A 55919-nucleotide genomic window follows, 5' to 3' on the forward strand; every position below is an offset into this window, starting at 1 on the left:
GCGACCAAACCAAGAAAAAACTGCAAGAAGATAGCAAGTTCAAAAGTTTGCATGTTGCGTACTCATTAAAGTTCACATTAGTGAAAAGGAGAAGGGGTAATTTGGGCGTAATGTAAGGCAAAAGTTGGGTTGGAAGAAATGAAAAAAACTAACGCATTTCCTACTGTTTTAGTGAGAAAAACTAATTCTTTAATAAACTGTATCTAATCTGGAAAAGAATTGTTGCGTATAAAGTTGCTGTCAAAGCGTGCTGTTTTACATAAACGTTAACATTCGCACACTTTTGATAAAAACTAAGGTGGTTTGTAGAGAGATGTATTCGGTTCGATATACTCTCAGTAGCACAAGGAATTGGGCCTACATGTAATTTTGTTGGCTAAAAATGAAACTTTTTTACAGGTTGTTGTAGTTTCTTTTATTTATTTGTCTATTTGCTTCTTTTTTGTTCAATAAAAAGTGAAGATTAATTTATTTGTTTATCAGTGAGTTATGTCGTTTTAGTGTGATGGGGCACCACTTTGGTGGTATTTAGGTCGTGAGAACTGATCCAAGTCAATTTTTTTTACACTCTGAAATATTATACTCAGTCCTGAAAGCAATTTACTAAGACGTTTGTTTTCTAAGTGACTGATAAACAGTAAAAACGATAAGTAATAGCCTTAGTAAAAAGTTTTTAATATTTGTTAATTTTAGGAGATTCCCTATGCCTGTAACTAATATGGCTGAACTAGATGCAATGATTGCTCGCGTTAAGAAAGCGCAAGAAGAGTTCGCTACTTACTCTCAAGAGCAAGTAGACAAAATCTTCCGTGCAGCATCGCTTGCAGCTAACCAAGCCCGTATCCCGCTAGCTCAACAAGCGGTTGAAGAATCTGGTATGGGTATTGTTGAAGATAAAGTAATCAAGAACCACTTCGCTTCTGAGTTTATCTACAACAAATACAAAGACGAACAAACGTGTGGCATCCTAGAAGAGGATGACAACCTAGGTACTATGACTATCGCTGAACCTGTAGGTATCATCTGCGGTATCGTACCAACGACTAACCCTACATCTACAGCGATCTTCAAATCTCTAATCTCTCTGAAGACTCGTAACGGTATCATCTTCTCACCACACCCACGTGCGAAAAACTCGACTAACGACGCAGCGAAACTGGTTCTAGACGCAGCAGTAGCAGCGGGTGCACCAAAAGACATCATCGGTTGGATCGACCAACCTTCTGTTGAGCTTTCTAACGCTCTTATGAAACACGATGACATTGCTCTTATCCTTGCAACTGGTGGCCCAGGCATGGTTAAAGCAGCTTACTCTTCTGGTAAACCAGCAATCGGTGTAGGTGCAGGTAACGTTCCTGTTGTTATCGACGAAACTGCTGACATCAAACGTGCAGTGGCTTCTATCCTGATGTCTAAGACTTTCGACAACGGCGTAGTATGTGCTTCTGAGCAGGCTGCAATCGTCGTTGATGAAGTGTACGACGAAGTAAAAGAGCGTTTTGCTTCTCACAAAGCTTACGTACTAAGCAAAGCAGAAGCAGAAAAAGTTCGTAAAGTTCTTCTTATCGATGGCGCGCTAAACGCGAAAATCGTAGGTCAGCCAGCAGCGGCAATCGCTGAAATGGCAGGCGTTAAAGTTCCAGCAGACACGAAAGTCCTTGTTGGTGAAGGTCTAGGTAAAGTGTCTCACGATGACGCATTCGCTCACGAGAAACTATCTCCAACTCTAGGTCTATTCCGTGCTGACAACTTCGAAGACGCGGTTGCTCAAGCGGTAACTATGGTTGAGATTGGTGGTATCGGCCACACATCTGGTCTTTACACTAACCAAGATACTAACGCTGACCGTATCCGTTACTTCGGTGATAAGATGAAGACAGCTCGTATCCTAATCAACATCCCGACTACTCACGGTGGTATCGGTGACTTGTACAACTTCAACGTTGCGCCTTCTCTAACTCTAGGTTGTGGTTCATGGGGTGGTAACTCTATCTCTGAGAACGTAGGTCCTAAACACCTAATCAACAAGAAAACTGTAGCGAAGCGAGCTGAAAACATGTTGTGGCATAAACTACCTAAGTCAATCTACTTCCGTCGTGGTAGCCTTCCAATTGCTCTAGGCGACCTAGAAGGTAAGAAGCGCGCATTCTTAGTAACTGACCGTTTCCTATTCAACAATGGTTACGCAGATGACGTAGTAAGCCTACTTAAAGCTCAAGGCATGGAAGTTCAAACATTCTTCGATGTTGAAGCTGACCCAACGCTTTCTGTAGTAGAGAAAGGTGCGGCTCAAATGGCTAGCTACCAACCAGACGTTATCCTAGCGCTAGGTGGTGGTTCACCAATGGATGCTGCGAAGATCATGTGGGTAATGTACGAGCACCCAGAAACTCACTTCGAAGAACTAGCAATGCGCTTTATGGACATCCGTAAACGTATTTACAAGTTCCCTAAAATGGGTCAAAAAGCTGAGCTTGTATGTATCACTACAACTTCAGGTACTGGTTCAGAAGTTACACCATTTGCGGTTGTTACTGACGACAAGACTGGCGCTAAATACCCACTAGCTGACTACGAAATCACGCCAAACATGGCTATCGTTGATGCTAACCTAGTGATGAACATGCCTAAGTCTCTAACAGCATTTGGTGGTTACGATGCAGTAACTCACGCTCTAGAAGCTTACGTATCTGTTCTTGCGAACGAATACTCTGATGGTCAGGCTCTACAAGCACTTAAGATGCTAAAAGAATACCTACCTTCAAGCTACGCGAACGGCGCTAACGACCCAATCGCTCGTGAGAAAGTACACAACGCAGCAACTATCGCTGGTGTGGCATTTGCTAACGCATTCCTAGGTGTTTGTCACTCAATGGCGCACAAACTAGGTGCTGAGTTCCACATTCCACATGGCCTAGCAAACGCACTACTTATCTCTAACGTTGTACGTTACAACGCGAACGATAACCCAACTAAACAAACAGCGTTCTCTCAATACGACCGCCCACAAGCACGTCGTCGTTACGCTGAAGTTGCTGACCACTTAGGTCTAAGCCAAGCTGGTGACCGTACTGCTCAGAAAATTGAACGTCTACTAGCATGGTTGGATGAGCTAAAAGTGAACCTAGACATCCCAATGTCTATCCAAGCGGCAGGCGTAGCTGAAGCAGACTTTATCGCGAAACTTGATGAGCTAGCAGTTGAAGCGTTCGATGACCAATGTACTGGTGCGAACCCTCGCTACCCACTAATTAGCGAACTTAAAGATGTGTTAATGGCTTCTTACTACGGTAAAGCATTCGTTGAAGGTGAAACTTTCGAAGGTACAACAGTTATCAAGAAGAAAGCAGACCAAGAAGCAGCGAAAGCGGCGCCTAAAGCAAAGAAAGAAAAAGCTGACGCGTAATTAAGAGTCGTGTGAGTAAGGTTTTCGCTAGCACGAAACCTTAACCGGGAAAAAGTAAAGCCCCAGTCATTTGACTGGGGCTTTTTTTGTTGAAAGAGTTGAGTAATAGCGATCCGTTTACGCAACAAACACGTTGTCCATTCATACTTCTGTAGCAACCACTCTGCCACTAAAATACTCATTTGATACGATATATGCGGTATTGCGAACCAATTCATCTTGGATCTCGGCCCAGTGTCTTTCGTTAAGTTCTTCTCTTGTATGGTTTACCGAAGGAATGACGCCACCAACCCGAATATTAAATGGAGTGAGCTCTTTTGCCCAACTGTGAGTAAAACCTGACACCAAAGCAGCCATGCTTTCGACTCCCGTTAAATCTTCATGGCTGTCATGGGAAATGACGTTAACAATTACCCCTTTCTTATTTCTAGCGCGAAATCGTTCGGCTCCCACTTGGCCATAGGTGTAGAGGAAACGTGCTGCAGAAGACAAGTGATCAATGTAAGTACTCATAGGTTCGGGAGCCATCAAGCCTGGCATGGGAGAGCTCGTCCAGCAATTGACTATCACGTCTGGTGTCGCACGCAGCTGCGATTCTATTTGATCAAACAGTAAGTTAATCGACGTTGTGTTATCACTGCACACATTCATCGCATAGACTTTATCTGTGAAGGCACTAATCTGCTCATAGCTCGCTTTTAGAGCGCTAGAGTTTTGGTCACAAAGAATCAACGTCGCTCCAAGGTGAGCAAAGTGACTAGCACAAGTCCTTCCTATAACAGAACCTGCAGACGTGACGAGAATAATTGATTCTTTAATATCCATAACACCTTCACTGTATCCGTGTGTGAAAAAAATACACCAGTGGTTTGTGCTATTAGCATGGTTGAAATTAGAAAGGCTCAGTGTGAAAGACTTCAAACTAACGCTTTTGGATGAGGACTATTGTGCGGTAATTTGTAAGGCGTCACATTTCTGACTGTGGATACTGCAAGCTGTTGGTTGAACAATGATCTCTATACTTGCAGTTGAATTTGATACTGACGTTGAGCCGTCACTAGTTGATTGTATAGCCCTGCATCTGGGATGAGGTTTTTGTTGCGCTCGCCCAATTTGCGTCGCTCATGACCGGATAGGTTGTGATAAACGTCTTCAGGAAGATTAAACGTATCTTCCGGCAAGTAGGTCAGGGCGTCAGGTTTCAAGTAGTGACTCAGTTTCGCTGAGGGTAGACCTGCACCGTGGAATTGTTTTGCTTGCTGTGCTGCTAGCTCATAGCTGCTGCTATCAGAACGAAGAGCTTGAGGCGTTGACAATTCAAGTTGTTGACGGAGTATATCTTCGCTGGTGGCTACTTCTTTGATTTCCTCTACAGGTACAACGTCGCGTACATCGTTAGAAAACATCGACAAAATCAGTGCAAAATCAGCACGACGTCCTTCGTGGACAGCATGGTTGATACCATTGCCGAACTGAAGTTCGTTAATAATTGCCGCTTTGTCTAAAGTATGAATTTGCATGATGTTCCTCGCTCGATGCCATTTTAACGGCGTGTCTGAGAAGAACTTTAGGAAAAAGAAGAGATTAAATTGAGTTTTTAAGCGAAAAATAAAAAGCTCGCTGGTTCAGCGAGCTTTTAAAATAAGACTAAATTGAACTTAGGGGGAAGTAAAATTACTTCGCTAGGTTCTCAGCTACGAAGTCCCAGTTTACAAGTGCCCAGAAGCCGTTCATGTAATCAGGACGTACGTTGCGGTAATCGATGTAGTATGCGTGTTCCCACAGGTCAACAGTTAGAAGTGGTGTTGTACCTTCTTCTGTTAGAGGAGTAGCAGCGTTAGAAGTGTTAACGATCTCTAGAGAGCCGTCAGCTTTCTTAACAAGCCAAGTCCATGAAGAACCGAAGTTGTTGATTGCTGAATCAGTAAACTTCGCTTTGAATTCTTCGAAAGAACCGAATGCTGCGTTGATTGCGTCAGCAACTGCACCAGTTGGTTCGCCGCCCGCGTTTGGAGCAAGACAGTGCCAGTAGAACGTGTGGTTCCAGATTTGCGCTGCGTTGTTGAATACGCCACCAGTAGAAGTCTTGATGATCTCTTCTAGGGTTTTGCCTTCGAACTCAGTGCCAGGGATAAGACCATTTAGCTTAACAACGTATGTGTTGTGGTGCTTACCGTGGTGGTAGTCTAGAGTCTCTGCTGAGATGTGTGGTTCTAGTGCGTCTTTCGCGTAAGGAAGAGCTGGTAGTTCAAATGCCATTACTCGATTCTCCATTGATTTGAAAGGATGACCTTTCGATTGCTTCCAGTGTTTTTTATAGCTATGTAGCCTTTAAGGCTGACTTGCTAAGTATTTTAGCAAGTTTTTACTTTATTAAAACCCCGATATGAAAATATTTTAAGGGGTTAGCGGCTGTGAAGTGCTGAATTGTTCGCCATCAAGCAACCTGAATTTAAGCCTTATTAATTATATGGTTTTTATTCTGTCGTTATTGAGTAGAATGTGGCAAATAAACAAAGTTCAAACCCATGAATGAGGAAGCGATGGAAACTATCGACAAAATCAAACAGCAGATCTCTGAAAACTCAATCCTGCTGTACATGAAAGGATCACCGAAACTGCCAAGCTGTGGTTTCTCTTCTCAAGCGTCACAGGCTCTAATGGCATGTGGTGAGAAGTTCGCTTACGTAGACATTCTGCAAAACCCAGATATCCGTGCTGAGCTACCAAAGTACGCACAATGGCCAACATTCCCTCAACTATGGGTTGAAGGCGAGCTTATCGGCGGTTGCGACATCATTCTAGAAATGTTCCAAAAAGGTGAACTTCAGCCTCTAATCAAAGAAGCTGCAGCGCGCGCTGAAGATCAAGCTGAGTAATTCGTAAATACTTACATTTAGCGATAGAATACGAAGGAGCCGTACTGGCTCCTTTTTCTTTTTAGGTTAGTGGAATGAACATAAAGCTTTATTATGTGTCGCCACCTTGCCTAACCTTCTTAATCGTTGCTATCCCTTGCTATACATAGAGTATAAGTAATTCATCAATCTGACTGTGACCTATAAATAACGACAAAAGCTGACCTTTGTCGCCATTTTGTCGCCATAATTGGCGACTAGATACTAAGATTTGTTAGTGGGTTGAAACGTACGGCATCACTCAGGTGATTTGGCGAAAAATGAGCGTAAATCATCGTGTGATCGATATGCTGATGGCCGAGGATTTCCTTCAATACGAGAATGTTGCCGCCATTAGTCATAAAGTGACTCGCGAAGGTATGACGTAAAACGTGAGTGGCTTGGCCTTTGGGTAAATGGGGAAGGGCTTTAGTCAGCCATTTGTACGCCACGCCGTAACCGCAAGTGAAAAGGCGGTCATTGGTTGGCTTATAGATTTGGTTATACAACTCTTCAGAAATCGGTACCGTTCTGTTTCGTTTTCCTTTGGTATTGTTGTAGGTAATGCGGTGTTTTGTCAGGTTAGAACCCTTCAGATAAATCGCTTCCCTGATACGTGCACCAGTTGCTAGGCAAACTTTATATATCCTTGTTAGCTCATCGCCAATCGGGCTTTGTTGGGCCACTTCAAACAAGTGACGAATCTCTTGTTCGGTCAAAAACGCCAGCTCCGATTCCGGCTTTTTGATTGCCTCAATACCATCAACTGGATTAGGTAGTTTCCACTCTCCAAGCTTTATCAACTTATTGAACAACGCTTTGAGCAACCCAAAATCCACATTATTCGAAGCAATGGAAAGTTCTTTGTGTTGTTGGCCACGACCTTTGTTAGAACGGCTAGAACGGTAAGTCGCGAGTTGCTTTGAATTAAGGTACGAAGCAATAGGATTGCCTAAGTCTGAAACCATGCTTTCCAAGCGTAAGCGAGTGTGGTCACCAGATTTTAGGTTTTTGCCATGCAGCTTAAACCACAATTCGACTAGGTGAGACAATCGACGGTGATCAGTCTTATTACCTAACCACGGCTTGTCATCCACTTCTTTCATTAGATGAAACTCAAAAGCCGTAGCTTCACCTTTGGTAGCGAAGCGTTTACGGACGCGTTTACCAGCTCGGCCTTGCGGGTAGCACTCACAAAGCCAAGGTTTTTTGCTGCCGTCTTTCAGATTTCGTATCGTCATGCTGATATTAAAGTGACTGTTTTTATATACAGTATTTTCAAGTCAGAGATTTTGCAATGTTTAAGTTGATAGTGAACGAACAAGAATGACAAAAATATGGTTGGTATATGGTACTAAGGCACGACAGAATCGATTGGTGATGTGAGTTGACGCTCCTCAAGTTTGTCGAAAGATTTTAGCAGTTAGCGTTTCTAGAAATACGTACAATTTAGCAATTGAATCGCCTACTGTTATTAACCTATTGATTATTAATTGAAGTGCTATATAAAAGATTGCATCATGAAGATATAGAAAGCGGTTTAGTGTCGCTTAATAAGTTAAGTGTCAGGAGATATTATGGATAATTCGATGGTGTTTGAGGTTAACGATGGAGTTTTTTGGTTGTCAATAATAGTAGGTCTATTAGGTATTGTTGCACTTTTAGTGTTGTATCGTTTTGGGAGTCACGTATACAGCAAGACTTGTTGGGATTCTTGTAGGGTAAAGGAACACTGGGTCCTCGATAGGCTGTTAAATAATCAACCAACTAATAATGAGCTAAAAGCGCTTGTCGATACATATGCTGATCATCGTGAGCGAAGAAATGAGTTTTGGGCAATTTATGGCCAGGTTGTTCTAGCTATTTTTATCGTATTAGTTTTAGCTATTTTGCTTTTAACTAAAACCATCAGTGCGGAAGCTGGGCTTCCTATACTTTCGGCCGTATCAGGTTTTGCTATTGCAAAAGGAATAAGTTCTGGAAAAAGTTCGTCAGGATTTGGGCCAAATGATGATGAGCGTAGGCCTAGAGGGTAACACTTAACTAACCGAATAACAGAGATTCGCTAAGCGTGGTATTTTTACTATACGTTGCGCTTAGTGTTTATTTTTGTTTGCAATGGCTTTGGCTTAACGGTGCTCACCCTTTTACAAAGTGTTATGTTTTGGAGAAATAATGGAATTTATATACGCAAAAGAGTTAAAAAAGGAATTTTCCGTAACAGGATATTTTTATAATCTAGTAATTAAAAATGTTATGTTTCCATGCCGTAGCGTATTAGAAATCAAGTCAAATTCTTTAGACAACTCCCCTAATATTAAGCCGTGTGCAGTAGTTGTAATGATGAATCCGGGATCTTCTAAACCAGAAAACCCCGATTATGTGCCTGCTACTATTACAGTTTCACAAATTAAGGATAGTAAGTGGGATAAAGATTTGATCCCAGCGAATCCCGATAATGCTCAGTATCAAATTATGCGTCTGATGAAAAATCGTAACTGGAAGTATGTACGAGTTTTGAATTTGTCGGATTTACGAGCCGGCAACAGTAGGGAGTTTTCAAATCTATTTAATAAGGCACTTAAACTTGATAGCACAAGTCCACACAGCTTGGTTAGCACAAATAGGCAATGCGAACTAAAAGCACATTGTGCTGGGGTTAAAAACGTAACAGCGGCATGGGGTTCAAACTATGTGCTTAAAGAGTTAGCTGAGGAATTTCTTAATTTGTTCCCGGATATTCGTGGTCTACCTTTGGATTACCCATGGTACACGTATCCAAGTCCTTACAAGAAAGCCCAAAAATTAGAGTGGCTTAAATTAATGGGCTAAAAAAGATGTCAAAGCATTTAAGCGTGATTCCTAACGCTTGGCATCATTTATTGTTTTGATTGCTCTATGCGCGTTTTAAGCAAGGATATAGCTGTTTCAGCTTGAAGTTCTGGAGTTCTGTTAATCACCAAGTCAGCTATCCAAGTCAAAGCATTAGCAGTGGAGTTAATAAAGGATCTCATAATTTGCAGTTGGTTTGTAGATTCTGCACCAGCGGCCTCAGCACCCACTTCAGAGATAATGCTGTCTAATTCGTCTCTTTTCTGAGTCCAATTTTTAACTACTTTTAGTCTATCTATTGGATTGTCGATTTTTGCGTCGTCCATAATGACGGGTATTACTTTGCTAACAAACTCCTGCTTTTCATTTTGTGCTCGTTCGTAAACGAGACGAAGTTCATTCATGCAGTGTGATGATTGGTATAGTGACTTTTCACTAATAATCATAAATACGAAATCGGCCTTACCGATTTCTTTCTCAAAAGCTTCGATGCTATCTCCGCTATTCATAGAGTCTCTATCACGGAAAATCTGAATACTGGTATCCGATTTTAGTTTATTGAATATGTCATCACATACTTTCTGTTTTGGGTCGTCTTCGTTTTTTCCCCAAGCGTATGAAAAATATACGTTTGGTTTACGGTTAGGGTCTAGGACACCTTCACCAATATTGGCAAACGGCTCTTTTTTTTCTTGTTCCAATCGGCTTTCCTCTTTTTCTGTTGGTTCACCTTTAAGCCACTTGAGCGTTGCTTTTGCATCTAAGTGCTTGGTTTTTAATATAGAATCGATCAAGTGCTCAATCAGATTTGGTGACGCAGCTTGTACTTTTATATCGATGTAACCAGGTTGGCCATAATTGACAAAATCTTGAGAGTCTTTCTTTTCCTGTTCGGTCAACAGACTGCAATTAAAAAGCACTTTAGCTCTGTGCTTGCTATCATAATAACAACACCCATATTTCCAGTAACAGGCTTCAGATTTTGCATTCTCCCCTATTTTACTAAGCAAATAACGCATAGTAGCGTCATGTAGAAAATCATAATTTAGTCGGATGTGGTAGTTAGGCTCGGCACCTTGCCAAGTTTGTTCAATTCGTTGTTGACTAACTTCGAATTCAGGAAGAGCGTCGGGAGCGATATAGCTATCATCGTCAATTTTAAAACAAGCACCACATTGCGTCATCATTTCAATAAATAAGTGTTTGTCTTCACTAGCTAAGTATCCGACTTCACTGTTTTCTGCATTTTTCCAAAGCAAACGTTCTATAGTTTCCTGATTAAACGTACCTCCCATGCGCAAAAGATACGGGATAGCATCTTCTCTATGTAGCAATAGATAAACACCTTGAAGTGCCCATTGTTGATTCAGAATTAGTTGATTGTTGAAGCACCCTTTGCGATAGAAAACTTTGCCTGACTGATGCAAGTATGAAGCAAGCGTTTCGGGGGCGTGGACATAACATTCTTCACATAACTCTAAGTATTCAGAGTAAGGAAGAGTATCAATGGACTGTTTTTTCAATTGCTCTATTTTTTCAACTATTCTCAACCAAGATTTAGGTATCCAAACATCACCGTTTTGAGACCGCTGAAAATCTACAGCACGCTTAAAGTGGGGTTTAAATATATCTAAGCCGTTGTCTAATTTAGCGCTTAAAGTAAGTGGTAGAACTTTACTAATTGGAGTTGGCTGTGGAATGGGGGCTGTTTGATCCTTACTAGCATCATCACACTGACTTTGGCAAATCAGCACATTCGCATTTTTCCCAGCGAGCGATTTTAGATACGCCAGCCAATAACTAAGAGGGCGGTTGCGTATTTGAATCTCTTCACACTCTACTACGTCTGTATTTTCTGTTTCTGGAGTCCAGAGTAGTAGGTATAAAGCTCTATTATCGATGAACAGAGAGTGTGTCCCCAAGTAGACATCCTGTCCTCCAAAGTCCCAGCATTGAATATCAACATTGCCATCATGCTCCGCTTGAAAATTGAAAACTTCGATGCCATGGGTACTAGTAATAGTGTCGTCATATACTTCACCACGCAGCCTTCTTGCTAGTTGAGTTTTCCCAATACGTCCATTACCAAGAAGCATTACCTTTACCGCTGATGGAGATTCGTAGCCTTGGGTCAATACTTCTTCATACCATGACTCAATTTTTTGAATGTCACCCATTAGGGTTAGTTCCGCAGGTATATGTTCGCAGTAGGTGATCCCGCTAGTACTAATAGTTGTTTTATCAAAGAATAACTTTTTCGATAAAGGCCAGGACATCCTCAACGATCTAGTGTCAAATAAAAATATGCTCCTCAAACTATCTAGGGATGCTATATTTTCAATTGATGTCAAATTGGAACAATTATCGATGAACAGGCTAGATAACTTTGTTAATTGTTCGATTCCAGCAAGGGTTGCTAGAGAGGTATTGCCGTGAACTCTAAGATCTTCAAGATTTGATAGCGTCGAAATCGAGGATAAGTTCTCTATTCCAATATTACCTATTAGAGCTAAGCGTTTTAAAGAACAATTGTGCTCTATAGAGTCAAGAATTTTTTGGCTTTCTGAAAAAACGTCAAGGCTTGTTAAGTTTGGAAATGCAGCTATATTAGAAAATGACTCGTCGCCAGTTAATGTCAAGTGAGTAATACTTGGAAAGGAAATAGACTTACATTTATCATCTGATAACATGCCATTAACATGGAGGCTTTTAAGGTTAGTTAACTTGCAAAGGCACTTTAAAGGAAATGTAGAAACACCAGAAATATTAAGTTCTTTTAAGCTGGATAGATTCGATAATACTTCTAGGTCAGGAGAATCTGAATTCACATGTAAGGAAAGAATCTCCAGTTTATTTAAATCCTTTAAGAAGTTGAAATTGTGATTTTTTTCTTTAGATTCAATGGCTAAGGTCTTCAGATTAGTCAATTTCCCCAAACAATCTAGATTTTCTTGATATAAGTTGAAAGAAATATCCAATTCTTCTAGTTTTGTTAAGTTTTTTATTACTTCAGTGTTCTCTAAGTTATAGTTGTAGAGCTCTAATGTTAAGCTTATGAGAGAATCAGCTGCTTTAATTGGGCTGATATCAAGAGTAGAATTAACATCGGATTTGAAATTCCAAGAAGCTAACTCTAGATGTTGGGGTTTTATTTTTGACAGTTTGTCAATAAAAAATTTATGAACCTCTAGATTTTCGGAATTAATAGATAACGAATTAATGTAACTTAGTTTTGACCAGTCAAAATCTTTAAAAAATGATTTTTGGTCGTCATCAATTATGATGGTAATATCGGAAAAATTTGTGCCTATATTTATTAATTCTGAAAGAAAATTTAGGTCATCTAAATCTCTAATGGTAAATAATGTTATCTTTTTTATTTTTAGGTTTGATTTTAATAGCTCTTTATAAATTTTTTTATTAAATTCAATTTCATCTAAGTTAGATATTTTAATTAGAATGTCAGGTCTTTCAGATAGTGATTTACATTCTTTGATTTTTAATTTTTTTAGTTTTGGAAGCTCTAATATTTGCTCAATTGCAGATGCTCCAATTTTACCTAACTTAATTTCTTCAACGTTTATTAGCGACTCAATATTAGAGAATTTATGGATTACACCCTCATTTGATATGTTTAACTTCTTTAGTTTGTTTGCACACTTTTTTATATTATCTGGAAAAAAAACTCTGCAATCAAACCCGGTATCACGGTTATCTAAGGTACGGATTGACAAAGTATCGTTTGGTTTGTCAAGAAATTGATCGATAGTATGTTCAATATGGTTTCTGAGAGCGAATCCTACGTGAAAGTCCTGCATTATCTCTTCTCCAACGTCACCGCTACGCGGCCAATCACTTTGATATCTTGTTCTGATACTTCAACCGTCGCGTTGCCAAACACGACTGCTAATTTGTTTGGTAATCGTTGAATATGGTTGATAGACATACGCCCATTCATATCAATCAAATACTCGCCACTTACTGCATCGTTCTGTTTTTTATCTACCAGAAAGCGGCCGTCGTTCGTCTCGATTTCAATGGTGTTGCTGGCTTCTAAACCCCAAGAGTTAAACATACGCTGTGCATATGGGATTTCTCCAGTTGGCACAAGTTGACCGTTCGTGAGGCAGAAGCTCTTAATCGCTACGACGGCTAGCTGAGGGTTCTGTAACTCTGGACTAGATGAAGTCACCTCAGCTTCAGGCGCTTTTTTATTACCCCAAAAAGAGTGGTGGAGATCTGTCAGAGGGTAATCTTTTGGAAGAATTAGTTCGTGAACAGGGATTCCTGTCCTCAAATGAATACGAACAACTAACTCGTGAGAGTTCCTATTGTGCGCATTCCATGTGCTAATGGTTTGTCGACTTACATTAGTCACGTCTGCTAACTCTGCAAATGTCGATAACCCTAGAGAGTCCTTCAAGGTTTGAGTAAACTCCTCACCTTTTAGGTACTCGAAAATTGATATTTTTTGTTGACTATCCATATAAGTTGATCAATATTGTACTCGAAAATTGATTGTCATGCCGACCAAAGCAAGAGACAACCGAAGAAGATAGACATAAATACAAGGATATCACCATGTTAACGTACAAGATACCTCCACTAAGTCCATATGTGACTTACGAAGAATACTCTCGCCTTACTGGTTTGCCGATGGGCACCATCAAGCAATACGTGACTGAAGGTCGCGTTATCATCAAGCCAAAAGACAAACGCCGCGATAAACCACTGATTAACATGGTTGCTATGCACGAAATGGCGGCACGTGAAGCCATTACTGCGCTTGGGTAAGTAATGGGCTTTTCCTCTCTTATTCCAACTAAAACGCACTGCCCAATGTGGCTGAATGTGTTCGCGTTGGTTGTCATTCTCGTACCGCCTTTCATGTAAGAGTGTGGAGCATGGACGCAAATATCGCTATGTGCGGATTCCGCGAACGCAAACAGCATTCTTTTAACGCTGCGTGCTGCGACTTCGCCATCAATCACAATATGGAAAAGCTGGCTCCACGTATCGGCCTGACTGGGAGAATGTTGCGTAACAAGCTCAACCCAGAACAGCCGCACAAGTTGGACCCAGTGGATTTGGCATTGCTGAGCAAAGAATCCGGCGATTACACCATTGTGAACACACTCTTTGCTGACCTAGGTGTGGTGACGGTTCAGTTACCTCAAGACGGCGAAGAGAAGAACCTTTTAGAGCGCACACTACTTAACAGCCAATATTCAGGTGAGCTGTCTAGCGATGCAATGCACATGTGCATTGCAGACCGTTTACCTCGCAGTCAAAAACGCAAAACCATAGCCAAGGTTCAAGCGGCCATCGGCAACTTGGTTTTGTTCGTCAATGATTTAGAAAACCGCACCACCGGCTTTCAGCCACTCATGCAAATGGGCACAGATTTCCTCGCCAACGGTGCGCCACTTCCAGGCTTAGCCTAAGGAGAGCCAATGAGTCAGTTAGCTATTCAACAGGAACAACAAAAGCAAATACCCAACGCCAACGAGAGCATTGCCGCTTGTAAAGCTTTGTTCAATGGTTCCGCTACACGCGGCAAGTTGAAGCAGTTGTGGAACACGATGCCACCACGCTTTCGCGGTATGGTTTTAGTCGCCGGTGATCTGAGAGCCTCGGAGCATGTGCGAGAGTTTGAAAGCTTTAATGATTTGGAGCTTCAAAAAATCCGTAACGGCATGCAACAGATTAAAGAAATCGCAACGTTGTTCGATCGCAATCTTGGTGACGTTCGACGCCTCAAGCATTGCCAATTCAGTAGTACGCATTAATTCTCCAAGCCTTTGCCCCTGTAACAGGGGGCTTTTTTTTTCGTCTTAGCGTAGGAGCATAAAAGATGAATCTAAAAGAAGTTGCAAACAAACTCGCTATCCAAACAACCATCAATAGTCTGTTCGCTTTGGCGTTGGATAGCTCAGACGTCATCAGTATTCGTATCGAGTACTCATCAAAAATGAGCCTTCTCAACGTGATTGTGTTCGACGAAAACACAACGAATCACGCTCACAACGTTGTGTTGGTTGATAAAGAGCGTGCGCTTGAAGAGCTACTGAACATTGAAGATTACCTGATTGAACGCATTGCTGTTCGCCGTGATCAAATTGAATCGGAGGATGCAGCATGAGTAATAGTTCGAGTGAAGCCAAGCAGTTAATTGAAATGTTGAAAGATCGATTGGAAGAGTGTTGTGACTGCATTGAAGCTGGATATGAGATTACGCGTTCTGCTGGATACACGACTATCGATGCAGAGTTAACGGTGGAAGGCGGGCGCTCTTTTATTGAAGAGGCGAGTCGCTACTTAGAAGAACAGGAGCGAGCTTCATGCAATAAGCCGCAATAATGCTTTGCCCAGATGGCGGCATCATCCGCCATGAAGACACCCAACAAGTCGCCAATGTAATGGTTGGCGACTTCGACTCACTAGACCAAGCGATCGAACAAGCGTGTGTATCCCTCAGTTGTACTCATTTATCCAAAGGCGTTTTGAGCAAAGGCAATGGGAAAGGCGGCTTTATGTTGGTAACGACCCAAGAACTGGAGGCGGTATGAAAAATAAAAGGATCACTTCAGTTATTGTCGGTGATGATGTCATTCAAATTTTGGAAGGACGAACAAAGACATATGAAAAGTGTGCTATTGCATATTTTGCAGGGCCGGAAGGATGGGGCATAACCATGACTATTCGACTCGAAGAGGTCGACGGTTTTCTGAAGTCTCCTGATACACAGAGACTATTTGTTAAGTTTTCGAAAGAAAAATTAGGGATAGAGTATGAACCAGTCTGACCTTCTCTATATCGGCGGGGCAGTGATGCCCCTTGACCGAATCAAAAATAATGATGCCAGCTATAAAGCTGGTTTTTTAGGTTCCAAAATTTACTCAGACCAAGAACAAGCACTTCTAGATAGTGGAATGGTCAAAAAAATAGCGATATATGACCGCGTTCCCAATCGAAAGTCTAAGCGCGAACGAGATCTTCAAGAGCGAACTGACTTCTATAAATCTGTAAATTATCTCTCGGAACACGACCGCGAAGCGGCGGCGAGAATCGCCGAAGAGTATAGGCTAGTCAAAGGGCGCAAAAGTCCGACAGAGAAATTTCGCCACAGAAAAGACAAGCAAATTAAGCAATTGATGAGTCTGAGCAAGTCTCTACGCCCTAAAAGTATCATCAGCAATGCCGACGCCAACTTCAGCCATGATGCTTTGTATGAAACGAACGAGCGCTCCAAACCTGCCATTCTCAATCAGAATGGAAAACGAGGACAAGGCGAACCTAAAAAGATTCCTATTTCAATGCAGCTAATGCACCGGTCTTGGAATGAAACTTATAAGTTTCAGGCGGTAACCGAAACGCCATCTAGTGCTGCGCCTTCGGAAAACAGTGGTGAGAGATTCTCGGAAAAGTTGACGTCCCGTTCTGTTTCTAAAATCTTTGAGGCAGGGGCTTACACTGCAGCTTGCCATGGTGGTTTCTCTACTTTTCTCACGCTGACCTTCACCAAGGCACAACGAATGGCCATATTCGGTGGAATGTTGGATGGAAGTGAGTGTGTCAGCATGGGGTCGCATCATCCAATAATCTATAAGCGCAACATGGTGACAGTACATCCTAAGCGTGGTGAAAAGAAAGTTGACCAACCAATCACGGATATTGGTGGAGAATACTGGCTGTTTCCAACCTTAGATAGTAAGCGTGTTAAAGCTATGAACCAGGGCAGTGTCATAGCCGGGCCGTATTGCGATCTTAAACAAAAGCCCAAGCAAGAGTTCTCGATGGAAAAAACCTTAGAGACAACGATAGGTAAAGAAGTCTCTCGTTTTCTTGATGGCGCAAAGAAAATGTATCAACGCGGCTGGGTTGCGGATCATACCATCCAAGTTGACAAAGATAGTGGACGAAAGTACTGCGACTTATCCCAGGATAAGGTTGCTAAACATGCTCAACCCAGCGATGTTGGGCCGACTAACTTACCTACTGATTTCCATTACATATGGGTAGCCGAGTGTCCAGCCAATGAAGATGGAGAGCCTAATCCACACGTTCATATTTTGCTACGTTGGACAGTACCAGAGCATCTCTTTAGTCCTTGGGCCAAGCGACTCGAAAAGATATGGGGGCATGGGTTTGCGAAATTAGAGCGAATCAAAAAGCCAAAAGCCGCCGGTTCTTACATCATCAAGGCTGTTGGCTATGCCGCGAAAGGTGAAAATGCTGATCAAGGGCTAATCAAGGGAAATAGATACAATATTGCGAAGTGCTCAAGAGCTCCTGCCTGGGAAACTCTTGCTTCGTTTGAAGCTGGCAATATGACTGCAATAATTAAGGAGTTGGGCTACAAACTTGAGCAATGGAAAAAGCCAATTAAGCGGCAAATCCGCAAGCTACGAAATGCCAAAGAGCAAACTATCAAGGCCAAAGCGATCGCTAAAAAGCAGCAGAAACCTGAGGAATATCAGAACAAGCTTTATCAGAGAATCATCCGTTTGGAAAAACAGGCCGAAAAGCTGAGTCAGAACTTGCATAGCAGGGGAGTGCACGTGAATACGAACAATCGCTTCTGCATTACGTTTGAAGGAGAACTGGCTAAGGATAAAGTAGACAAGTTTATGGTTTGGGCTGCTGGTGCAAGAGGGTGGTCATTGAATTGCAGAGGTTTGGACCTGAGCGATATAAAACAAGACGCGAGCCACTTCTATCAATCTGAATATCAGCGATTTAAGGAGAATCAGTCCTATTGGCAATCACTATTACATGAATCTATACCACACATGGAAGTTGATGAAAGTGAGCTTTTTTATTGGTATAGCATTACGGCAGATTATCTCGAGGGGCGGCTTTTTCCAATATTGAGTTAGTCCGGTTTGTGCCGTCATAAGAACTTGAAGGCTAGAGTAGTGATTCGTTATTTCTTAAAGCTGATTTTAAGTGCTATTGTTTGCATAAAAATCTGAGCGGTAGCCCACATAAAAGCTATTGATTATTTGCTCGTCAGTTATGTGAATGTTATCCAACGGCTTTGTTTGTTCGAGGGATACGAGTATGAAGCATAATTTGAGTATAGTTGGACGAAAAACGAATCGCCCAAGTAATCCAACTGCAGCTGAGTTGGCCTTAGATCGTTTTGATGCGTTAGTCGACGATTTCTATAGCAAGTATCGTGTGGCTCCACCTGCGGGTGAAACTGAACAGCAAAGAGCAAAACGATTGCAGTTTGAAGCACAAGACTTGAGGTTTTTGAAAAAGATGAGGATTGAACTCATTGCTCATGCTCGAGTTGAAGATATGCAAGCTAAGTTGCAATCGTACTCTGCAGAAAACTTAAAAAAAAATGCGAAAGAGTTGTTCGTTGAAAAGCATCATCCGACGACGAAACTAGCTAATAACCTAACCGCTGCAGGAGAGCCTAAACCAACTAAAAACCATGAGCCTCACCATATCATTCCTGGCTCGGGAAGGTTTAGAAAAGCAGAAATGAGAGCTGCAAGATTAAATTTGCACATGCATAAAATTGGTATAAATGCGCCCGTAAATGGTGTTTGGTTAACAAATTATGCGAAACATACGGACTTTAACTGGGAAGCACCTAAGTCTCCGGCTCACCGTTCGATCCATACATTTAATTATGAAACCTGGATTAGTTCCAAATTTTCGAAGGGTATTCCGAGTAAACAGCACTTTGAGGCTAACTTACTTCGGGTCAAAATGGAGTTGAAGAGTGGCACCTACCCTAAAGAGGTCTTGGAAGCTAAGAATGAAGTTTGGAAAGGATGATGAAGGTTTATAAAATTACAGATGATTTAACTAAGTTTCAGTCGGTATGTTCTGGCCCAGATGAAATCGCTACCCAGTTGGGGGATTTCGACTATTTTGAGAGAATCTTATTGCAGGCTGTTGAAAACAAATCACTGAAAGATATTTGGAAGCCTTCAGAGGTCGAGTTTGAAGATGTGTTAACCGACAACTCTGTATTGCCTGATATTAGTTTATGGTTACGAACATATCTTGTTTTATCGCCGAGGGCATATGAAGCTTTAAATAGTTGCTTATCTGAAAGCGGGGATTTTTTACCTGTCAACTATCAAGGTGAACAATGGTATTTATATACATCGCTGACTTTTGGAAAAGAAGATAGACCAAAGTGTGTAGAAAAAATTTCATATGGAAGCCCTGATGGTTTAGAGGTTCTAGCATTCATTGATGATGATGTGAAAGATAAAGTGATTTTTAAATCGAGGTTAGAAGGGGCCGGAAACTTATACTGCACAGAAAGATTCAAGGCTATGTGTGAACAAAATCAGCTTAATGGGCTCGTATTCTCTTCTAATCTGACAGATCCATTTAGTTAACGAATGACTTGATTTTAAACAGCCCTTCCGCAAAGAAAGCAGAGCGAGAGCTCTGCTTATATTTAATATTAGAAACCTAGGGTTTAATTCTCGGAGTTCTGTCAATAATTGTAAGGAGTATCACGAGGTACCGGTAAGCGATCAGCTAACCAGAATTTTAGCCCCTGTGAATAGTCGGGCGAATAATCCGCCGAATATTGATGAACCGGCACTGGCAGCACTGTTAAAAGGCAGCAGTTTACGCATTGATAATGAGACTAGTATCCAAATCCGCGCAGCGGAGATCTATGAGTACCGCAACGCTCGTCCAGCTCAGCTGGTTGAAGTTACCCGCACACCTGCAGAAAACAATAGCTGGATGAATTTTGAAGATTGGGACCAGGCATTAGTCCAACCAGAACAGCAAGAGTATCAACAACCAGACCCGTTATTCTTCCCAGAGATGGAAGATGATTGGCCGTTGATGTGATACTTAAGGATTAGTTCCAGTAGATGTTGAGTTATCTTGTACGAGTAGGTCACATCGCTGGAGACATCTTTCAGCGGTACTAATAGAATCTTGCGCACTTTCTAGATCAGGAGTATCAGAAAGTTCATAATCAGCTACTTGTCTTCGATCTCGTTCTTGTTTCAGCATATAAGCGAGCCCTTTTAAAGAGTTAAAGGGAAGGCTTTCATCATTTGCTGCATCTGTTTGAAGATAGTGTATTAGTGAACCGTGATAGCCTTTATTGGGATACAATATTTGTTCGTGATCCAGAATAGATAGCACTTTATGGTACATACCGTAGTAACAGCGACTTATGCATGAGCGTATATTAATTTCGTTTTGCTCTAACGCCATAAGTTCCTTGGCTTGCTCAAAAAAGTCTTCTGCTTTAACCGGCATATGCTTCTCTCATTTTGATCATTGTTCCTCGCACTGACTCAAATCTAGCGACTAAAGGTAACGTATCCAAATTGGCTTCAATGATTTTTTCACCTAAATCCCAGTTTAAATCCGCAGTTAGAACCTCTTGAGATTCAATCTCAACAAAATAAACAAGACTGATGTAATCCCCCTCATGCGAAATAGACATGCGGCATTTATTAAGAATTAGGTGTGGATTCTGCTCGACTATTTGCGCTGCAAACTCACTTACGCTACCAAAGGTTTCTAGTGGAATCTGAAGTGTATTATGACCATGGTCCATGATTTCTTTCATACATAATAACCTGTTATACATACCTTCGTACGCCTCAATGAAATTACATTTCTTAAGAACGTCGAATAGAGTCGAACAGATATGATAATTTGGTAAGCAATCGACGATTAACTCGTAGGCATAAATCAAGCCTGATTGCTCCACATTATCAACAGTATCTAACGCTAAACTCAGCAGTGTTTTAGGAAAACCATTAATAGCTAAGGTCGTAAGGGAGTTGTTGAATGTTGCTGGGTGTTCAAAAACCTCCAAGCACTCTAAGCAGAGAGATTTGGCTTTTTCTTTATCGCCAGATGCAGTGTAGATTAAAGCAAGAATAGAAAGAGATTGCTCATACGAGGGCAATTCTTTTGCTGCTTTTACAAAACGAGCTTTTGCCATTTCGTTCAATGGGGTGTCAGTAGTAATGTATTCTAATACATCAGCCAACAAGCCGTTCGCTTTGGTCTCTGCTGCAATATGCAAATTTAGCCACCTAGTACATTGAAATATATAAGGTCAGAGAAACTGACAAGATGAATGGATTTATCTTGTTGTGTTTTTAACCGATTTGAGAGCGCCAATACTACTAGAGCCTATTAACATGAGCAACAAGTACGATGTCAAATTATGCCCTATGTCGACAATACTCAGCCGTTATCAGCTACTATCGAACTCTTAAGCGTCTAGCAAGTATAGACTATTCTCGAGTTAGTCAATCAGTCACGAAATTTTAGATTTGCGTCCATATATTAGGTAGTTGCAGCCTGCTCAGATTGTCCCAGACATGGCTAAACAAAATTCGTAATGAGTGAATCATGCCCAAAAATCACTGTAGAATCCTGTATGTATATACAGTATATTTCAATGGTAATTAGTAAGGGTGTTGATATGTCGAATGAAAATCAAAACGATATCATGTTGTCTGCTTTAGAAATCGTCATTGATGGTGTAGCAAATAGTGAGGCGACAGAGCGAACTCGAGCGGCAGGTGCATACATAGCAGGCTTAATACTGGCGGATGCGAAAGGGCAGTTGGACTCCAAAAAACAAAAAGCCATCTTGAGTATTATCGAGATGGCTTGCGAAACGGAGAGTACTGCTTTTATGTCGAAGTAATTTATAACATAGATAGTTGGTGTTTGAGCTGTTGCCGTGCCTCTGGCGGCAACGCCTTACACAAGTTGAATGCCAGTTGGCTTGTCGTTTTTGCCGATGGGCTCAACGTATGGCTATAAGACAAATTCATCACAAAGGTATGTCCACATTCCGGGTCACTGCAGCTGCAATACAAATCTGAATGACTGTTGGTTAAGCGGTTGGATTTTTGGATACGGCTTTTGCTTCCACACTCCGGGCACAACACTCTCATATAAAACACCTGGCTTATTGACTGACTTAATAATCATACGTCAAAAGGCTGTGTTTTTATACAGTTTTTGGGGCGGGTTTAGGCCGTATCTCCATGTATTAAATTGAAGTTAAGGCGCAAGTGCTTAGGTACCTCTGGGTCTGAGTTCACCTCATCCATAATCAACTCACAAACAGGAATGATCTCATCCTTGGCGTATTCACTGCCTATCTTCGTTGGATCGCCTAAACTGGTCGTGCCCTGCGGAATAATTCCTGCTTTACCTACTGGGAAGCGGTGGCCAACAAGAATGTCCTGAGCGGTAATATTTTTGATGCGCTCAAACTCATCTTTGGTGGCGATATCACCAACCGGAATCAGTTGAATCCCTTTCTCTTTGCCGTTCGGAATATTCACAAACATACTGCGGAAGTTACCCACGCCTTTAGAACTGGCGATCTTCTGCTTCAACATTTCTTCATCTTCTTCACTAAGGTTTGGGTCGGTGGCGTAGAAGATAAAGCCCATGTGTGCGCCGTTCTTATAGTAGCGACGGCGGAACAAAGTCGCGTCTTTATTCAACAAGCTGCTTTGAATGCTACCAAGATAATCCGCCAAACCGTAGATTTGCTGCTGCGGATCGTACTGAGGCAAGAAAATAACATCTTCCTTTTTATATTCGCGTTGCTGGTTGTCGCGTTCCAAAATGACGAAATTGCCGTTTTTGCGTCTGCGAAGGTACATGCCAGGTAATGGATGCAAGCGAACCACACGTTTGAAACCGTCACGGATTTTAAGAAAAGCAGCATCGCCAAAGGTGAAGTAATCACGGCAAAAAGCTTGGATATGTCGGCGGCGGGTAGCGCCTCCATTTAGGAAACGTCCGGCTACGTAGTTAGCTCGGGCTATCAACAGTGAACCATGATAGGCATTGGCACGAGCGATATCAGCCAAGCCGCTGCGTGAAATAGGAGGCTCCCAATAGTCGTCACCATCGTTGTAAAACAAATCTGAATAGGTGGTCATCCAACTGTTTGAATCGATGGACTCTGGTGAGGAATCGATGTGATAGACCGACTCTGGCGCGTGTTCTTCTTGTTTGACTAAAGTGTTCATTTGCTCGGTCATGCTGCAGTGGCCCAGGTTGATTTAGTTGGTGTTGAATGATCTAACGGCTCGTTAATGATGGCGTGAGAGATTGCCCAAAATGCATCGGCGTGTCCGGTCGTTTCGCTTCGTTCGGCCTTAAAGGTCATAGCGTTACCGCTGGCGGTTGGCACGCGCTTAATCGCCATAAATGCCATCGCAATGTCTTTGTGCTGCGCATCGAACTGCAAGCGTTTGGCTTCTACGACGTCAATCATCTTCATTACCAAGCGGTTCTTATTTTCGTTGCTGTAGTGGATGGCGTGAGCTTCACGTGGGTATTTCTTTGAAATTAAGTCCCAAACACCGCCGCCAATACCAGTGGTGTCGACTCCGATGTAAGTCACTTTGTAACGCTGAAAGACTTTCTCTATTTCTGAAACGTGATATTGGAAGTTAAGCCCTTTCCAATAGTGCTTTTCTAATACACGGAATCGTTCACCCGCTACGACAGGCGGAGCGATAACCACCAAACAGGCATTGTCTCGGGTGCGGCTTGGGTCATAACCCAACCAAACTTCTCGAGTGGCAAAAGGGCGTTTGTTATTTGGTTTGAAGTCTTGCCAGTGAGCGGTATCCACCATGCCTTTTTCAAGATCAGAGAATTTAAAGACAGACAATGAACCATCGACAAATACGCACATGAATAGGTTTTTGAAGTCATCATCGCTGTATTCTTCGCGCAGTTCGTCAATGTCGAATAGGTCACAACCACCCTTCGCGGCATCTTCAATGGTGACAACATAACGCCACTGTTTGTCGGGGCAGAGTCGCCCGTCATCTCGAAATTCATCAAAGGTCGGGAATTCGACGTGGGCGCGTGAGTCTTTCCCTTTGCGCCACTGGTCACCAGTCCAGAACGGGTACGCCTGGTGCATCTTAGACGATGGCGTAGAAAAGTAGGTTTTGCGCCACTTCTTATGCGTTGCCATTGCCGAAGCTAGTTTGTTTAGCTCGTCGAACTTAGGGATCCAGAAATATTCATCGACATAAACGTGGCCGTGGTAACTCTGCGCGGTTTTGCTGTTCGTGGACAAAAAGCGCAGTTCGGCGCCATTGGAAAGAATAATCGGGTTGCCGGTTAACTCGATGTCTAAGAACTCTTTACCAATCGCAATGATGTAGCTGCGGAAAACCTCAGCCTGTGCGCGTGATGCAGAAAGAAAGATTTGGTTATCACCAGTCAGAATCGCATCTTCTAAGGCTTCACCACTAAAATAGTAAGTAGCACCAATCTGGCGAGACTTGAGAATATTACGAATACGCTGTTTGATGTTGTTGCGCATCGTGTGCTGGTACTCGAACAGAGATTCGTGCCAGCCTTTAAAGTCATCTTCTGTTAGGTGCTCAATGCTGTTTTTCTTACGGCTTCTTTTACGGCTCCCGTTACTGCTGTTCTTAGGTGAGTCACCATCACTTTTTGGTGAGCTGCCTTGCGAAAGGTGCCGCTCTACTTTGGCTTTTGCATCAGCGTGAGCTTTTAACAGCTTAACGTGGTGATCGATAAGCTTGTCCATTTCCTTGAGCTGCTGATCGGTTTTCTCATCCTTATCTATCAACACCGCCAAACGGCGATTAATCATTTCCTCAACAGAAAGTTCATTAAGCAACAAAGCCCAGCCGAATTTCTCCGCCCAGGTATAAATGATGCGCTCACTATTAAGGTTCAGTTGCGCTGCAATTTCTTTCGGAGGAACACCGCGTAAATAAAGCTTTTTCGCGGCTTCTCTTATTTCATCTGAATATGCCATAGCTGCATCATACGCGCCGAAAACTTGCAGATGACCTAGATAAGTTCCTGAAAATTCTAGTTTTGGCAAAATCCGAATTGGTAGGAATTGAAGTGGCTGAAAGCCGTTATTCAAAGGCGTATTGTTTGCTCACACCGATATGTGAATGACAAGTTTGAGTACCAAAATGCCAAAGATTAGTGACTGGAAAATCATTGCTACTGAGGGGCCAACCGTAGACGGGCGCAAAATTACCCGTGATTGGATTGAGCAAATGGCGGCAAGCTATGACCCAAAAGAGTACACCGCACTAATCTGGCCAGAACACCGTCGATTTTATGGCTACGGTGAAAACTGGGGCAATGTTGTTGAGCTTAAAGCGGAAGAAGAAGGCGGCAAATTACGTCTATTCGCGAAGCTGGAGCCAAACGAATACTTGCTGGAAGCCAACCGCAAAAAGCAAAAGCTGTTCACATCCATCGAGCCAAATCCCGATTACAAGGGCGAAGGGCGTTGCTATTTAATGGGCCTAGCTGCGACTGACTCCCCAGCCTCCACAGGTACCTCGCTCCTTCAATTCTCTCGTCAATCAGGTGAAACCACCGAATTAGAGTGCAGCGCATTGGAAGAAGTCGATTTTTCTGAGTGTTTCACGCGCAAAGACCGCTTTTTCGCGGCATTCAATGAATTTTTCTCTTCTGGCGATGAAGGGCCAGAAACTCCATCAAAAGTAGAGGACACCGACGTGACCGAAGAGCAACTTAAAGCAGCACTGCAAGAGCAGTTTTCTGCATTCAAAGGCGAGTTCAAGCAAGAACTGAAAGAAGAGTTCAACTTGCAAGACGAAACAGAAACGCCAGAGCCAGAAGAGAAGGGAACAAGCGTTGATCTGTTCTCTGCCACTCTGGACGAAAAACTAAAACCGTTAATCGAGAAAGTGAACGGTCTCGAAAACCAATTCGCTGAACTTTCAAAAGAAGTTCCGGGTCAAGAACCAGATGGTTCTGGCGCTGACGATAAATTCTCAGCTAAGGAGATGTTTTAATGCTGAACGCAATTTCAACTCAATACCTGCAAGAGTTTTCTGCAACTATGTTGACAAGTGCAGGCGCGTCAGCAGGTCAAACCATGTTTAACCTTACGCCGCCAATGGAAACTAAGCTGCGTCAGGCAATTATGCAGTCAGATGCCTTCTTGGGCATGATCGCGATGCTGCCTGTACAGCAAATCAAAGGTCAGGTTGTTGATGTTGGTAACGACGGTCTATCAACAGGCCGCGGCAACAATGAGCGCTTTAGCGTAGAAGTAGGCCAAAGCGGTAACACCTACGAACTAGTCAAAACTGACTCTGGCGCGCACATTCTTTGGGAAACCATGACTCAATGGGCGAACTCAGGCTCTAAAAATGAGTGGTTGAAGATGATGCAAAATGCCATCTCGCGCCGTTTTGCTCTCGATATTCTACGTGTTGGTTTCAATGGTACATCGGCTGCAACGGTAACAGACCCAGTCGCAAATCCACTTGGTCAGGATGTCAACAAAGGTTGGCTGACTATCGCGAAAGAGAAGAAAGCGAGCCAAGTCCTTGCTTCTGCACAACTCGACTCATCAGGTGCAACCGCGGATTCTTACAAAAACCTAGATTCGTTGGTTCAAGACCTGATCAATACCACGATTGCGCCAGAGCACCGCCAAGACCCTGATCTTGTGGTTCTCGTCGGTTCAAACTTGGTCGCAGCAGAGCAGCACCGTTTACTGGAAGCGGCAAACACGCCTACCGAGCACAAAGCTGCTCAACAACTGGCAAAAACCATTGCAGGTAAGAAAGCCTATCAAGCGCCGTTCTTCCCAGCCGATCAGGTTTGGGTAACCAACACCAAAAACCTGCAAGTACTCACGCAGGAAGGCACGCAGTGGCGCAAGCAAAAGAACGATGAAGACACACTTCGCTTCAAGCAAAACCACATCCGTATGGAAGGTTATGCAATCGGCAATCTTAATAAGTTCGCTGCTATCGAGTCTGTCACCGTTGTTGAGCTTGTAGCTTAAGGAGTAATGCATGGTTAGCCCATTAGCAAAACAGCGCCGAAAGCTCATTGAACAGCAAGCTAACCAGTCTGCACCGGAAGTCGTTTCCGGTGCAGATACCGACAGCCTGCACATCAAGCTGATTGAGTTTGAAGAAGACCGAAAGTATTTGCGCTCATTTAACGCCATCGCTGATCGAATTAAGCACAAGCGTGAAGTGCTGGTACCGAAATACAAGCCGTATGTTCAGGCCTACTTAGAAAGTGGCGAAGCGTTCGAAAACCCAATTTTCACCAACATGGTGGTTTGGCTATTCGACATTAAAGAGCTGGATGCCGCGATTGAGTGGTGCATGAAAGCCATTGAGCTAGATTTGCCTACGCCAGAAAACTTCCGCCGTGACTGGCCGACGTTCTGTGCTGACGAAGTGTTGGCATGGGCGGAGAAAGAATCCGAACGTGGTCATTCCATTGAGCCTTATTTCTCCCAGGTGTTCGACAAGGTCGAGAAAGAGTGGCGCTTGCACGAGAAGGTTCACGCCAAGTGGTACAAGTTCGCGGGTTTATACCTAATCCGAAATGAAGAAGGCCAGCCGCAAGCCACAGCGGTTGGCAACGTAGAAACGCTAGAAAAAGCCTTGGCTCTGCTTCAACACGCGCACGATAAGAACAGCAAAGTGGGGGTGGGTACCCAAATTAAGAAGATTGAAGCCCGTATTCGCGCCATTAACGAAGGCAAGAATCTGTAAAGACTCCTACGCCACCGCGCCTCGGCTGGTGAGGTAAGAGAAGCTAACCGGCTAACTCGATACCGTCGACCCAGTGGCTAGAGGCGCCCTAATTTAACTAATCAAGGGACCGTTATGAGCTTTGGCGGAAATGTTAACAGTGCAGTCGATATCGCCATACCAGGTGAAGGATGGCCGGATTTATCTACGGCTGAATTTCGCAGTTTACGCCGTGTTCCCCATACGTTTGATAACGACTCTTTGAACTACGCGGTGACCATTGCCGCGCTGAATATTCAAGAACGATTAGAAAACCTGATTGTCGGTGGCGAAAAACCAGTGCTGAGCAATCCGAAAATCATGCTCTACAAACGTGCGGTTTATGGTCGGGCTCACGCCGAGCTGCTGAAAGAGTTTGCGACCCAAGACCGCCGAAAAGAAGGTGAAAGCGTGGCAACGGATGAACCGGAACAAGAGGCACGTTTTCTCGCCCAGAGTAACAAAGATGTGCGTGCGCTCCTTGGCCGCAGTGCAAATGGGATTGACTCGATATGAGCGAAACCACTTACAACAAAACCAAGCTGGAACACCTGACGGATTACATCGTCAGTCACCTGAATTCCAATGTGCTCGATAACAAAATTGATGCCTGGCAGGAAAACGGCTCCATTGTGCCAAACGGTGAAGATCGAGGAAACGGCGGTTATATCGCCTGTCACTGGAAGTACAACGCAGTGATCAGTATTGAAGAGTTTCCACACCGACTTCTGGACCCTCGCTGCTTACTTGCTCTGGTTGCCTGTTGGCTCAGTGATTACGACACCACGCGTAATGAAGATGAGTTAGGCGACCCAGACCTTTCGGTTGATGTGATCAGCAGTGAGGTAGCCGACGTTGCCATTGAATTGGAAATGATGGAGCCGATTGAGCTGATCCCTGACCCAGCGGGAATGATTACTTGGCGAGGGGAAACCTACCGAGTGCAGGCCGTTGAAATCTACACCGCAGAAGAAGCGGAGTTGGTGAATGAAGCCGCAAATTAAGGTCAATGAGCGCGATGTGCTCAACATGCAGGAAAAGCTGGCCATGCTGGCTCTGCCACCTAAAAAGCGAGTCTGGATACTGAAAACCCTTGGCCGTTGGGAAACGACCAATACCAGAAAGCGCATTCGCTCCCAAAAAGACGTTAACGGACGCGCTCTGCAACCAAAGAAAGGAAAGAGGAAAGGCAAGGTTTTAAAGCGGATGGCAAAGGGCTTAACGCCTTATGTGAGAAACGCCAACCAGCTTGATTTGACTTGGAGTAACAAGTTAACCGCAAAAATCGCAGCAAGGCACCACCTTGGTCAAAAGCAAAAAATGACCAAGCGCCAAATGCAAAAGCGATGGGGCAAACCGGATTACTCAGCACCTTGTACCAAGGGGCAAGCGAGAAAGCTAAGAGAACTGGGTTACACGGTACCGAGAAAAAGCGGCAAAGGACGAAAGAAAGCCAGCTTACGTGAGTTGATGGTAACCATCACCCACGGACAAGCAGGACAGCTCATTCGAGAACTCTCTAATCAGCCAAATATCACCAGTTGGGATATTCCATTAGCAGAGCGTCAGATTCTCGGTAGTAAAGAACGTGAAGTGAACCGCCAGCTCATCAAGATATTTGAGCAGGCAAAACAGAGGAAATAACCAATGGCAACCGGAAAGGTAGAGGTTAACAATCTCAATTTGGCACAAGGCGGTATCCCTGAGATAGAACGTCACGTGCTTTTCATCGGGCGTACTGACAAGGCCGAACTGCAAGGCAAAGTGACCCGTATTAATAACATGACCAACCTTGACGAAGTTGTTGCCGATGATGCACTTGGTCTGAATGTGAAAGCCGCCCAACTTAACGGCAAACAAAACTGGACGGGTGCGATTGTCGGCTTAGGTGCAGACGATACGTGGCAAGACGCTGTTGATCTGGCGAACCGGACTGACTCATTCGAAGGCATTGCCATTTGTGACCCAGTCACGGTCAAAACTCAGTTTGATGACATGCAGTCGAAAGCAACCGAGCTGACTAGCAAACTTGGTCGTTGGGTGTTCTTCCTCGCCGCTTGTGCGGGCATTGATTCAACCCCTGATACAGGCCAAACGTGGGCAGAGTACGAGACCGCCATGCTTGACCTGGTGAAAGATGTTTCTGCAAACCTCGTGACGCCCGTTCCTCAGCTTAACGGCAATAACGTGGGTGTACTTGCTGGTCGTCTATGTGATCGAAACGTCACGGTAGCAGACAGCCCGATGCGTGTCGCAACAGGTTCAGTCTTGAGTTTGGGTGACATGCCAACGGACAGCGCAGGCAAAGCATTAGAGATGAGCACTATCGCAACGCTAGCCGACGCACGTTACTCACTGCCGCAATGGTACGCCGATTTAGAAGGAGTGTACTGGTCGGACGCAACCACATTGGAAGCCAAAGGCGGCGATTATCAGTACCTCGAATACGTTCGCCCGGTGCACAAGCTTAACCGCCGTGTGCGTATCAAAGCGATCCGCCGTATTGCCGACCGCATTCTTAACTCAACGCCTGCAAGCATTGAGCTGAACCGCACTTACTTTCGCAAAGATATGCGTGATATGTCGAAAATGACAGAAGTCGGCGGTATTACCTTCCCAGGTGAAATCATGCCGCCAGAAGATGGGGACGTCACCATTCAGTGGGTAACCAAAACCAAAGTGTCTATCGGTTTGATGGTTCGCCCTCATAACTGCCCGAAACACATCGTGGTCAACATCGCGCTTGACCTTACTAACCCTACAGATTTGGAGGCGTAATCCATGAGAATTTCTGGCAAGAACATGCATTTCTCCTTAGGTGACTACAAGCTCAAAGCACAAAAAGTCACGTTATCGATTACCGATAACTCCGCCATCAATAAAACCTCGGGTGTGCCAGATGGTTACGTCGACGGCGATGTTGAGGCTAGTGGTGAAATGGAGCTGACCACGCAGCAATTTAACCTGTTAGGCAAAGCTGCGAAACAAGCCGGCTCTTGGCGAGGAATGCCTGATTTTGACGCGCTGTTCTACGGCAAGATTGATAAAGATGAGCTCAAAATTGAAGCCTTCGGATGTCGTATCAAAATCTCTGACCTACTTGATGCCGATTCGAATGGCGGTAGTGCATTAGTTCACAAGCTGCCGTTCGAGGTGACAAGCCCAGACTTTGTCAGCATCAACGGTGTGCCGTACCTACGTCCGGATGAAACCGAAGATTTGGTTCAATAACAAGGAGGCATGATGGCAGATGTTATCGACCATGCCTGCGGTATTGAAACCCAATTCACAGAAGTGGCGCTTGCCAACCAACTGGCAAGGTCTAAGCGAATTGAAAAACGGGAAAGCGCACATGAATGCGGCGAATGTGGCGACTCAATCCCAGAAAAACGCCGCCAAAAAGTACCAGGTTGCATCTACTGCACCCAGTGTCAAAGCGAATTGGAGCGAATGAACCGATGCATTTAGCAAAGCTCTTTGTTGAGAAAATCATGAAGCCAGTCCTTGACCACTTAGATATGGCATCCGGTGGTAAAGGCACGATGAACACTCAAGCGGCCATTAATCTGATCCTGATGATTATTGCCCATGAGTCCGGAAAGTTTACTTACTCAAAACAAGTACGTGGTCCTGCATTGGGCTTTACCCAAATGGAGCCTGCCACCTTCAACTGGCTTGTCGAGTGGTTAGGGAGCAGCCGCCCTCACTTGTTGGATGCATTGTCGATGTTTTGCCCAGTTGAGCACTTAGACCCTCGTTACATGGTGATTTCACCCGAGTTCGCAGTGGCAACCGCACGACTCAATTTAATTCGGTTCCCAGAAGCCTTGCCAGGAGCCGATGACCTAGAAGGCTTGGCTCGGTACGCGAAGAAGTACTGGAACACAAGCGCAGGTAAAGCAACAGCAGAAGATTACCTACAGGCATATCAATCGTTAATCGGAGAAGCAGCATGAGTTTCATAACTGGAATCGTTGGCAAGACATTGTTGGAAGTATTGAAAGGCCTGTTCTTTCAAATCAGTTGGTCAATCATCCTTGAACGCTTCGCCACACGTCTTGTGGTATGGGGCTTGGAAACCTTGAAAGGCCTGAGCACAAACGATGTTCTGCAAGAAACCGTGGATGACATCATCAACGCTTTACAAGGCAAACGCTTGAAAGAAGTGCCACTGAAGGAATAGCGATGGATTCATCATGGATATCGGCGATTGTGGCAACGATAGCGCTGCTTATCGCCATCATCAATGTGGTTTTCGGCAGAACGGATAAAGGGCAGAACACCGCCCGAGATCATGATCGTCGTATCCATGCCAATGAGCTAGCCACTGAGCGACTGCGTGGTGATGTCGCTGAAAAGTACGCCACCAAGCACGAACTACGGGAAGCCGTAGATGATTTGAAAGATTCAATTAACGGACGGTTCGACCGTTTGGAAACCAAGCTAGATAAAGAGAGAGATGTAGCATGAGCAAGCAAATTGTACTAACGGTCGGTGATGCAGATATCACGTTCGTCCCAACAGAAGCGGATTACAACGACTACATGAACGCGTTGGCACAGGGAGAAATCGTGAACTCTGCGCATAACTTTCTGATGAACACCGTTACAGAAGAAAGCAAAGAAGCCTTCCGTGAATTGACGAATGAGAACCCAGGAGCAGCGATTCAGGTTGTGGGTGAAGTTCTCAAGGAATACACGCCGAAGCTACAGATCAAAGTAAAAAAATAGATGCCCTTGTTCGGGCTATGGACTCCAACGAGCTCGAACAAATGCTCACCTGGCGCCGTAAGTGGTTGCCGTGTGAGACAGACAGCGAAGAGAACCTTGCAAGGGCAATTTGGTTAGAGCGTCAGTATTGGGAAAACATGCAAGCTGCGACCGCCAATGGGGTTGCCAGGGCGTTTAGCTGATAAGGAACACGATGTTACCAGAAGCACTCAGATTTCAAGTTGGATTGATTGACCAGATTTCTAAACCTCTGGGCAATATTCAACGCAATTTGAATGATGTCACCAATACCTACCGTCAGGGTACTCATACCATGATGGCTGGCGCGGCAGGCATGGTGGGTGCTGGCTTTGCATTGCAACAAGCCTTGATGCCAGCAATTGAGATGGACAGGGCATTAGGTGAAGTGAAATCACTTGGTGTTGCCGATGACCAACTAAGAACCCTTACCCAAACCGCAATGAAGTTTTCGGTTGAATACGGTAAGTCGGCCACTGAATTTGTGGCGGCTTCGTATGATATCAAATCTGCTATGGGAGATATGACAGGTGATGAACTGGCGGGTGTCACAAGAAGCTCGGCTATTTTAGCCGCTGCGACTAAAGCAGATACAGCCACCATTACCAACTACATGGGCACCATGTACTCGGTTTTTAAAGACCAAGCCGATCGGATTGGTAAAGACAACTGGGCTGAACAAGTTGCAGGTATGACCGCAAAATCTGTCGAGATGTTCAAAACCACGGGTCAAGGCATGTCGGATGCGTTTAAAGGAGTAGGCGCATTAGGTAAAACACACGGTGTAGCCATTCAAGAGCAAATGGCCGTGCTTGGCCTGCTGCAAGGTTCTATGACGGGTAGCGAAGCGGGGACTCGTTACAAAGCTTTTATGAACGGTGTTGTCAAAGCACAAGACAAGCTTGGTATGTCGTTTACCGACAGCAACGGAAGAATGCTGCCCATGTTCGACATTATGTCGAAACTACGCAACCAGTTCGGTGATTTAGATTCGCTTGAAATCGACCAGATAAAACAAGCTTTCGGCTCGGATGAAGCCGTGCTGCTCATCACCGACTTGATCGGTAAAACGGGTGATCTTCAATCGAGCGTTAAAAAGCTAAATGATGCCAGCAACCTAAACACGGCCATTAACATGGCTGGAGCAATGACCGACCAATGGGAACGACTCGAACAAGGCGTGTTTGCGGTTCGCACTGCTTTTGGTGCGGCGTTGTTGCCTTCTCTCTTGCCTGTGATTTCGAGTTTGGCCGATGGGGCGATAGAAATCATCGAATGGACAGAAATGTTCCCGAACCTGACCAAGTACATTGGTTTTGCTGCCATGGCGATTTTAGGTGCAGCCGCAGCAGGTGGTGCTTTTACCTTAATGATGGGGGTCGGTAAGCAAGCCATGGCGACTTACATGCTCACTATGAAGTTGTTTACAGGTGTGAGTTTCTTACTCACCAAAGGCATGGCAGCGCTACGTGTCGCGATGCTTGCCGCCAACATCGCGATTGCGGCTAACCCAATCATTTTGATTGTGGGCGCGCTGATTTACTACTGGGATGATCTCAAAGCCTCGTTTGGTGACACAACATGGTTCCAAGTACTCGAAGGGGCGATCACTTTAATCACACTCCCATTCAGAGCGATGTTTGAGTTCATCAATGCAGGTTGGCAATGGGTTATGAGCGGCTTTACCGACACCAGTGGTTTTGCCTTTATCGGTGAAATGGCCAACTCAATTAAGGAAGTGTTTTCCGGAGTGTTCAATTGGATTACCCAAAGCCTAGCGGGAATTTGGGACTCAGTGAAAGGACTCATTGATTGGATACCAGGCTTCGGCGGTGATGATGACGCTACTCAAGTGAAATCTAAATCGGTTCAAAGCGCTACGCCTCGTGCACGCATTCAACCCGGTGGTGCGGCCAAGAACATTGCCAGCTACCAAACCAGCTCGACCAACTACGGCGGTGTGGCGATTTACCCAACCTACATGAACAGCCCGCAAGACATGGCGAGTGAAATAGAAATGGCGGCAGGCTAATGGCGAATTACCAATACCAAGACATTTTGATTGAGAACGGGGATGTGGTGCTCGATGCAGGCCGCAACCCAATCTTGATCCAAGACCGTGCGGTTATTGCCCAAGACATCAAACACGCCATCATCGAGAGCAATTTAGCGGTGGATTTAATCGCTGAGCGAAGCCCATCAAAGAAAGCCGATATCCGCACAAGGCTGGAACTGCTTGTTGAAGAAGACGTTCGATTGGTACCAGGTACCGTGCGTTTGGATGAACCGACCGAGGGCACGATTTACGTATTTGCCGACACCATGGACTTTGGCGAGTTGCAATTAGAGATAGTGAATAACGGAGAGCGTTAATGACTGATATTCCAAAACCAGACTATTCCGAACTGGTGAAGCAATCGGGTATCCCAACCGATGAAGCAGGGTGGAAGAAAGTACTCAAAGAGGAGATGGACAAAGAAGGTTCCATCATCTCAAACGACTCTCCGTTCTCTCCATTTTGGCGCCTTATTGAAGCCACGGTCGTGAAAGTCACGATGTGGCTTATCAATACTTTATTGGTTGGCTATGTCTTGCCGAATATGTATGTTGCGACCGCCGTTGATCAATGGCTCGACCTGTTGGCGTGGCAATGCAAACTCACCCGCAAAGGGGCAACCAAAGCCAAAGGGATGATCGCTTTTCAACGTTCTGCGGCTAAAGGACCTGCGTTGGTTATTCCCAAAGATACATGGGTACAGACCGAACCGATTAATGGCACGATTTACCGAGTAAAGGTGCTTGCTGATACCACGATGCCAGAAAACGAAACCATGGTGATGGCAGAAGTCGAGGCAGAGAACGAGGGCGCGGCTTACAACCTAGGTGAAGGGTATTACCACATTTTACCAACAGCCATTCCGGGTATTGGCGCAGTGACGAACCCTGCCGAATGGTTGAATGAAGCAGGGGCAGACAAAGAGAGTAATGACGAACTCCGCCTACGTATACGTAACCAATGGAGCGCAGTAGCAAGATGGCACATTGATGCGGCCTACCGTTCGCTGCTCACCAGTCGCGCAGGTATCAACGACGACAATGTCTATTTTGAGCATAACGCTCCACGTGGACCAGGTACCGCAAACGCGTTCATCCTTTTAGATACGGGGGAACCATCGGCAGAAATGTTGGCGGATTTGAATGAGTACATCCGTGTCGAAGGTCAGCACGGACATGGTGATGATCTGCAAGTCCTCGCCATGCCAGAAACGACTCACGATATTGTCTGCCGGGTTTGGCCACTTCGTTCATTAACGATGGAAGACCGAGACGCGTTGAAAATGAAAGTGGAGCAGTTTATTAGCGCGGCTTTCCGTGAGAACACCGACTACTCGCCAACAGTTACTAGTCCGGTTCTTCGGTTCAGTTTCTCAAGATTAGGGCAAGAGCTGCATGAGCAGTTTTCAGAGATTGAATCGCTCGAATTCGATAACGCCGACATCATCAATAACTTGACGGTACCGCGCATTAATTATCTGGGGGTGACCGTTGAAAATTCCTGAGATTAATCTGCGTTACTGGATGGGACGTGGCGAACTGGCTAAGTTCGCACGAGCCATGCGTAACTACTGGGAACATGTGAGAGCGGCATTCGAAATGCCACTGCAGCAGCATGATCCGTTAATCGCGCCAATGGCACTGGTCAATATTCTTGCCTGGCAACGTGAAGTCGAACGCTTAGGCCAAGAGCCGGAAGCTCTGTTTCGTATTCGTGTGGCTCATGCATACGGATTTGCTCGCGACGCGGGCACGATAGCGGGGTGGGAAGAGATGTTCGCTAAGTTGGGCTATCCGCATATCACTCAAGACGAACGTTTAGCCAATGTGGATTGGGATGTCATCAGCTTAAAAATCAAAGACGGTGATTTAACCAACGTCCCTAAGTTGCTCGATACCGTCATCAGGCAATACGGCAGAACCTGTCGTCGTTATCAATACACCAGTTATGTCGAAATGCCCCTAGCGGCGAGAAGTAAGAATATTGAAGCGCAATACTCCATGTCCCACGTTAAGGCCAGGTTCAACGTTGGCATGCTTCCAAGTGTTCTGAACGTCGACTGCGAATATTACCAAGCCACAGTGAAGGGCTGAGGAACTACTAAACATGGCAAATACAACAGATAAGTCAATTTTAACCGCCGCAGGTAAAGCACTGCTGGCACAGCTCAATGCGGAAGAAAAGCCGCTTATCATCGACAAGATGATATTTGCGAATGTAGCAAACCGACCAGAGTTCCCACAGCCCGGTGATGTGGTTCCAACTAATGATATTGTTTACCAAGAGCAGGTTGAACAACGAGGCCGCCTATCCTCAGATTCGGTCATTTACAGTACTACGTTGACCAGTCATGTTGGTCCGTTTCAGTTTAACTGGACCGGGGCGTACTGCTCTGAATACGATGTATTAGTGACCATTGATCATCATGCGTTAACACCAAAGACGGCAGATGAGCCTGGTGTAGCGGGTAATACTTTGGTGCGTTCGGTTGTCCTTGAATACAAAGACATCGCCGAAATCACCAACATCAGTGTGGATGCCTCAAGCTGGCAGTACAACGCCACCGACCGTATGAAGAAAATGGACAGCGATGTAGCACAGTCCATCATCGACCAAAGTGGTAAAGATTGGTTTATCGAAGACGGCTTTTTGGTGACGACATCGGGTAGTACATACAACATCAAAGCGGGGGCTGGTTATGTGTCGGGCAACCGTGTCAGCATGGAGTTTGACCGCAGCGTTCAAGTGTCGAAAAAACCATCGTTTATCTACATTGATGCTTATCGTGAAGGCTCTCCGACAGGCGAGCAGATCACCGTGTTTGATTTCGTCATTACCGAGGAAGAAAAAGACAATTACGTTGACTCTTCAACGGGTAAAGATATTCAGCATTTCGTATGCAAAATTGCTGAGATACACGCTGATGATAGTTTAAGCGACATTCGGCAGGTTAAGAGCAGTTTTGAATTTGATTCTGTTGAGCATGCGCTGAGAGGGGCACGAAAGTACTTTAAACCGTTTATCGGCATGAGAATCAATACAAAACGGTTTAATGCGACGATCAACCAAGCTTGGACTGTCGTAGGCCAAATGACCCCAGGTGAGTTTTGTTTACCCATTGAGGGCACTGGGCTCTTTTTGCAGGAAGCGTCAAACACAAAATATTTCGAGTCGTTTGGTGCCTATGGAAATGGTGTCGACTTAGATGACGCTGCATTTGATTTTGCTCAATCTTATGCTGGCAAGGTATTAGGCCGCTGTGACACTACATACACGGTTAGCCAGTGCTTTAATTTAACCAATACCGCCAAGTGGGATGGAGGCTGGGCGAAAATCCAACTCATAGGGAACTACTATTTTGCAACCGTTTCTAGTGGCTGCAAGCTTGAGAACTTTGATGTTGATGGCCTGGATGAAGATCATACTGCTTACCCAGTTAGTATTGCTACGCCATCAATCAATGCTCAAATAGGCGATATGATTTACCGCAACTTTCACGGTAAAGCATCCACTCAAACATACCCATTGAAAATTCCAGCTTACGGAGCGAAGAACTTTAGTGTCGGTAACCAAAAATTCTTCAACATCTTACAAGATGATGATGGTGCGGTTATTGGTAAAGGCTTTGTCGGTGGGGTTTACCTTGTTGGTGTCGATTCGGAAGTGCCGCTTGGCAAATCATATGGGACGGTTGGAGATATATATGGCGATGGCATCAAATCTGTGGATGCTGGACTGGGTGTCGTTCAAGATTCTGATTTAGTGAGAATGTATGCAGAAACCCCCGAGATAGCAGAACAGTTCGATATTACATTTGGCAACATCATCGGTAGAAACGTTTACAAACGCATCGTCAAGGGGGCTTCATTTCCAGGCGTGAAATTTGGCGATATTTGGTCCTTTAACCCGCAAGAAGAATCTGAAAAATATACTTTATTTGCTGTAGTGGAATGTCTAGGTACCGCGAAGAACCTTAAATTTGGCGATATTTATTCCGAAGGTCCTGCTGAACGAAGTGTATGGATGAAAGGCAATGGTAACCAATGCGGCGATATTTTCGATGGTGCTGGGGCTTATGGCGTCATTTTTGGTGGCGCTGGAGAGCAGGCGGTTTCTTGCCAAGTGGGGAACTTATTAGGCCGTGGATTAAATGACAATTCTCCACAAGGGGCTGCAGTGTATTTTTTCAATGCGGATAAGTGTCAAGCTGGCAGTGTTACGGGGCTCTTTGCTTCTACCGTTCTCACGGCCTCAGAAAATAGAGGACACAACACTGTTGGAGATGTTACCTGCAATGGACGGATGGAAATCTCCAATGGTTCCACGACTGTTGGCGCCATCGATGTCGATATTACCGCGACTCCTGTGGCCGGTTCTCATTACATTCTTGGCAAAAATGCAAAGCTAACACAGGCCGAAATTATCACTGATGGTCGCGTAACGATGAGTGTTACTGGGTCGTCAGTTGATGTCGACCTAGGTAGAACAAGAATCGTGAGAGCATCGAGTCGAAATGGCGATGAAGTGAATCACAGTGTGTTCACCTCCGCTTCTGCTGTCAATGGAGTATTGAGAGGTAAGCTCGAAATTGAAGTTAACGCGACCATCCAAGGTGCGCCATCTGGCTCTTCGGGAAGGACGCTTGCTTACTTTAGTGGATTGAAGGTAGATGATTTCGACTTATCCATGAATGTGACAGCCTCAACACGAGGGGCTACGGGTTTCCATTACTGGTTTAATGGTGTTGATGGTCAAGTGAATCGAATCGCGGTCAAGTCTGCAATCTCATTAGTGGGCTCTCAGCTAAGCGGTAAGCTTGGTATCACGAAGCTAGAAAATCTGGTTCAAGGTGGCTCTTCGGTAACCTGTACTGGAGAAGTCAACGTATTCAACATTGAGAAGCATGCTGACGCGAATGTTACTGGCTTAAACAATCAACCAATGGTTGCTAACTCGACAAGGTAACGATGATGATCAGAGAGTTAAAACAAGGGGAAAGCTATTGTTGCTGTAACGGTTGTGGTGAGTGCGAAATGGACAACGACCAATTAAGCCGCTGCTGCTCTTCTCCCGTCTTCATTTGGGACAATAATCTAGGGGTGTTGGTGGAGACTTCGAGTCAAGATGTTGAGTCTTAACGGTATACAAATCTCATTCAAGAACCTGCGCATTAGCGTTCGCCAACAGCTCGCCGGACAAGATATGTCCGGCCAGTCCTCATCGACTGACCAAGCGGAAACAGGTAACAAGGGCAAGGTGTTGGCGGTGAGTGGCATCATTCCTTTCAGCAAGCCAGAGAGCCTGAGCAATCTTTTCAATATGGCCGGTGGGCAGCAAGATAGCGCTCGCCAAATCTACCGTGTTAGCAATAAAACCGCATCGACACTTAAAGTTCGTGAGGTGAAGTTCCAAGGCACTATTCGGGCCGATGAACAAGAAAGCCTCAGACAATGGAACGTTGCGTTTGAGTTAGTTGAGCATCTTTCGGTGCCGGAGCGGGTTGAACAGCGTCAACAAGACCAACCTGCAACACAACAACAGGTTCAAGGGGTTACGACTCCGGTTGAGTCGGGTCCGAGCGAAGAGGTACCACCGGGTACCAGCATTGAGCTGACGGGAGTGATGAAAGTGCTTAAGGCCATAGACGAGGCCTTGGGTTAAGGGGGAATCGTGACGATAAACAACAAATTTTCCTGCCGTGCTTATCTGGGTAGTCAAAAGGTGAAAGCCAAAGAGCATCGTGTTCTTTTTGATGTGAATACGCCAGCGCGTTGCACAATTAAGGTAGAAGGCTCGCCTATGGTGAACACTATTGTTGCTGTCGATATTGGTTGGGGAGATAGCATCTCTCGCGTTTTTCTTGGGTATGTTGAAAGAGTTCAACCCGCAGAAAAAGGATGGTCAGAATTGTTTTGTCGCGAACTAGCGGCGCTCCTTTTCAAACCGCTTAATGTCACACTTAGGCACCCAACCTTGATGCAATTACTAAGCGATGTAACCAACAAAACAGGGCTGCAGTTTGTGGTACCAGAAGCGGCCTACAGCAAAACATCTATCCCTTGTTTTTACAGCGACGGTAATGGCTATCGAGTGATGGACGAGCTGTCTCAAGCCTTCGGGATTGAAGATCTGTTTTGGCAGCAACAAGGCAATGGTCAGATTTACGTGGGCAGTTGGAAAGACTCTTACTGGGCTGATAAGCCGGTGACCATTCCAGACAATCTAATGACCAACCGAACTGCGTCGAAATCGGTAAAAGTTCCCGCCATTCCAAAGTTAAGACCTGGCGCAATTGTCAACGGCTTACGTTTGGTGGGCGTTGATTTTCAAGGAACAGAGGTGAAATTGACATGGACGTAAATGCAATTAAGCGGATCATCTTCCGACTGTTCCCAGAGCTAACTGGCCGTTGGCATTTACCTCGATGGGGGAAGGTAGTGGCGTTACCTGAGCTGCCAGAAGAGGGCGACATGTCCGATCGCTTTTACCCGCATTACGCGGTGGATGTTCAGCTGCTCGATGAAAAGGGTGTGGAGTTCAAAGATAAATCACCACTTCAGGCGGTACCACTTCCAATACCAGGTGTAGGTGAATACGCCGGTAGACTTGAACCACCGGCAATCGGAAGCATTGTAGAAATAGGCTTTATGTTCGGACAACCGGATAAGCCTTTCATTCGTTGTGTCTTGCCATTGGGATTCAAGTTACCAGCGATTAAGCAAGGCGAAAGCCGATACCAACAACGCCAAGGTGTTTACCAATTGGTAGATGAAGCGGGCAACTTCGAAAGCAAGACCGACAAAGACAACATTACCGAATGTTTAAACCAACGCATCAAAGTGTTGGAAGACAAAATAGAAGAAATCACAAACAACAAAACCACTACGGCCAAGAAAATCATAGAAGTCGCTGATCTCATCACCATGAATGGCGGCACTGGTGTTTGTACCGGAGCGACGATTTGTCCTTTCTCGGGCAAACCTCATGTAGACGTATCAAAGACAGTTAAGGCAGGTAAGTAACATGGCAATGAGTAAAGCCTCACTCAAAGAGAAGTTGGAAAGTGAACTCCAAGCACAAGGGTTCGTCCTTACAGGTGAGTTTGCCATGGCTGGGAAGATGGCAGAAGCGATTGCCAATGCGGTTTACGACGAGATTACGCAAAGAGCAGAAGTATTAATAATTAATGGTAGTTCTGCGGGGGAGTATAAGGTCACGTAACTAAGATAGAAATTAGTCAATATACTGTGGGATTAAGGTAAAGTGCGATGACTGCAGACTTAAAACTAAGAAAGTACACATCGCTTGAGTTGTTTTTTTAATCTAGCTATTAGACACAGCCATGTGCATCTCGATGTGTTTTGTTGGCATTATCGGAAATCCAAGTAATATCATACCAGCCCTCTTGCCAACCACCATACTGGTCGTAAAAGGAGCCGCCCCTAGTATAGAGTCGAAGAGTGACAGATCTTGCTGTATGAGAAAGTTCAGATAATCCCCCTTTATTGCCTCGTTGGTACGTATCTACTCTACAAAACTCAAATTTATCAGGTGCATCCTCCACTCTATCTGCAGACTTACTTGTCCCCCATTTTGCAGTGACTCTCCATGAACCTGGAGCAGTGCTTGTATAGGTAAGAGTTACTTTCATATCAAGAGGCCCTAGTTTTTCATCAGATAGATCGTAATCTTGAGCTTTGTCTCCTTCCGACAACTTATCGCTTAGATCTAAATTAGCTCCGAAAGGTAGGGGCCATTCACCAGAGGCTTTTGCTGCCCCTATTGATGCAACTAACGCTGTGCACATTGCGAATGTTTTTAAGGTACAAATCTTCATATTGCTTTCCTTTTGGTGTATCGAGCATGATAAGAGACGAGGCGTAATATGAGCTCAAAAATCAAGATACATATTAATGATTGCGCTTTCGTCGTCCTTTTAAATCCTAATAGAATTATCACGTATTGCGATAACAGTAAGGACTAGTTTCAATAGGTAAGGTAAATGATAATCACATGTCTGGTCACGGAATCCGCACTCCTCCTCCCCACCTGCGACGTTTTCGATCTAGTTTTTTCGCAATTCTTAAATGTCGAAATTCAGCTGTCTACGTAACACGGTAGATATCAAGCGAAGCCTTAGCCATAGCGGGGTTCGAGAATCCTCCCAGACCTCTAAGAATCGCTTCTAGAGCCATTTTAGAAATTTCAAAAGTTGAAAAGAATTTCAGGAAATTGCAATTTTAATGATCTGGAAAGATCAGGTAGTGATTGGTAAGTGTTTGAAAATCATGGGGTGAGTGTGTTTTTCATCATAAATGAAGACGATCAAAAGAAGAAAGAGACGATCAATTGTGAAGCTTACGAAGCCTTATATAGATTGGCTTGAAGGCGAATTGCCAAGATAAATAAGTTTTTCAATTTATGAGACTGTATAATTACTCTGAGATTTTGAAATGACTTTGAAGTTAACGGTAAGAAATCTCTGTTTTCGTGGGAAGTGCATGAGAAGAGCCAAAGCCTGCTTCTTTGCCGAACAGCTTGTTAACTTCGAAGCCTAAACCAAGCAATTAGATTTAAATGTGTCGCCACTTCATCGCCACTTAATGTTTTTGTTTGATTTAACTAAATGATTTTAAAGGTTTAATTATTAAAGTGGATATAAAGCTTTACTACGTGCATGACCCAATGTGCAGTTGGTGTTGGGGTTACAAACCGACGCTTGATAAATTGAAACAGCAACTGCCAGGCGTTATTCAGTTTGAGTATGTGGTGGGTGGTCTTGCGCCAGATACTAGTTTGCCGATGCCACCAGAGATGCAACAAAAACTCGAAGGTATTTGGAAGCAGATTGAGCGTCAGTTGGGCACCAAGTTTAACTACGATTTCTGGAAGCTTTGTACGCCAGTAAGAAGCACTTACCAATCTTGTCGCGCAGTTATCGCAGCGGGCTTTCAAGATTCTTATGAGCAGATGCTAGAAGCGATTCAACATGCGTATTACTTACGTGCGATGCCTCCTCATGAAGAAGCGACTCACTTGCAGCTAGCTAAAGAAATTGGTTTGAATGTTCAGCAGTTCAAGAACGATATGGACGGCTCTTTCTTAGAAGGTGTGTTCCAAGATCAACTGAGTCTTGCAAAGAGCCTAGGCGTGGATTCTTACCCTAGCTTGGTTCTTCAAATTAACGACGCTTATTTCCCGATTGCCGTGGATTATCTGTCAACAGAGCCTACCTTGAAACTGATACGTGAACGTATTATTGACAATATGCCAGCGCAATAATCGCGATTTCAAATAACAAAAAGCCGCTCAATGAGCGGCTTTTTCGTAACTAAGTATATCCATCAAACAACGGTACTAAAGCACCATTGCAGCAATCCAACCAAAGATGATCAGTGGAATGTTGTAGTGGATAAAGGTTGGAACAACCGTTTCCCAAATGTGCTCATGCTGACCGTCGGCATTTAGACCAGATGTAGGGCCTAATGTAGAGTCAGAAGCAGGAGAGCCTGCATCACCCAAAGCGGCAGCAGTACCAACTAGCGCGATTGTTGCCATTGGCGAAAAACCAAATGCCAACGCGAGTGGAACGTAGATTGTCGCCAAGATTGGAATGGTTGAAAACGATGAACCGATACCCATTGTTACCAACAGACCAACAATTAGCATTAATAGCGCCGCAAGCGGCTTATTATCACCAATGCTGGTAGAGAGAGACTGTACTAATGTCTCAACGCCACCTGTTTGCTTCATTACCGCAGCAAAACCTGCGGCAGCGATCATGATGAAACCAATCATAGCCATCATATGCACGCCTTTTGTAAAGACATCGTGCGTTTCTTTCCAGGCAATCACACCGCCAAAAGTAAACACCATAAAACCAGCTAGAGCACCAATAATCATTGAGCCAGTGTAAAGCTGAACACCCAATGCGGCGACAATACCAAGAGCGGCCACCAAGATGTGCTTTTTATTGATAGCATGAGCTGTCTCGTGAACGACAGTCAACTCCGTTTCTTCGTAGATGCGCGGTTTACGGTAGCTAACAAAGATCGCCAGCAATAGACCAAACAACATACCAGCACCTGGCAGTAACATTGCCGTTGGAACTTGGCTTGCAACCACGTTTTCCAAACCGTTGTCATGTAGGTTCTTTAATAGAATGTTGTTTAAGAAAATACCGCCGAAACCAACAGGTAAGATCATGTAAGGTGTGATTAAACCAAAAGTAAGAACACACGCGACCAAACGTCGATCGAGCTTAAGTTTCGCGAATACGCCCAAAAGAGGTGGAATCAAAATTGGAATAAAGGCGATATGGACCGGAATTACGTTCTGAGATGACATAGTGACAAGAACGAGCGCGACTAACACCGCGTACTTTAACCCGGTAGTTGACGCCGAGTTTTCTTTACCATTTAAGCGCTTGATAACACTTTTTGCCAGTAGGTCCGTGATGCCAGATTTAGAGATAGCAACGGCGAAAGTACCTAACATTGCGTAGCTTAGAGCGATAGTCGCACCGCCACCTAAACCACTTTCGAACGCGGCAACTGTGTCTCCAAGGCTCATGCCTGCGACAAGGCCACCAACGATGGCACTAAACGTGAGGGCAACCACCACGTTTACGCGCATCAATGCTAACACGAGCATGACGCACACTGATATAACGACAGGATTCATACTTTTCCTAATATGTTGTGTTTACTTATTATTCTTCGTCAACAAGCGGCCAACCGCCGAGGGCCTTCCATTTGTTGACAATGCCGCAGAATAATTCTGCTGTTTTTTGTGTATCGTAAAGCGCTGAGTGTGCTTCACGATTATCGAATTCCATCCCGGCCGTTTTGCATGCTTTCGCGAGAACCGTTTGACCATAAGCAAGGCCACTCAATGTTGCCGTGTCAAAAGTAGCAAAGGGATGAAAAGGGACTCTTTTTAGTTTACAGCGCTCATTGGCTGCATTTACAAAACCTAAGTCGAATGCTGCGTTATGGGCAACCATAATTGCGCGCGAGCAATCTGCGGCTTTTTGTTCTTTGCGAATAAGTTTATAAATCTCTTTTAACGCTTCTTGCTCAGAAACTGCACCACGAAGAGGGCTATATGGGTCACGAATACCATTGAATTCTAGCGCTTCTTTTTCTAAGTTAGCACCCTCAAATGGCTCAACATGAAAATGAATGGTGGAGGCTGGATGCAACACGCCATCTTCGTCCATTTTTAACGTAACGGCGCAAATTTCTAAAAGTGCATCAGTTTGAGCATTGAAACCTGCGGTCTCAACGTCTACTACCACAGGGAAATAACCACGAAAGCGTTTTTTCAAGGTCAGAGCTTCATTTTCTATTGTCATGTCGGCTTATTTTTGTGTGACGAAGGCTGCATTATTGCAGATTATACCGACGAGAAAAACCGCAATTTAGGAGAAAAACGGAATTCTATTTTGCATCTCATCAATACGCTCGATCGCATTTCGGGTGATTGAGTTACCATGATTAACGTTAATCGTAATATCACGATATTTCGCACGTTGGCGAGGTTTTTGCATGCCAGGTGAAGTGGTTTTATTGATTCAAATTGACGGCAACAGACTGCCGTTTAAGAGACAGTACTTAGATGAAGAAATGGCTGATTACTAGTGGCGTTGTATTTTCGTTGTTTAGCACAAGCAGTTTTGCTGTGATGGGCAAACGTTATGTTGCCACTCCACAGCAATCTCAATGGGAAATGGTGGTCAACACACCGTTAGAATGCCAACTTGTTCACCCTATTCCAAGTTTTGGAGATGCGGTATTTTCATCTCGTGCGAATAAAAAAATCAATTTAGACTTTGAGTTAAAAATGCGTCGTCCGATGGGAGAAACACGTAACGTCAGTCTCATCTCTATGCCGCCACCTTGGCGACCAGGTGAACACGCCGATCGAATTACAAACCTAAAGTTTTTTAAACAGTTTGATGGTTATGTCGGAGGGCAAACAGCATGGGGCATTTTGTCTGAGCTGGAAAAAGGGCGTTATCCGACCTTTAGTTATCAGGATTGGCAGAGCCGAGATCAGAGAATTGAAGTCGCATTGTCATCCGTGCTGTTTCAAAATAAGTACAACGCGTTTAGCGACTGTATTTCCAATTTATTGAAATACAGTTTTGAAGACATTGCCTTTACGATTTTGCACTACGAAAGACAAGGCGATCAGTTAACCAAGGCTTCCAAAAAGCGTTTATCACAAATTGCAGATTATATCCGACATAATCAAGATATCGATCTCGTGCTGGTGGCGACGTACACCGATTCAACCGATGGCAAAAGTGCGAGCCAAAGTTTGTCTGAGCGACGTGCAGAGTCACTTCGTGATTATTTTCAGTCTCTAGGGCTACCGGAAGATCGAATTCAAGTGCAAGGGTACGGCAAGCGTCGTCCTATTGCAGATAATGGCTCGCCAATAGGAAAAGACAAAAACCGCCGAGTCGTAATATCTCTAGGGCGAACCCAAGTCTAATGCATATAAAAACGCCGAAGCTCAAAGCTTCGGCGTTTTTGATTTACTGACGTTGTTAATAATATTTTAATGGGATTTTGCCAAGTACCTTTCGGTGATTCCGGCTGTATAATTTGGATGTTAGTTTAATCGGAATTTGGCAATGACTTCGCAATTGGTTGCGGTATCTATTTTTTCAACCTGTTTGGCAATAGCCGGATTAGGATGACGTTTCATGAAGTCTATTAATGCTTTAGTGCAACATCCTATTGAGTCGATAAAGCTTGCACATTCTTTATTTGGGCATTGTGGGATGAGTGTTAAGACTTTCTCTGAAGCCAGCTGAAGGTATTTGAGTTCATAGTCAGTGTCTCCGGCCCAACGCCAGAACTGAGCTAAGTTATGACAAGAAATCACAGAAATTAATAATCGCTCGTCTGCTTCAATTTCCACACATTCGCTAATATCTTCACTCAGGCTTAGGGCTTGCTGGTAATGAAGAATGCTGCGAACAGGGTCATCTAGTTGAAGTGCCGTATCGGCTAGAAGTGTGTGTTTTTCCCATTCACTGATCATTATCGTAATCCCGCATATCGAAGTTGCGAACAAATCTAAACGATAATTATTATCAAGTAAAGTGTTTTGTTTATAAAAGGACAGGCAGATCGCAGACCTGCCTGTAATCGATGTTCAACTTGCAGTACAAGTGATTATTAGAAGTGCCGCTTAGCCTTCAAGGCCTGCTGAAGCTTGCTTGTTTTGGATAAGCTCAATCATATAACCATCTGGGTCTTTTACGAATGCAATGTGCGTGCTTCCGCCTTTTACTGGACCTGGTTCACGCGTCACATTACCGCCCGCCGCTTTGATAGCGTCGCAAGTTGTGTAGATATCATCAACACCAATGGCGATATGACCAAAAGCAGTACCTAGGTCATATTCAGTTTTACCCCAGTTGTAAGTTAGCTCGATCACAGCACCTTGGGATTCGTCACCGTAGCCAAGAAACGCCAGTGTGTATTCGTACTCTTTATTCTCGTTCGTACGAAGCAACTGCATGCCCATAACTTCAGTGTAAAACTTGATGGATTTGTCTAGATCACCTACGCGAAGCATAGTGTGGAGAATTCGACCATTTGACATTTTTTGCTCCTAGCTTTGATTTTCAAATAGCGTTAGCTATCTGGATATACTTTCTCTTTATATTCGCACAAATCTTCAATAATACAGCTACCGCAGCGAGGCTTTCTCGCCAAGCACGTGTAGCGGCCATGAAGAATGAGCCAGTGGTGCACATCGAGTTTGAACTCTTTTGGCACAACTTTTAATAGCTTTTGCTCGACATCATCAACCGTTTTGCCCATTGCAAACTTAGTACGATTCGACACGCGATAAATGTGCGTATCGACGGCAATGGTTGGCCAACCAAAAGCGGTGTTGAGCACGACGTTTGCGGTCTTGCGACCTACGCCTGGTAGCGCTTCTAACGCTGCACGATCTTCAGGAACTTCACCATTGTGTTTTTCCAACAAGATCTTACAAGTCTTGATAGTGTTTTCTGCTTTTGAGTTAAATAAACCGATGGTCTTTATGTATTCTTTTAAGCCATCAACTCCCAAATCGAGAATACTTTTCGGTGTATTAGCGACAGGGAAAAGCTTGTCGGTGGCTTTATTGACACTTACATCGGTTGCTTGCGCTGATAGTAATACCGCGATTAGCAGCTCAAAAGGGGAGCTCCAGTTAAGCTCAGTTTGAGGATTCGGATTGTTTTCTCGTAATCGCTCAAGAATTTCGATTCTTTTTATTTTGTTCATTGCTGACTTCCAATACCGTCTCTGCGGTTTATGAAAAAGGCTCCTATGACAGAGCCTTATTTTGTTATGCGTTGGTGACGCGAGCACGTTCTATGGTTGGTTTTTCTTCTTTTGGTTGACGTGCCTGGACTGAATTATCGATGACATTTTTAAGCGCTATCAACAGACCAACACCGATAAATGCACCGGGTGGAAGAAGCGCTAGCAGAAAGCTGTTGTCAAATTGGAAAACTTGAATGCGGAGAGCGGATGCCCAGTCTCCTAATAGCAGATCTGCCCCGTCGAATAGTGTGCCATTACCAATTAACTCACGCATGGCACCTAGCACGACCAAAACGCTTGTCATACCAAGCCCCATCCATAAACCGTCTAATGCTGCAGGCGCAACATCATTTTTTGAAGCATATGCTTCAGCTCGACCAATAATGATGCAGTTCGTTACAATCAGAGGAATAAAGATACCAAGAGATAGGTATAAACCATACGCATAGGCATTCATCAATAACTGAACACAGGTAACGAGAGAGGCAATGATCATCACGAACACAGGAATGCGGATCTCTTTTGGTACGTAATTACGAATAAGAGAAACCGTGACGTTGGAGCCGACCAGCACTAATAAGGTTGCAATACCAAGACCTAAGGCATTGGTTATCGTGGAAGAAACCGCTAGTAGTGGACACAGACCCAGCAGCTGTACGAGAGCAGGGTTATTACTCCACATACCGTTTTTCATCAGCAATTTATTCTCATTCATTACTGCTCTCCTTCACAGCCCAAAGGCTGGCTAAGAATGTCTTCACGAGATTGGTTTACGTAGTTAACGGTATTTCGCACCACTTTTACGACGGCTCTAGGCGTGATCGTTGCACCAGTAAATTGATCGAAATCACCACCATCTTTACGAACTTTCCATGAGTTCCAGTTACTTTCCGTGACTTGTTTGCCCGTAAAGCTCAGGATCCAGTCGGTGACACGAAGATCAATTTTATCGCCCAGGCCAGGGGTTTCTTGATGGCTTAAGACGCGTGTCCCCAAAATATTGCCCTGATTGTCAATCCCAGTAATAACTTTTATCTCACCATTGTAGCCATCTGGCGCGATGGATTCTATTGCGATTGCTGTCGGTTCACCATTCTTCGTGGCGAGGTAGGCTGGCATCGCACGTAATGTCCCCAGTTCTGGTGACGTGACCATAGTGCAGGCTTGCGTGAGTGCGTTGTCATGCATGTTTTCTGGAATGACTTGATTCAAAACAGAAAGCAATTGTTGTTGTTCTTGTATCTTGATTTGGTCTTTTGTTAGGTACTGAGTAAAGGCGACTAATCCGGTTGTTGCACAGGCAAAGATCGCAAGTGTCAGACCATTTTTTCTAATAGCGGTTAACATGTTTACCTCAGTGACCGTAAGTTCTAGGTTTGGTGTAGTAATCGATCAGTGGCACACACATATTTGCAAGTAACACTGCGAATGCAACACCATCAGGGAAGCCACCCCAACTGCGAATGATAAAGACCAAAGCACCAATAAGCGCGCCAAAGATCAAACGTCCTTTAACGGTGGTAGACGCCGACACGGGATCGGTTGCAATAAAGAATGCGCCAAGCATGGTTGCACCTGATAACAAGTGGAAGATTGGCGACGCAGTTTCCCCTGGGGTCAGCAAGCTGAACACGAGGCTAAATAGCGTCAGGCTCGCTAGGAAACCTACGGGGATATACCATTGGATGATGCGTTTTTTGATCATCACTAAACCACCAAGTAAGTAGGCAAGATTTACCCATTGCCAACCAATGCCAGCTAATCCATCGAATATTGGCTGCGACAGTACTTCGCTTGGGGTTGCACCTGTATGAATGCCGGTCTTAAATGCATCAAGTGGCGTCGCCATTGTCACACCGTCAACCCCCGTTCGAACTTGCTGAAGCGATAAGCCGTCGTAATCATAGCCCGTAAAAATTAAAGAGAGTGTATCTGCAAAATTTACGTGATCAGGTATGAGTGACGTCGGGGCACTCCAACTCGTCATTTGCACTGGGAATGAGATCAACAAGACCACATAAGCGACCATGGCAGGATTGAATAAGTTTTGACCAAGGCCACCATATAGGTGTTTAGCGATTACGATCGCGAAAATAAGTCCGATCACCATAATCCACCACGGAGACCATGGTGGGATAGCCACGGCTAATAACCAAGCGGTAACGATCGCACTGTTATCACGTAGTGCTCGCATCGGCGAACGTTTACGGAAGACCATAACTAAGGCTTCAAGTGATACAGCGACTGCGATGGCAAAAATCAGCTGAATAAGCGTTCCCCACCCAAAGAAGTAGGTCTGAGCCGCTAAACCTGGGAGAGCACAAAGTGCCACCCATTTCATTAAGTCAGGTGTACTACGACGGCTGTGGGTATGCGGTGAACTGGCAATAAAAAACGACACTACTCGTTCTCCTCAGTATTATTTTTATTAGCTTCTTGCTGCGCTTTGCGAGCCTTCGCGCGCGCAATAGCAGCAGCGACAGCCGCTTTTTTCGGATCTTCAGTTTGTTCAGCAGGCGTTTCAGCTTCTAACGTTTCGGCTGGTTCTTCTTGCTTAGCTTTACGCGCTTTGGCACGCGCAATAGCCGCAGCGACAGCCGCTTTTTTCGGATCTTCAGCTTGTTCAGCAGGCGTTTCAGCTTCTACCGTTTCGGCTGGTTCTTCTTGCTTAGCTTTACGCGCTTTGGCACGCGCAATGGCAGCAGCAACCGCGGCTTTCTTCGGATCTTCAGTTTGTTCATCAGGCGTTTCAGCTTCTACCGTTTCGGCTGGTTCTTCTTGCTTAGCTTTACGCGCTTTGGCTCGCGCAATGGCAGCAGCAACCGCGGCTTTCTTCGGATCTTCAGTTTGTTCAGCAGGCGTTTCAGCTTCTTCCGTTTCAGTTGAATCTGCTTGTTTCGCTTTACGCGCCTTAGCGCGTGCAATGGCAGCAGCCACGGCGGCTTTTTTCGGATCTTCGGTTTGCTCGGCAGGTGCTTCAGCTTTTTCCGCTTCAGTTGAGTCTGCTTGTTTCGCTTTGCGCGCTTTGGCTCGAGCAATTGCAGCGGCAACTGCGGCTTTTTTCGGATCGTCGGTTTGCTCAGCAGATGCTTGAGCTTCTAACGTTTCGGTTGGTTCTTTTTGTTGAGCTTTTTTCGCTTTAGCTCGGGCGATGGCTGCTGCAACTGCCGATTTCTTATCATCAGCGTTGTTGTCTGGTGTTTCGCCTTGCTCTTTTTGTGCTTTACGTTCGCGGGCTAGACGTTTGCGTTCTTCGCGCAGTTTTGCCATTTCTGAGTTATCAGGTTCACTAGAGCCTGCTTTAGCGGCTGCGGCCTGTTTTGCCTTCGCTTTGGCAATGGCTGCTGCGACGGCAGGTTTCACGGCTGGCTCTGCTTTTTCTGTTGTTTCTGTCTTCTGAGCTTTCACTCGTGCGATCGCTGCTGCAATCGCATCATCACCACCAGAAGATTTTATGTCTTTACGGCGCTGATCGGCTGCTTTCTTAAAGCGATTTTCACGTTCTGCTTTTTCGCGCTCCATACGCGCTTTCTTCTCTTCAAAACGCAGCTTCGCTCGCTCAGCAGCTTCCGCTTCTTGTGTTCTGGTGCGAATTTCCGCTTTTGCTTGGCGGTAGTACTGTACGAGAGGAATTTCACTTGGACACACAAACGCACAAGCACCGCACTCGATACAATCCTTTAAGTTTAGTTCTTCGAGTTTGTCATACTCTTCAGCTTTTGCATGCCATTGCAGTTGCTGAGGTAGCAGTGAAGCAGGGCAAGCTTCAGCACATTGGCTACAGCGAATACATTCCATCTCATGTTGGTGTGGAGAGATCTCACGACGAGTCGGGGCAAGGATACAGTTTGCTGTCTTGGTAATCGGCACTTGAGAGTGGGGAAGGGTGAAGCCCATCATTGGTCCACCCATGATTAAACGTTGTAACTTCTTATCGGCTTTATAGCCAAACTCATCCAATAACGCCTGTACTGGTGTACCTAATAATGCCCAAACATTTCGTGGTTGTTTGAATGTTTTACCGGTGAGAGTCACCACGCGTTTTATCATCGGTTCACCATCGATGATTGCGCGTTTGATTGAGTAAAGAGAACCGACATTTTGAACCAAAATACCAATATCGGCTGGAATTGCGCCGCTTGGTACTTCTTTATTGGTCAAAATTTTGATCAGCTGTTTTTCACCACCAGAAGGGTATTTAGTCGGGATAACGCGAATGACGATATCTTTGTTTAGAGCCGCAGCTTCTAACGCTTTGATTGCCTCTGGTTTGTTATCTTCAATACCAATAATCGTGAGCTTTGGTGTCAGGATATGTTCGACAATCTCGATACCTTGGATGAGCTCTTCGGCATGCTCTTGCATGAGCTTGTCATCTGATGTGATGTATGGCTCACACTCAGCCGCGTTGACGATAAGAATCTCTGTGCGAGCAAAACCTGATTGGATTTTTTTTGCGGTAGGGAAACCTGCGCCACCCATACCTGAAATGCCTGCGAGACGAATAATATCGATCAGTGCGTCAGGTGTTTCTTGTTTGTAATCCGCGACGGGTTTTCTGTCACACCATGTATCGTTACCATCAGGTGTAATGACCGCACAGAGTTCACTCAGACCTGAAGGGTGAGCAACGGTTCTAGGCTCAATGGCGGTGATCGTACCCGATGTAGGAGCATGCACTGGAACGGTAAAACCAGTTTCGGATTGCGTTAATGGCTGGCCTTTTAATACGTGGTCACCTTCGGCAACCAATAAGTTACCAGCCTTACCAATGTGCTGTTTTAGCGGTAATACAATTTCTGATGGGATAGCCGCGTGAACGAGCTCAGTTTTGTTGGACTGCTTTTTGTTTTCTGCCGGATGCACACCACCAGGGAAATCCCAAAGCGAGCCTGTACGAATTTGTTCAATCAAAGACAACATGCGAAACCTTACTTAATTGAATCTTTCACGTTCGCTGCATCGTCGGCAGCATCCGTAATGTTGAGTACTGGAATGGAGTTAAGTTGCCACTTCCAGCTTTCCGTGGTGGTTGCCACAGGAATCATTTCAATACAATCAGTTGGACATGGTGCAACACATAAATCACACCCCGTACATTCGTCTTTAATTACGGTATGAACCGCTTTTGTACCGCCTACAATTGCATCCACTGGACACGCTTGAATACACTTAGTACAGCCAATGCACATATCTTCATGGATAAACGCAACGGTTGGAATTTTGCTGTCGAGATCGTGCGCAGATTCTTCTGGCTCAACACCCATTAAGTCGGCGAGCTTTTCGATTGTTGCCTGACCGCCTGGCGGACATTTGTTGATGTGGTCGCCATTTGCAATCGCTTCAGCATAAGGGCGGCAACCAGGGTAGCCACATTGACCGCATTGAGTTTGAGGTAAGATTGCGTCGATTTGATCCACAATTGGGTCTGCCTCGACTTTGAAGCGAATAGAAGCAAAACCAAGTATCGCGCCGAAAATCGCAGCAAGAACCGCTAACGCGATGATCGCAATTAAAATCGTACTCATTGTTTACTTCACCAAACCTGTAAAGCCCATAAAGGCTAGTGACATTAAACCCGCTGTAATCATTGCAATCGATGCACCTTTAAAAGGCACTGGTACGTCGGCGGCAGCTATGCGCTCACGCATGGATGCAAAAAGTATCAACACCAATGAGAAACCAACAGCGGCGCCGAAGCCGTAGATAATCGATTCGATAAAGTTATGGTTCTCATTAATATTAAGAAGCGCGACGCCTAATACCGCGCAGTTTGTAGTGATCAGCGGTAAGAAAATACCAAGCAAGCGATAAAGTGTTGGACTTGTTTTGTGCACAACCATTTCGGTGAACTGCACCACAACGGCTATCACCAAAATAAAACTCATGGTTCGAAGGTACTCAATACCCAGTGGACGAAGAATGTAGCTTTCCACTAAATACGCACACACTGACGCGAGCGTTAGCACAAAAGTTGTCGCTAAGCCCATACCTATTGCTGTTTCCAGTTTTTTGGACACACCCATGAAAGGACATAGGCCCAAAAACTTCACCAGTACAAAGTTGTTCACCAGCACAGTGCCGACCAACAACAAAACATATTCGGTCATAGTTATTACGTTCTTAAAATCCGATCTTGATATTATCGTGTTTTGTGACACCAATAACAACCAGTGAACGATGTGGTTTTACATACACGATGGAAAAATAGTCGTCTATGTGAGGTATTTTGATGAATTAATAAGAAATTGAACAGTTTGCTGAATGGATTTTACAAAGACGCTGGTGCTGTCTTTCCTCAAAGAATCTTTTGCTCAGAAGGCGGGAATTACATTTAGCGAGTAATTTTAAGTCGTCACTTGAGATATTGATGGTGAAAGAAGTTTTTGATTTCAAAACGAAAAAAAGCCGTGTCTTGCGACACGACTTTTCTGGAATTTGGCTCCTCCTGCTGGGCTCGAACCAGCGACCTGCGGATTAACAGTCCGTCGCTCTACCAACTGAGCTAAGGAGGAATTGCTTTGCTTGAAAGCGGGACGAATCTTACCGAGCAGCCAAACTACTGTCAACAGTAAAAAAATACATTTTTAGCAAAAAATATTGAGGGAAGGGCTTTACTTTTCTGTACTGCTTGTCCGTAAAGGGGTGAGGTTACTTATCCACTAATTTTGTGGATAACTATGTTGATGAGATCTGAGTAAAGATCTTTTATATGCAACCTGGTTTTTATTTAGTGAATTTTTAATCAGAGTTATACAGAGAATATGCAATTAAAACATAGATTTATTGATGTTAAGCAAAATGTATTCAAGGTGGATAAAAATCTAGCTTTTGGGGATAAAGAGTGTTTAGGCCAATTTTTGGGGAAAAGTTGTGGAAATTGCAATGTGAAGAATGGGTGTGGCTCTTCAGCTAGGGCGAAGTACTATATCAGAGTCGGTTTTTTATGGCTACAGCATTCTAGACAAACAAGAAAATTTATTAACAATGGTGGGTAAATTTTCGATAGACGTAGATTTCATTGGCCAAGGTGTATATATATACAGCCAAAGCGCAGTAAAGTTGA

Annotated in this window: 65 protein-coding genes and 1 tRNA gene (1 of these 66 running past the window's edge); 41 read left to right on the top strand and 25 right to left on the bottom strand. The window is 44.5% G+C overall.

Annotated elements, in window-relative coordinates; translation table 11 throughout:
* Positions 1-53: the 5' end (the start) of a YchE family NAAT transporter gene (locus MSG33_RS14580; protein WP_005396528.1), read on the bottom strand. It extends 586 nt beyond the left edge of the window; only the first 53 of its 639 coding nucleotides appear in the window; its start codon is at positions 51-53; the stop codon falls past the left edge of the window.
* A gap of 650 nt (positions 54-703) precedes the next feature.
* Between MSG33_RS14580 and adhE the strand changes: the two genes are divergently transcribed.
* The gene (adhE, locus tag MSG33_RS14585; RefSeq protein ID WP_012841564.1) at positions 704-3406 is read left to right on the top strand and encodes a bifunctional acetaldehyde-CoA/alcohol dehydrogenase; all 2703 of its coding nucleotides are present in this window, start codon (positions 704-706) and stop codon (positions 3404-3406) included.
* 141 nt (positions 3407-3547) lie between these two features.
* Here the strand turns inward: adhE and MSG33_RS14590 are convergent, their stop codons facing one another.
* From MSG33_RS14590 to sodB, 3 genes are all read right to left on the bottom strand, one after another.
* Positions 3548-4231 (bottom strand): SDR family oxidoreductase, encoded by a 684-nt coding sequence (locus tag MSG33_RS14590; RefSeq protein ID WP_046874522.1) that lies wholly within the window; start codon positions 4229-4231, stop codon positions 3548-3550.
* A 191-nt stretch (positions 4232-4422) separates the two neighbouring features.
* Complete coding sequence (locus MSG33_RS14595; RefSeq protein ID WP_012841566.1) at positions 4423-4926, bottom strand: VC2046/SO_2500 family protein; 504 nt, start codon at positions 4924-4926, stop codon at positions 4423-4425.
* Between the two features lie 154 nt (positions 4927-5080).
* Complete coding sequence (sodB, locus tag MSG33_RS14600; RefSeq protein ID WP_005396533.1) at positions 5081-5665, bottom strand: superoxide dismutase [Fe]; 585 nt, start codon at positions 5663-5665, stop codon at positions 5081-5083.
* A gap of 284 nt (positions 5666-5949) precedes the next feature.
* Between sodB and MSG33_RS14605 the strand changes: the two genes are divergently transcribed.
* Positions 5950-6285, top strand: coding sequence for a Grx4 family monothiol glutaredoxin (locus MSG33_RS14605; RefSeq protein WP_017635833.1), 336 nt, complete (start codon positions 5950-5952; stop codon positions 6283-6285).
* Positions 6286-6521: 236 nt separating this feature from the next.
* On the opposite strand, the gene MSG33_RS14610 is transcribed toward MSG33_RS14605, so the two are convergent.
* A complete protein-coding gene (locus tag MSG33_RS14610) occupies positions 6522-7544 on the bottom strand; it encodes a tyrosine-type recombinase/integrase (protein WP_248381329.1) in 1023 nt (340 codons plus the stop codon).
* 336 nt (positions 7545-7880) lie between these two features.
* On the opposite strand from MSG33_RS14610, the gene MSG33_RS14615 reads away from it, so the two are divergent.
* On the top strand, positions 7881-8339 hold the full coding sequence (locus MSG33_RS14615) for a hypothetical protein (protein WP_248381330.1): 459 nt from the start codon (positions 7881-7883) through the stop codon (positions 8337-8339).
* Positions 8340-8478: 139 nt separating this feature from the next.
* Positions 8479-9135: a hypothetical protein gene (locus tag MSG33_RS14625; protein WP_248381331.1), complete on the top strand. Its 657-nt coding sequence runs from the start codon at positions 8479-8481 to the stop codon at positions 9133-9135.
* A 47-nt stretch (positions 9136-9182) separates the two neighbouring features.
* Here the strand turns inward: MSG33_RS14625 and MSG33_RS14630 are convergent, their stop codons facing one another.
* Both MSG33_RS14630 and MSG33_RS14635 read right to left on the bottom strand, forming a co-directional pair.
* Positions 9183-12953: a COR domain-containing protein gene (locus MSG33_RS14630; RefSeq protein WP_248381332.1), complete on the bottom strand. Its 3771-nt coding sequence runs from the start codon at positions 12951-12953 to the stop codon at positions 9183-9185.
* Positions 12953-13621 carry a helix-turn-helix domain-containing protein gene (locus MSG33_RS14635; protein WP_248381333.1) on the bottom strand — a complete coding sequence of 223 codons (669 nt, stop codon included), beginning with the start codon at positions 13619-13621 and terminating at the stop codon, positions 12953-12955. Before MSG33_RS14635 ends, MSG33_RS14630 begins: the two co-directional genes overlap by 1 nt.
* Positions 13622-13716: 95 nt before the next feature.
* On the opposite strand from MSG33_RS14635, the gene MSG33_RS14640 reads away from it, so the two are divergent.
* The 11 genes from MSG33_RS14640 (at position 13717) to MSG33_RS14690 (ending at position 19974) form a co-directional block, all read left to right on the top strand.
* Positions 13717-13929, top strand: coding sequence for a hypothetical protein (locus MSG33_RS14640; protein ID WP_248381334.1), 213 nt, complete (start codon positions 13717-13719; stop codon positions 13927-13929).
* A gap of 110 nt (positions 13930-14039) precedes the next feature.
* Positions 14040-14579, top strand: a complete 540-nt coding sequence (locus MSG33_RS14645) for a phage regulatory CII family protein (RefSeq protein ID WP_248381335.1) — start codon at positions 14040-14042, stop codon at positions 14577-14579.
* Between the two features lie 9 nt (positions 14580-14588).
* Positions 14589-14924 carry a hypothetical protein gene (locus MSG33_RS14650; RefSeq protein WP_248381336.1) on the top strand — a complete coding sequence of 112 codons (336 nt, stop codon included), beginning with the start codon at positions 14589-14591 and terminating at the stop codon, positions 14922-14924.
* Positions 14925-14989: 65 nt separating this feature from the next.
* Positions 14990-15277, top strand: coding sequence for a hypothetical protein (locus MSG33_RS14655; RefSeq protein WP_248381337.1), 288 nt, complete (start codon positions 14990-14992; stop codon positions 15275-15277).
* The gene (locus MSG33_RS14660; RefSeq protein ID WP_248381338.1) at positions 15274-15495 is read left to right on the top strand and encodes a hypothetical protein; all 222 of its coding nucleotides are present in this window, start codon (positions 15274-15276) and stop codon (positions 15493-15495) included. The genes MSG33_RS14655 and MSG33_RS14660 overlap by 4 nt, the downstream gene beginning before the upstream one ends.
* Positions 15495-15704, top strand: coding sequence for a hypothetical protein (locus tag MSG33_RS14665; protein ID WP_248381339.1), 210 nt, complete (start codon positions 15495-15497; stop codon positions 15702-15704). Before MSG33_RS14660 ends, MSG33_RS14665 begins: the two co-directional genes overlap by 1 nt.
* Entirely contained in the window at positions 15701-15940 is a 240-nt protein-coding gene (locus tag MSG33_RS14670; RefSeq protein WP_248381340.1) for a hypothetical protein, read from the top strand. The genes MSG33_RS14665 and MSG33_RS14670 overlap by 4 nt, the downstream gene beginning before the upstream one ends.
* Entirely contained in the window at positions 15927-18014 is a 2088-nt protein-coding gene (locus MSG33_RS14675; protein WP_248381341.1) for a hypothetical protein, read from the top strand. The genes MSG33_RS14670 and MSG33_RS14675 overlap by 14 nt, the downstream gene beginning before the upstream one ends.
* Before the next feature lie 184 nt (positions 18015-18198).
* Positions 18199-18930 carry an AHH domain-containing protein gene (locus MSG33_RS14680; protein WP_017635458.1) on the top strand — a complete coding sequence of 244 codons (732 nt, stop codon included), beginning with the start codon at positions 18199-18201 and terminating at the stop codon, positions 18928-18930.
* The gene (locus MSG33_RS14685) at positions 18930-19505 is read left to right on the top strand and encodes a hypothetical protein (protein WP_248381342.1); all 576 of its coding nucleotides are present in this window, start codon (positions 18930-18932) and stop codon (positions 19503-19505) included. Before MSG33_RS14680 ends, MSG33_RS14685 begins: the two co-directional genes overlap by 1 nt.
* 166 nt (positions 19506-19671) lie before the next feature.
* Positions 19672-19974, top strand: a complete 303-nt coding sequence (locus MSG33_RS14690; RefSeq protein ID WP_133280138.1) for a hypothetical protein — start codon at positions 19672-19674, stop codon at positions 19972-19974.
* A 3-nt stretch (positions 19975-19977) separates the two neighbouring features.
* Here MSG33_RS14690 and MSG33_RS14695 read toward each other — a convergent pair whose 3' ends face one another.
* Positions 19978-20394, bottom strand: a complete 417-nt coding sequence (locus tag MSG33_RS14695; RefSeq protein WP_248381343.1) for a hypothetical protein — start codon at positions 20392-20394, stop codon at positions 19978-19980.
* Complete coding sequence (locus tag MSG33_RS14700; protein WP_140305231.1) at positions 20384-21175, bottom strand: hypothetical protein; 792 nt, start codon at positions 21173-21175, stop codon at positions 20384-20386. Before MSG33_RS14700 ends, MSG33_RS14695 begins: the two co-directional genes overlap by 11 nt.
* Before the next feature lie 381 nt (positions 21176-21556).
* Between MSG33_RS14700 and MSG33_RS14705 the strand changes: the two genes are divergently transcribed.
* Positions 21557-21808: a hypothetical protein gene (locus tag MSG33_RS14705; RefSeq protein WP_180760671.1), complete on the top strand. Its 252-nt coding sequence runs from the start codon at positions 21557-21559 to the stop codon at positions 21806-21808.
* 1 nt (position 21809) lies between these two features.
* Here the strand turns inward: MSG33_RS14705 and MSG33_RS14710 are convergent, their stop codons facing one another.
* The 3 genes from MSG33_RS14710 to MSG33_RS14720 all read right to left on the bottom strand — a co-directional run bounded on the left by MSG33_RS14710 (position 21810) and on the right by MSG33_RS14720 (position 24937).
* Positions 21810-22061: an ogr/Delta-like zinc finger family protein gene (locus MSG33_RS14710; protein WP_079765352.1), complete on the bottom strand. Its 252-nt coding sequence runs from the start codon at positions 22059-22061 to the stop codon at positions 21810-21812.
* Between the two features lie 78 nt (positions 22062-22139).
* Entirely contained in the window at positions 22140-23168 is a 1029-nt protein-coding gene (locus tag MSG33_RS14715) for a phage portal protein (protein WP_065870462.1), read from the bottom strand.
* Positions 23165-24937 (bottom strand): terminase family protein, encoded by a 1773-nt coding sequence (locus tag MSG33_RS14720; RefSeq protein WP_248381344.1) that lies wholly within the window; start codon positions 24935-24937, stop codon positions 23165-23167. The genes MSG33_RS14715 and MSG33_RS14720 overlap by 4 nt, the downstream gene beginning before the upstream one ends.
* A gap of 166 nt (positions 24938-25103) precedes the next feature.
* Between MSG33_RS14720 and MSG33_RS14725 the strand changes: the two genes are divergently transcribed.
* The 23 genes from MSG33_RS14725 (at position 25104) to MSG33_RS14835 (ending at position 41735) form a co-directional block, all read left to right on the top strand.
* On the top strand, positions 25104-25961 hold the full coding sequence (locus MSG33_RS14725; RefSeq protein WP_248381345.1) for a GPO family capsid scaffolding protein: 858 nt from the start codon (positions 25104-25106) through the stop codon (positions 25959-25961).
* Positions 25961-26965 (top strand): phage major capsid protein, P2 family, encoded by a 1005-nt coding sequence (locus MSG33_RS14730; RefSeq protein ID WP_248381346.1) that lies wholly within the window; start codon positions 25961-25963, stop codon positions 26963-26965. Before MSG33_RS14725 ends, MSG33_RS14730 begins: the two co-directional genes overlap by 1 nt.
* Before the next feature lie 10 nt (positions 26966-26975).
* Positions 26976-27692 (top strand): phage terminase small subunit, encoded by a 717-nt coding sequence (gene gpM / locus MSG33_RS14735; protein ID WP_025517551.1) that lies wholly within the window; start codon positions 26976-26978, stop codon positions 27690-27692.
* Positions 27693-27806: 114 nt separating this feature from the next.
* On the top strand, positions 27807-28226 hold the full coding sequence (locus MSG33_RS14740) for a head completion/stabilization protein (RefSeq protein WP_248381347.1): 420 nt from the start codon (positions 27807-27809) through the stop codon (positions 28224-28226).
* Positions 28223-28714 carry a phage tail protein gene (locus MSG33_RS14745; protein WP_065870468.1) on the top strand — a complete coding sequence of 164 codons (492 nt, stop codon included), beginning with the start codon at positions 28223-28225 and terminating at the stop codon, positions 28712-28714. The genes MSG33_RS14740 and MSG33_RS14745 overlap by 4 nt, the downstream gene beginning before the upstream one ends.
* The gene (locus tag MSG33_RS14750; RefSeq protein WP_140133644.1) at positions 28698-29354 is read left to right on the top strand and encodes a virion morphogenesis protein; all 657 of its coding nucleotides are present in this window, start codon (positions 28698-28700) and stop codon (positions 29352-29354) included. Before MSG33_RS14745 ends, MSG33_RS14750 begins: the two co-directional genes overlap by 17 nt.
* 3 nt (positions 29355-29357) lie before the next feature.
* On the top strand, positions 29358-30488 hold the full coding sequence (locus MSG33_RS14755) for a DUF2586 domain-containing protein (protein WP_248381348.1): 1131 nt from the start codon (positions 29358-29360) through the stop codon (positions 30486-30488).
* 3 nt (positions 30489-30491) lie between these two features.
* Positions 30492-30941, top strand: coding sequence for a phage protein (locus MSG33_RS14760; RefSeq protein ID WP_065870471.1), 450 nt, complete (start codon positions 30492-30494; stop codon positions 30939-30941).
* Between the two features lie 12 nt (positions 30942-30953).
* Complete coding sequence (locus MSG33_RS14765) at positions 30954-31178, top strand: TraR/DksA C4-type zinc finger protein (protein WP_248381349.1); 225 nt, start codon at positions 30954-30956, stop codon at positions 31176-31178.
* Between the two features lie 23 nt (positions 31179-31201).
* Complete coding sequence (locus MSG33_RS14770; RefSeq protein WP_248381350.1) at positions 31202-31666, top strand: hypothetical protein; 465 nt, start codon at positions 31202-31204, stop codon at positions 31664-31666.
* Positions 31663-31893 carry a hypothetical protein gene (locus MSG33_RS14775; protein ID WP_031856782.1) on the top strand — a complete coding sequence of 77 codons (231 nt, stop codon included), beginning with the start codon at positions 31663-31665 and terminating at the stop codon, positions 31891-31893. The genes MSG33_RS14770 and MSG33_RS14775 overlap by 4 nt, the downstream gene beginning before the upstream one ends.
* Positions 31894-31895: 2 nt before the next feature.
* Entirely contained in the window at positions 31896-32180 is a 285-nt protein-coding gene (locus tag MSG33_RS14780) for a hypothetical protein (protein ID WP_025517570.1), read from the top strand.
* Positions 32177-32440: a putative phage tail assembly chaperone gene (locus MSG33_RS14785; protein ID WP_045607484.1), complete on the top strand. Its 264-nt coding sequence runs from the start codon at positions 32177-32179 to the stop codon at positions 32438-32440. The genes MSG33_RS14780 and MSG33_RS14785 overlap by 4 nt, the downstream gene beginning before the upstream one ends.
* Before the next feature lie 17 nt (positions 32441-32457).
* On the top strand, positions 32458-32622 hold the full coding sequence (locus MSG33_RS14790) for a hypothetical protein (RefSeq protein ID WP_248381351.1): 165 nt from the start codon (positions 32458-32460) through the stop codon (positions 32620-32622).
* An 11-nt stretch (positions 32623-32633) separates the two neighbouring features.
* Positions 32634-34490: a phage tail tape measure protein gene (locus MSG33_RS14795; RefSeq protein ID WP_248381352.1), complete on the top strand. Its 1857-nt coding sequence runs from the start codon at positions 32634-32636 to the stop codon at positions 34488-34490.
* Positions 34490-34831, top strand: a complete 342-nt coding sequence (locus tag MSG33_RS14800) for a DUF2590 family protein (RefSeq protein WP_248381353.1) — start codon at positions 34490-34492, stop codon at positions 34829-34831. Before MSG33_RS14795 ends, MSG33_RS14800 begins: the two co-directional genes overlap by 1 nt.
* Complete coding sequence (locus tag MSG33_RS14805) at positions 34831-36018, top strand: baseplate J/gp47 family protein (RefSeq protein ID WP_248381354.1); 1188 nt, start codon at positions 34831-34833, stop codon at positions 36016-36018. The genes MSG33_RS14800 and MSG33_RS14805 overlap by 1 nt, the downstream gene beginning before the upstream one ends.
* Positions 36005-36607: a phage tail protein gene (locus MSG33_RS14810; protein WP_248381355.1), complete on the top strand. Its 603-nt coding sequence runs from the start codon at positions 36005-36007 to the stop codon at positions 36605-36607. The genes MSG33_RS14805 and MSG33_RS14810 overlap by 14 nt, the downstream gene beginning before the upstream one ends.
* A gap of 13 nt (positions 36608-36620) precedes the next feature.
* The gene (locus MSG33_RS14815) at positions 36621-39479 is read left to right on the top strand and encodes a phage tail protein (protein WP_248381356.1); all 2859 of its coding nucleotides are present in this window, start codon (positions 36621-36623) and stop codon (positions 39477-39479) included.
* A 159-nt stretch (positions 39480-39638) separates the two neighbouring features.
* Positions 39639-40175 (top strand): adenine glycosylase, encoded by a 537-nt coding sequence (locus tag MSG33_RS14820; RefSeq protein ID WP_248381357.1) that lies wholly within the window; start codon positions 39639-39641, stop codon positions 40173-40175.
* A 9-nt stretch (positions 40176-40184) separates the two neighbouring features.
* On the top strand, positions 40185-40874 hold the full coding sequence (locus MSG33_RS14825) for a hypothetical protein (protein ID WP_248381358.1): 690 nt from the start codon (positions 40185-40187) through the stop codon (positions 40872-40874).
* Positions 40865-41536 (top strand): hypothetical protein, encoded by a 672-nt coding sequence (locus MSG33_RS14830; protein WP_248381359.1) that lies wholly within the window; start codon positions 40865-40867, stop codon positions 41534-41536. The genes MSG33_RS14825 and MSG33_RS14830 overlap by 10 nt, the downstream gene beginning before the upstream one ends.
* A 1-nt stretch (position 41537) precedes the next feature.
* A complete protein-coding gene (locus MSG33_RS14835) occupies positions 41538-41735 on the top strand; it encodes a hypothetical protein (RefSeq protein ID WP_248381360.1) in 198 nt (65 codons plus the stop codon).
* A gap of 109 nt (positions 41736-41844) precedes the next feature.
* On the opposite strand, the gene MSG33_RS14840 is transcribed toward MSG33_RS14835, so the two are convergent.
* Positions 41845-42351, bottom strand: a complete 507-nt coding sequence (locus MSG33_RS14840) for a hypothetical protein (RefSeq protein WP_140188070.1) — start codon at positions 42349-42351, stop codon at positions 41845-41847.
* An 815-nt stretch (positions 42352-43166) separates the two neighbouring features.
* Between MSG33_RS14840 and MSG33_RS14845 the strand changes: the two genes are divergently transcribed.
* Positions 43167-43796, top strand: a complete 630-nt coding sequence (locus MSG33_RS14845; protein WP_047010070.1) for a DsbA family protein — start codon at positions 43167-43169, stop codon at positions 43794-43796.
* Between the two features lie 75 nt (positions 43797-43871).
* On the opposite strand, the gene MSG33_RS14850 is transcribed toward MSG33_RS14845, so the two are convergent.
* The gene (locus MSG33_RS14850; RefSeq protein ID WP_248381361.1) at positions 43872-45197 is read right to left on the bottom strand and encodes a Na+/H+ antiporter family protein; all 1326 of its coding nucleotides are present in this window, start codon (positions 45195-45197) and stop codon (positions 43872-43874) included.
* Between the two features lie 28 nt (positions 45198-45225).
* Positions 45226-45870 carry a ribonuclease T gene (gene rnt, locus MSG33_RS14855; RefSeq protein ID WP_012841569.1) on the bottom strand — a complete coding sequence of 215 codons (645 nt, stop codon included), beginning with the start codon at positions 45868-45870 and terminating at the stop codon, positions 45226-45228.
* Between the two features lie 263 nt (positions 45871-46133).
* Here rnt and MSG33_RS14860 point away from each other — a divergent pair, with 263 nt between their 5' ends.
* Positions 46134-47015 (top strand): OmpA family protein, encoded by an 882-nt coding sequence (locus MSG33_RS14860; RefSeq protein ID WP_012841571.1) that lies wholly within the window; start codon positions 46134-46136, stop codon positions 47013-47015.
* A 120-nt stretch (positions 47016-47135) separates the two neighbouring features.
* Here the strand turns inward: MSG33_RS14860 and MSG33_RS14865 are convergent, their stop codons facing one another.
* The 10 genes from MSG33_RS14865 to MSG33_RS14910 form a co-directional block, all read right to left on the bottom strand.
* Entirely contained in the window at positions 47136-47570 is a 435-nt protein-coding gene (locus MSG33_RS14865) for a DUF2753 domain-containing protein (protein WP_005384886.1), read from the bottom strand.
* A gap of 150 nt (positions 47571-47720) precedes the next feature.
* A complete protein-coding gene (gloA, locus tag MSG33_RS14870; protein ID WP_005380739.1) occupies positions 47721-48137 on the bottom strand; it encodes a lactoylglutathione lyase in 417 nt (138 codons plus the stop codon).
* A 32-nt stretch (positions 48138-48169) separates the two neighbouring features.
* A complete protein-coding gene (nth, locus tag MSG33_RS14875) occupies positions 48170-48811 on the bottom strand; it encodes an endonuclease III (protein WP_005396542.1) in 642 nt (213 codons plus the stop codon).
* Between the two features lie 64 nt (positions 48812-48875).
* The gene (locus MSG33_RS14880; protein ID WP_054867993.1) at positions 48876-49568 is read right to left on the bottom strand and encodes an electron transport complex subunit E; all 693 of its coding nucleotides are present in this window, start codon (positions 49566-49568) and stop codon (positions 48876-48878) included.
* Positions 49568-50200: an electron transport complex subunit RsxG gene (rsxG, locus tag MSG33_RS14885; protein WP_006743364.1), complete on the bottom strand. Its 633-nt coding sequence runs from the start codon at positions 50198-50200 to the stop codon at positions 49568-49570. The genes MSG33_RS14880 and rsxG overlap by 1 nt, the downstream gene beginning before the upstream one ends.
* A 7-nt stretch (positions 50201-50207) precedes the next feature.
* A complete protein-coding gene (rsxD, locus tag MSG33_RS14890; RefSeq protein ID WP_012841573.1) occupies positions 50208-51254 on the bottom strand; it encodes an electron transport complex subunit RsxD in 1047 nt (348 codons plus the stop codon).
* Positions 51254-53776, bottom strand: coding sequence for an electron transport complex subunit RsxC (gene rsxC / locus MSG33_RS14895; RefSeq protein WP_248381362.1), 2523 nt, complete (start codon positions 53774-53776; stop codon positions 51254-51256). Before rsxC ends, rsxD begins: the two co-directional genes overlap by 1 nt.
* A gap of 8 nt (positions 53777-53784) precedes the next feature.
* Complete coding sequence (gene rsxB / locus MSG33_RS14900; protein ID WP_005396655.1) at positions 53785-54381, bottom strand: electron transport complex subunit RsxB; 597 nt, start codon at positions 54379-54381, stop codon at positions 53785-53787.
* A gap of 3 nt (positions 54382-54384) precedes the next feature.
* The gene (rsxA, locus tag MSG33_RS14905) at positions 54385-54963 is read right to left on the bottom strand and encodes an electron transport complex subunit RsxA (protein WP_005380762.1); all 579 of its coding nucleotides are present in this window, start codon (positions 54961-54963) and stop codon (positions 54385-54387) included.
* Between the two features lie 329 nt (positions 54964-55292).
* A tRNA-Asn gene (locus MSG33_RS14910) sits at positions 55293-55368 on the bottom strand.
* Positions 55369-55919: the final 551 nt, after the last annotated feature.

This window comes from Vibrio sp. 1CM7H (assembly GCF_023161645.1).
GTDB lineage: Bacteria > Pseudomonadota > Gammaproteobacteria > Enterobacterales > Vibrionaceae > Vibrio > Vibrio diabolicus.

Coding starts and splice junctions, on each gene's coding strand:
- MSG33_RS14740 (WP_248381347.1), top strand. CDS start 27,807: ATGAGCTTTGGCGGAAATGTTAACAGTGCAGTCGATATCGCCATACCA.
- MSG33_RS14785 (WP_045607484.1), top strand. CDS start 32,177: ATGAGCAAGCAAATTGTACTAACGGTCGGTGATGCAGATATCACGTTC.
- MSG33_RS14775 (WP_031856782.1), top strand. CDS start 31,663: ATGAGTTTCATAACTGGAATCGTTGGCAAGACATTGTTGGAAGTATTG.
- MSG33_RS14650 (WP_248381336.1), top strand. CDS start 14,589: ATGAGTCAGTTAGCTATTCAACAGGAACAACAAAAGCAAATACCCAAC.
- MSG33_RS14720 (WP_248381344.1), bottom strand. CDS start 24,937: ATGGCATATTCAGATGAAATAAGAGAAGCCGCGAAAAAGCTTTATTTA.
- rsxG (WP_006743364.1), bottom strand. CDS start 50,200: ATGTTAACCGCTATTAGAAAAAATGGTCTGACACTTGCGATCTTTGCC.
- MSG33_RS14705 (WP_180760671.1), top strand. CDS start 21,557: ATGGTAATTAGTAAGGGTGTTGATATGTCGAATGAAAATCAAAACGAT.
- MSG33_RS14630 (WP_248381332.1), bottom strand. CDS start 12,953: ATGCAGGACTTTCACGTAGGATTCGCTCTCAGAAACCATATTGAACAT.
- MSG33_RS14815 (WP_248381356.1), top strand. CDS start 36,621: ATGGCAAATACAACAGATAAGTCAATTTTAACCGCCGCAGGTAAAGCA.
- rnt (WP_012841569.1), bottom strand. CDS start 45,870: ATGACAATAGAAAATGAAGCTCTGACCTTGAAAAAACGCTTTCGTGGT.
- MSG33_RS14655 (WP_248381337.1), top strand. CDS start 14,990: ATGAATCTAAAAGAAGTTGCAAACAAACTCGCTATCCAAACAACCATC.
- MSG33_RS14800 (WP_248381353.1), top strand. CDS start 34,490: ATGGCGAATTACCAATACCAAGACATTTTGATTGAGAACGGGGATGTG.
- MSG33_RS14695 (WP_248381343.1), bottom strand. CDS start 20,394: ATGCCGGTTAAAGCAGAAGACTTTTTTGAGCAAGCCAAGGAACTTATG.
- MSG33_RS14645 (WP_248381335.1), top strand. CDS start 14,040: ATGGACGCAAATATCGCTATGTGCGGATTCCGCGAACGCAAACAGCAT.
- rsxC (WP_248381362.1), bottom strand. CDS start 53,776: ATGTTGTCTTTGATTGAACAAATTCGTACAGGCTCGCTTTGGGATTTC.
- MSG33_RS14830 (WP_248381359.1), top strand. CDS start 40,865: ATGGACGTAAATGCAATTAAGCGGATCATCTTCCGACTGTTCCCAGAG.
- MSG33_RS14680 (WP_017635458.1), top strand. CDS start 18,199: ATGAAGCATAATTTGAGTATAGTTGGACGAAAAACGAATCGCCCAAGT.
- MSG33_RS14675 (WP_248381341.1), top strand. CDS start 15,927: ATGAACCAGTCTGACCTTCTCTATATCGGCGGGGCAGTGATGCCCCTT.
- gpM (WP_025517551.1), top strand. CDS start 26,976: ATGGTTAGCCCATTAGCAAAACAGCGCCGAAAGCTCATTGAACAGCAA.
- MSG33_RS14780 (WP_025517570.1), top strand. CDS start 31,896: ATGGATTCATCATGGATATCGGCGATTGTGGCAACGATAGCGCTGCTT.
- sodB (WP_005396533.1), bottom strand. CDS start 5,665: ATGGCATTTGAACTACCAGCTCTTCCTTACGCGAAAGACGCACTAGAA.
- MSG33_RS14750 (WP_140133644.1), top strand. CDS start 28,698: ATGAAGCCGCAAATTAAGGTCAATGAGCGCGATGTGCTCAACATGCAG.
- MSG33_RS14860 (WP_012841571.1), top strand. CDS start 46,134: ATGAAGAAATGGCTGATTACTAGTGGCGTTGTATTTTCGTTGTTTAGC.
- MSG33_RS14770 (WP_248381350.1), top strand. CDS start 31,202: ATGAAGCCAGTCCTTGACCACTTAGATATGGCATCCGGTGGTAAAGGC.
- MSG33_RS14615 (WP_248381330.1), top strand. CDS start 7,881: ATGGATAATTCGATGGTGTTTGAGGTTAACGATGGAGTTTTTTGGTTG.
- MSG33_RS14610 (WP_248381329.1), bottom strand. CDS start 7,544: ATGACGATACGAAATCTGAAAGACGGCAGCAAAAAACCTTGGCTTTGT.
- MSG33_RS14805 (WP_248381354.1), top strand. CDS start 34,831: ATGACTGATATTCCAAAACCAGACTATTCCGAACTGGTGAAGCAATCG.
- MSG33_RS14685 (WP_248381342.1), top strand. CDS start 18,930: ATGAAGGTTTATAAAATTACAGATGATTTAACTAAGTTTCAGTCGGTA.
- rsxB (WP_005396655.1), bottom strand. CDS start 54,381: ATGAGTACGATTTTAATTGCGATCATCGCGTTAGCGGTTCTTGCTGCG.
- nth (WP_005396542.1), bottom strand. CDS start 48,811: ATGAACAAAATAAAAAGAATCGAAATTCTTGAGCGATTACGAGAAAAC.
- MSG33_RS14710 (WP_079765352.1), bottom strand. CDS start 22,061: ATGAGAGTGTTGTGCCCGGAGTGTGGAAGCAAAAGCCGTATCCAAAAA.
- MSG33_RS14880 (WP_054867993.1), bottom strand. CDS start 49,568: ATGAATGAGAATAAATTGCTGATGAAAAACGGTATGTGGAGTAATAAC.
- MSG33_RS14840 (WP_140188070.1), bottom strand. CDS start 42,351: ATGAAGATTTGTACCTTAAAAACATTCGCAATGTGCACAGCGTTAGTT.
- MSG33_RS14715 (WP_065870462.1), bottom strand. CDS start 23,168: ATGACCGAGCAAATGAACACTTTAGTCAAACAAGAAGAACACGCGCCA.
- MSG33_RS14790 (WP_248381351.1), top strand. CDS start 32,458: ATGGACTCCAACGAGCTCGAACAAATGCTCACCTGGCGCCGTAAGTGG.
- rsxA (WP_005380762.1), bottom strand. CDS start 54,963: ATGACCGAATATGTTTTGTTGTTGGTCGGCACTGTGCTGGTGAACAAC.
- MSG33_RS14660 (WP_248381338.1), top strand. CDS start 15,274: ATGAGTAATAGTTCGAGTGAAGCCAAGCAGTTAATTGAAATGTTGAAA.
- MSG33_RS14755 (WP_248381348.1), top strand. CDS start 29,358: ATGGCAACCGGAAAGGTAGAGGTTAACAATCTCAATTTGGCACAAGGC.
- MSG33_RS14590 (WP_046874522.1), bottom strand. CDS start 4,231: ATGGATATTAAAGAATCAATTATTCTCGTCACGTCTGCAGGTTCTGTT.
- MSG33_RS14595 (WP_012841566.1), bottom strand. CDS start 4,926: ATGCAAATTCATACTTTAGACAAAGCGGCAATTATTAACGAACTTCAG.
- MSG33_RS14795 (WP_248381352.1), top strand. CDS start 32,634: ATGTTACCAGAAGCACTCAGATTTCAAGTTGGATTGATTGACCAGATT.
- MSG33_RS14730 (WP_248381346.1), top strand. CDS start 25,961: ATGCTGAACGCAATTTCAACTCAATACCTGCAAGAGTTTTCTGCAACT.
- MSG33_RS14640 (WP_248381334.1), top strand. CDS start 13,717: ATGTTAACGTACAAGATACCTCCACTAAGTCCATATGTGACTTACGAA.
- MSG33_RS14850 (WP_248381361.1), bottom strand. CDS start 45,197: ATGAATCCTGTCGTTATATCAGTGTGCGTCATGCTCGTGTTAGCATTG.
- adhE (WP_012841564.1), top strand. CDS start 704: ATGCCTGTAACTAATATGGCTGAACTAGATGCAATGATTGCTCGCGTT.
- gloA (WP_005380739.1), bottom strand. CDS start 48,137: ATGTCAAATGGTCGAATTCTCCACACTATGCTTCGCGTAGGTGATCTA.
- MSG33_RS14635 (WP_248381333.1), bottom strand. CDS start 13,621: ATGGATAGTCAACAAAAAATATCAATTTTCGAGTACCTAAAAGGTGAG.
- MSG33_RS14745 (WP_065870468.1), top strand. CDS start 28,223: ATGAGCGAAACCACTTACAACAAAACCAAGCTGGAACACCTGACGGAT.
- MSG33_RS14625 (WP_248381331.1), top strand. CDS start 8,479: ATGGAATTTATATACGCAAAAGAGTTAAAAAAGGAATTTTCCGTAACA.
- MSG33_RS14665 (WP_248381339.1), top strand. CDS start 15,495: ATGCTTTGCCCAGATGGCGGCATCATCCGCCATGAAGACACCCAACAA.
- MSG33_RS14760 (WP_065870471.1), top strand. CDS start 30,492: ATGAGAATTTCTGGCAAGAACATGCATTTCTCCTTAGGTGACTACAAG.
- MSG33_RS14765 (WP_248381349.1), top strand. CDS start 30,954: ATGGCAGATGTTATCGACCATGCCTGCGGTATTGAAACCCAATTCACA.
- MSG33_RS14670 (WP_248381340.1), top strand. CDS start 15,701: ATGAAAAATAAAAGGATCACTTCAGTTATTGTCGGTGATGATGTCATT.
- MSG33_RS14865 (WP_005384886.1), bottom strand. CDS start 47,570: ATGATCAGTGAATGGGAAAAACACACACTTCTAGCCGATACGGCACTT.
- MSG33_RS14725 (WP_248381345.1), top strand. CDS start 25,104: ATGCCAAAGATTAGTGACTGGAAAATCATTGCTACTGAGGGGCCAACC.
- MSG33_RS14820 (WP_248381357.1), top strand. CDS start 39,639: ATGTTGAGTCTTAACGGTATACAAATCTCATTCAAGAACCTGCGCATT.
- MSG33_RS14835 (WP_248381360.1), top strand. CDS start 41,538: ATGGCAATGAGTAAAGCCTCACTCAAAGAGAAGTTGGAAAGTGAACTC.
- MSG33_RS14605 (WP_017635833.1), top strand. CDS start 5,950: ATGGAAACTATCGACAAAATCAAACAGCAGATCTCTGAAAACTCAATC.